At 47.5% G+C, this 57,671-nt stretch carries 47 protein-coding genes, 4 tRNA genes and 1 pseudogene (2 of these 52 cut by a window edge); 33 read left to right on the top strand and 19 right to left on the bottom strand.

Annotated elements, in window-relative coordinates:
* The 3 genes from ACWIP2_RS03300 to infB form a co-directional block, all read left to right on the top strand.
* Positions 1-330, top strand: the 3' portion of a protein-coding gene (locus ACWIP2_RS03300; protein WP_448518474.1) for a ribosome maturation factor RimP. The gene continues 153 nt to the left of window position 1, outside the view; the window shows 330 of its 483 coding nt (coding positions 154-483); its start codon lies off the left edge, out of view; its stop codon occupies positions 328-330.
* A 21-nt stretch (positions 331-351) separates the two neighbouring features.
* Complete coding sequence (gene nusA / locus ACWIP2_RS03295; RefSeq protein WP_448518473.1) at positions 352-1,599, top strand: transcription termination factor NusA; 1,248 nt, start codon at positions 352-354, stop codon at positions 1,597-1,599.
* A 224-nt stretch (positions 1,600-1,823) separates the two neighbouring features.
* On the top strand, positions 1,824-4,769 hold the full coding sequence (infB, locus tag ACWIP2_RS03290; RefSeq protein WP_448518472.1) for a translation initiation factor IF-2: 2,946 nt from the start codon (positions 1,824-1,826) through the stop codon (positions 4,767-4,769).
* A gap of 52 nt (positions 4,770-4,821) precedes the next feature.
* Here infB and ACWIP2_RS03285 read toward each other — a convergent pair whose 3' ends face one another.
* Positions 4,822-5,556 (bottom strand): SAM-dependent methyltransferase, encoded by a 735-nt coding sequence (locus ACWIP2_RS03285; protein ID WP_448518471.1) that lies wholly within the window; start codon positions 5,554-5,556, stop codon positions 4,822-4,824.
* Between the two features lie 118 nt (positions 5,557-5,674).
* Here ACWIP2_RS03285 and ACWIP2_RS03280 point away from each other — a divergent pair, with 118 nt between their 5' ends.
* Together ACWIP2_RS03280 and ACWIP2_RS03275 are read left to right on the top strand one after the other, a co-directional pair.
* Positions 5,675-6,169 (top strand): dihydrofolate reductase, encoded by a 495-nt coding sequence (locus ACWIP2_RS03280; RefSeq protein WP_448518470.1) that lies wholly within the window; start codon positions 5,675-5,677, stop codon positions 6,167-6,169.
* A gap of 1 nt (position 6,170) precedes the next feature.
* Positions 6,171-6,962, top strand: a complete 792-nt coding sequence (locus tag ACWIP2_RS03275) for a (Fe-S)-binding protein (protein ID WP_448518469.1) — start codon at positions 6,171-6,173, stop codon at positions 6,960-6,962.
* A gap of 6 nt (positions 6,963-6,968) precedes the next feature.
* Here ACWIP2_RS03275 and ACWIP2_RS03270 read toward each other — a convergent pair whose 3' ends face one another.
* Complete coding sequence (locus tag ACWIP2_RS03270) at positions 6,969-7,313, bottom strand: heavy-metal-associated domain-containing protein (protein ID WP_448518468.1); 345 nt, start codon at positions 7,311-7,313, stop codon at positions 6,969-6,971.
* 97 nt (positions 7,314-7,410) lie between these two features.
* Here ACWIP2_RS03270 and purQ point away from each other — a divergent pair, with 97 nt between their 5' ends.
* The 11 genes from purQ (at position 7,411) to serA (ending at position 17,129) form a co-directional block, all read left to right on the top strand.
* A complete protein-coding gene (gene purQ / locus ACWIP2_RS03265) occupies positions 7,411-8,103 on the top strand; it encodes a phosphoribosylformylglycinamidine synthase I (protein WP_448518467.1) in 693 nt (230 codons plus the stop codon).
* Entirely contained in the window at positions 8,100-8,507 is a 408-nt protein-coding gene (locus tag ACWIP2_RS03260; RefSeq protein ID WP_448518466.1) for an AlbA family DNA-binding domain-containing protein, read from the top strand. Before purQ ends, ACWIP2_RS03260 begins: the two co-directional genes overlap by 4 nt.
* A gap of 128 nt (positions 8,508-8,635) precedes the next feature.
* Positions 8,636-8,723, top strand: a tRNA-Ser gene (locus ACWIP2_RS03255).
* Between the two features lie 89 nt (positions 8,724-8,812).
* Positions 8,813-9,634, top strand: coding sequence for a MotA/TolQ/ExbB proton channel family protein (locus tag ACWIP2_RS03250; RefSeq protein WP_448518465.1), 822 nt, complete (start codon positions 8,813-8,815; stop codon positions 9,632-9,634).
* A gap of 50 nt (positions 9,635-9,684) precedes the next feature.
* Entirely contained in the window at positions 9,685-10,017 is a 333-nt protein-coding gene (locus tag ACWIP2_RS03245; protein ID WP_448518464.1) for a hypothetical protein, read from the top strand.
* Positions 10,018-10,026: 9 nt separating this feature from the next.
* Entirely contained in the window at positions 10,027-10,581 is a 555-nt protein-coding gene (locus tag ACWIP2_RS03240; RefSeq protein WP_448518463.1) for an ExbD/TolR family protein, read from the top strand.
* Positions 10,582-10,622: 41 nt separating this feature from the next.
* The gene (locus tag ACWIP2_RS03235; RefSeq protein WP_448518462.1) at positions 10,623-11,087 is read left to right on the top strand and encodes an ExbD/TolR family protein; all 465 of its coding nucleotides are present in this window, start codon (positions 10,623-10,625) and stop codon (positions 11,085-11,087) included.
* A gap of 104 nt (positions 11,088-11,191) precedes the next feature.
* Positions 11,192-12,292: a glycosyltransferase gene (locus tag ACWIP2_RS03230; protein ID WP_448518461.1), complete on the top strand. Its 1,101-nt coding sequence runs from the start codon at positions 11,192-11,194 to the stop codon at positions 12,290-12,292.
* A 13-nt stretch (positions 12,293-12,305) separates the two neighbouring features.
* Entirely contained in the window at positions 12,306-13,628 is a 1,323-nt protein-coding gene (locus ACWIP2_RS03225) for an ABC transporter permease (protein WP_448518460.1), read from the top strand.
* A 5-nt stretch (positions 13,629-13,633) separates the two neighbouring features.
* On the top strand, positions 13,634-14,842 hold the full coding sequence (locus ACWIP2_RS03220) for a PP2C family protein-serine/threonine phosphatase (protein WP_448518459.1): 1,209 nt from the start codon (positions 13,634-13,636) through the stop codon (positions 14,840-14,842).
* A gap of 388 nt (positions 14,843-15,230) precedes the next feature.
* Complete coding sequence (gene serA, locus ACWIP2_RS03215; protein ID WP_448518458.1) at positions 15,231-17,129, top strand: phosphoglycerate dehydrogenase; 1,899 nt, start codon at positions 15,231-15,233, stop codon at positions 17,127-17,129.
* Between the two features lie 30 nt (positions 17,130-17,159).
* On the opposite strand, the gene ACWIP2_RS03210 is transcribed toward serA, so the two are convergent.
* The 8 genes from ACWIP2_RS03210 to ACWIP2_RS03175 form a co-directional block, all read right to left on the bottom strand.
* Positions 17,160-18,455, bottom strand: a complete 1,296-nt coding sequence (locus ACWIP2_RS03210; protein ID WP_448518457.1) for a UDP-N-acetylmuramoyl-tripeptide--D-alanyl-D-alanine ligase — start codon at positions 18,453-18,455, stop codon at positions 17,160-17,162.
* Positions 18,456-18,464: 9 nt separating this feature from the next.
* The gene (locus ACWIP2_RS03205; protein WP_448518456.1) at positions 18,465-20,882 is read right to left on the bottom strand and encodes an alpha-ketoacid dehydrogenase subunit alpha/beta; all 2,418 of its coding nucleotides are present in this window, start codon (positions 20,880-20,882) and stop codon (positions 18,465-18,467) included.
* Between the two features lie 44 nt (positions 20,883-20,926).
* Entirely contained in the window at positions 20,927-21,862 is a 936-nt protein-coding gene (locus ACWIP2_RS03200) for an NAD(P)-dependent oxidoreductase (RefSeq protein ID WP_448518455.1), read from the bottom strand.
* A 130-nt stretch (positions 21,863-21,992) separates the two neighbouring features.
* Positions 21,993-23,258: a gliding motility lipoprotein GldJ gene (gene gldJ / locus ACWIP2_RS03195; protein ID WP_448518454.1), complete on the bottom strand. Its 1,266-nt coding sequence runs from the start codon at positions 23,256-23,258 to the stop codon at positions 21,993-21,995.
* 125 nt (positions 23,259-23,383) lie between these two features.
* On the bottom strand, positions 23,384-24,325 hold the full coding sequence (locus ACWIP2_RS03190) for a glycosyltransferase family 2 protein (RefSeq protein ID WP_448518453.1): 942 nt from the start codon (positions 24,323-24,325) through the stop codon (positions 23,384-23,386).
* A 2-nt stretch (positions 24,326-24,327) separates the two neighbouring features.
* Positions 24,328-25,383 (bottom strand): agmatine deiminase family protein, encoded by a 1,056-nt coding sequence (locus ACWIP2_RS03185; RefSeq protein ID WP_448518452.1) that lies wholly within the window; start codon positions 25,381-25,383, stop codon positions 24,328-24,330.
* 30 nt (positions 25,384-25,413) lie between these two features.
* Positions 25,414-26,091, bottom strand: coding sequence for an FKBP-type peptidyl-prolyl cis-trans isomerase (locus tag ACWIP2_RS03180; RefSeq protein ID WP_448518451.1), 678 nt, complete (start codon positions 26,089-26,091; stop codon positions 25,414-25,416).
* Between the two features lie 78 nt (positions 26,092-26,169).
* Entirely contained in the window at positions 26,170-26,559 is a 390-nt protein-coding gene (locus tag ACWIP2_RS03175) for a hypothetical protein (RefSeq protein ID WP_448518450.1), read from the bottom strand.
* 101 nt (positions 26,560-26,660) lie between these two features.
* Here ACWIP2_RS03175 and ACWIP2_RS03170 point away from each other — a divergent pair, with 101 nt between their 5' ends.
* Both ACWIP2_RS03170 and ACWIP2_RS03165 read left to right on the top strand, forming a co-directional pair.
* Positions 26,661-29,354, top strand: coding sequence for a cation-translocating P-type ATPase (locus ACWIP2_RS03170; protein WP_448518449.1), 2,694 nt, complete (start codon positions 26,661-26,663; stop codon positions 29,352-29,354).
* An 82-nt stretch (positions 29,355-29,436) separates the two neighbouring features.
* Positions 29,437-29,802 (top strand): lipocalin family protein, encoded by a 366-nt coding sequence (locus tag ACWIP2_RS03165; protein ID WP_448518448.1) that lies wholly within the window; start codon positions 29,437-29,439, stop codon positions 29,800-29,802.
* A gap of 119 nt (positions 29,803-29,921) precedes the next feature.
* On the opposite strand, the gene ACWIP2_RS03160 is transcribed toward ACWIP2_RS03165, so the two are convergent.
* From ACWIP2_RS03160 to ACWIP2_RS03145, 4 genes are read right to left on the bottom strand one after another with little or no spacing between them, the layout of a single operon-like run.
* On the bottom strand, positions 29,922-30,494 hold the full coding sequence (locus tag ACWIP2_RS03160) for a chemotaxis protein CheB (protein ID WP_448518447.1): 573 nt from the start codon (positions 30,492-30,494) through the stop codon (positions 29,922-29,924).
* A gap of 1 nt (position 30,495) precedes the next feature.
* On the bottom strand, positions 30,496-30,939 hold the full coding sequence (locus ACWIP2_RS03155) for a response regulator (protein WP_448518446.1): 444 nt from the start codon (positions 30,937-30,939) through the stop codon (positions 30,496-30,498).
* 16 nt (positions 30,940-30,955) lie between these two features.
* The gene (locus ACWIP2_RS03150; RefSeq protein WP_448518445.1) at positions 30,956-35,092 is read right to left on the bottom strand and encodes a PAS domain S-box protein; all 4,137 of its coding nucleotides are present in this window, start codon (positions 35,090-35,092) and stop codon (positions 30,956-30,958) included.
* Positions 35,077-35,814 (bottom strand): SH3 domain-containing protein, encoded by a 738-nt coding sequence (locus tag ACWIP2_RS03145; protein ID WP_448518444.1) that lies wholly within the window; start codon positions 35,812-35,814, stop codon positions 35,077-35,079. Before ACWIP2_RS03145 ends, ACWIP2_RS03150 begins: the two co-directional genes overlap by 16 nt.
* Before the next feature lie 98 nt (positions 35,815-35,912).
* Here ACWIP2_RS03145 and ACWIP2_RS03140 point away from each other — a divergent pair.
* The 3 genes from ACWIP2_RS03140 to ACWIP2_RS03130 all read left to right on the top strand — a co-directional run bounded on the left by ACWIP2_RS03140 (position 35,913) and on the right by ACWIP2_RS03130 (position 36,170).
* Positions 35,913-35,985, top strand: a tRNA-Lys gene (locus ACWIP2_RS03140).
* Between the two features lie 20 nt (positions 35,986-36,005).
* Positions 36,006-36,089: transfer RNA gene (locus ACWIP2_RS03135), tRNA-Leu, on the top strand.
* A gap of 5 nt (positions 36,090-36,094) precedes the next feature.
* A tRNA-Lys gene (locus ACWIP2_RS03130) sits at positions 36,095-36,170 on the top strand.
* 735 nt (positions 36,171-36,905) lie between these two features.
* Here the strand turns inward: ACWIP2_RS03130 and ACWIP2_RS03125 are convergent.
* Positions 36,906-37,451 (bottom strand): annotated as a pseudogene (locus tag ACWIP2_RS03125) (polyphosphate kinase).
* 83 nt (positions 37,452-37,534) lie between these two features.
* Between ACWIP2_RS03125 and ACWIP2_RS03120 the strand changes: the two are divergent.
* From ACWIP2_RS03120 to hflX, 7 genes are all read left to right on the top strand, one after another.
* The gene (locus tag ACWIP2_RS03120) at positions 37,535-40,657 is read left to right on the top strand and encodes a M1 family metallopeptidase (RefSeq protein ID WP_448518443.1); all 3,123 of its coding nucleotides are present in this window, start codon (positions 37,535-37,537) and stop codon (positions 40,655-40,657) included.
* 275 nt (positions 40,658-40,932) lie between these two features.
* Positions 40,933-41,511 carry an RNA polymerase sigma factor gene (locus ACWIP2_RS03115; RefSeq protein ID WP_448518442.1) on the top strand — a complete coding sequence of 193 codons (579 nt, stop codon included), beginning with the start codon at positions 40,933-40,935 and terminating at the stop codon, positions 41,509-41,511.
* Positions 41,486-42,784 (top strand): outer membrane beta-barrel protein, encoded by a 1,299-nt coding sequence (locus ACWIP2_RS03110; RefSeq protein ID WP_448518441.1) that lies wholly within the window; start codon positions 41,486-41,488, stop codon positions 42,782-42,784. Before ACWIP2_RS03115 ends, ACWIP2_RS03110 begins: the two co-directional genes overlap by 26 nt.
* Positions 42,785-42,806: 22 nt before the next feature.
* Positions 42,807-43,520: an RluA family pseudouridine synthase gene (locus ACWIP2_RS03105; RefSeq protein ID WP_448518440.1), complete on the top strand. Its 714-nt coding sequence runs from the start codon at positions 42,807-42,809 to the stop codon at positions 43,518-43,520.
* A gap of 37 nt (positions 43,521-43,557) precedes the next feature.
* Positions 43,558-45,519: an ATP-dependent nuclease gene (locus tag ACWIP2_RS03100; RefSeq protein WP_448518439.1), complete on the top strand. Its 1,962-nt coding sequence runs from the start codon at positions 43,558-43,560 to the stop codon at positions 45,517-45,519.
* Positions 45,516-48,149, top strand: coding sequence for a DNA mismatch repair protein MutS (gene mutS / locus ACWIP2_RS03095; protein ID WP_448518438.1), 2,634 nt, complete (start codon positions 45,516-45,518; stop codon positions 48,147-48,149). Before ACWIP2_RS03100 ends, mutS begins: the two co-directional genes overlap by 4 nt.
* A gap of 20 nt (positions 48,150-48,169) precedes the next feature.
* Positions 48,170-49,393 carry a GTPase HflX gene (hflX, locus tag ACWIP2_RS03090; RefSeq protein WP_448518437.1) on the top strand — a complete coding sequence of 408 codons (1,224 nt, stop codon included), beginning with the start codon at positions 48,170-48,172 and terminating at the stop codon, positions 49,391-49,393.
* A 381-nt stretch (positions 49,394-49,774) separates the two neighbouring features.
* Here hflX and ACWIP2_RS03085 read toward each other — a convergent pair whose 3' ends face one another.
* The 3 genes from ACWIP2_RS03085 to ACWIP2_RS03075 all read right to left on the bottom strand — a co-directional run bounded on the left by ACWIP2_RS03085 (position 49,775) and on the right by ACWIP2_RS03075 (position 52,899).
* Positions 49,775-51,190, bottom strand: a complete 1,416-nt coding sequence (locus tag ACWIP2_RS03085; protein WP_448518436.1) for a M14 family metallopeptidase — start codon at positions 51,188-51,190, stop codon at positions 49,775-49,777.
* 91 nt (positions 51,191-51,281) lie between these two features.
* On the bottom strand, positions 51,282-51,911 hold the full coding sequence (locus ACWIP2_RS03080; RefSeq protein ID WP_448518435.1) for a rhomboid family intramembrane serine protease: 630 nt from the start codon (positions 51,909-51,911) through the stop codon (positions 51,282-51,284).
* Positions 51,912-51,918: 7 nt separating this feature from the next.
* Positions 51,919-52,899, bottom strand: a complete 981-nt coding sequence (locus ACWIP2_RS03075; RefSeq protein ID WP_448518434.1) for a polyprenyl synthetase family protein — start codon at positions 52,897-52,899, stop codon at positions 51,919-51,921.
* Positions 52,900-53,083: 184 nt separating this feature from the next.
* Between ACWIP2_RS03075 and ACWIP2_RS03070 the strand changes: the two genes are divergently transcribed.
* The 5 genes from ACWIP2_RS03070 (at position 53,084) to cdaA (ending at position 57,240) form a co-directional block, all read left to right on the top strand.
* Positions 53,084-53,263, top strand: a complete 180-nt coding sequence (locus tag ACWIP2_RS03070) for a hypothetical protein (protein ID WP_448518433.1) — start codon at positions 53,084-53,086, stop codon at positions 53,261-53,263.
* Entirely contained in the window at positions 53,260-53,637 is a 378-nt protein-coding gene (locus ACWIP2_RS03065) for a type II toxin-antitoxin system death-on-curing family toxin (RefSeq protein ID WP_448518432.1), read from the top strand. The genes ACWIP2_RS03070 and ACWIP2_RS03065 overlap by 4 nt, the downstream gene beginning before the upstream one ends.
* An 8-nt stretch (positions 53,638-53,645) precedes the next feature.
* On the top strand, positions 53,646-55,604 hold the full coding sequence (locus tag ACWIP2_RS03060) for a peptidylprolyl isomerase (protein ID WP_448518431.1): 1,959 nt from the start codon (positions 53,646-53,648) through the stop codon (positions 55,602-55,604).
* 44 nt (positions 55,605-55,648) lie between these two features.
* Positions 55,649-56,311 carry a hypothetical protein gene (locus tag ACWIP2_RS03055; protein WP_448518430.1) on the top strand — a complete coding sequence of 221 codons (663 nt, stop codon included), beginning with the start codon at positions 55,649-55,651 and terminating at the stop codon, positions 56,309-56,311.
* A 113-nt stretch (positions 56,312-56,424) separates the two neighbouring features.
* A complete protein-coding gene (cdaA, locus tag ACWIP2_RS03050) occupies positions 56,425-57,240 on the top strand; it encodes a diadenylate cyclase CdaA (protein ID WP_448518429.1) in 816 nt (271 codons plus the stop codon).
* Positions 57,241-57,253: 13 nt separating this feature from the next.
* On the opposite strand, the gene ACWIP2_RS03045 is transcribed toward cdaA, so the two are convergent.
* Positions 57,254-57,671: the 3' portion of a glycosyl hydrolase family 95 catalytic domain-containing protein gene (locus ACWIP2_RS03045; protein WP_448518428.1), read on the bottom strand. 1,640 nt of this gene lie beyond the right edge of the window; the window shows 418 of its 2,058 coding nt (coding positions 1,641-2,058); the start codon falls outside the window, past its right edge; the stop codon is at positions 57,254-57,256.

The raw sequence follows: 57,671 nt of genomic DNA, 5'->3' as shown, positions 1-57,671 counted from the left end.
GCAAGTGTCAGCCGCCGTTTGGCTGCATGGTTAGAAGAGCAGGACTTGATTAAGACAGCCTATTTGTTAGAGGTGTCTTCTCCCGGCATAGGGCAGCCTCTGAAGCTGCTTAGACAATACTATGCCAACATTGGGCGCACCCTGAAAGTAGAGACAGTTGCAGGGATTACGCACAAAGGCAGATTAGAACAAGTAGCTGAAGACGCGCTCGTGTTAGCTCCTTTACCTGTCAAAAAGCCCAAAAAGGCTAAGGCTGCCGAACCGGAACAACCCGTTCAGATTCCCTTCGCTCATATCAGCAAGGCAGTAGTAGAAATTTCTTTTGATTAAATAAAAATTAGCGATACAAAAATGGAGACCGGATTATTGATAGAGTCATTCAAGGAGTTTGCTAGTCAAAAATCCATTGATCGGCCTACGATGGTGCGCATTCTGGAAGATGTTTTTCGTACCATGATTCGGAAAAAATATCTTTCCGATGAGAACTTTGATGTGATTGTCAATATTGATAAGGGCGATTTAGAAATCCTGCACTACCGCGAGGTAGTAGCTGACGATGCACCTGAATACGATGAAAACAGGCAGATCAGACTTAGCGATGCGCGCAAAATAGACGAAGATTTTTCTGTAGGCGAAGAGGTTGCAGAAAATATTAAGATAGAAGATTTCGGCAGACGTATTGTGCAGACCGCCCGCCAGACGCTCATCCAAAAGATTAAAGACCTTGAAAAAGACAACCTGTTCAATAAGTACAAGGTACTTGTAGGTCAGATTGTTACTTGCGAGGTTTATCAGGTGCTGGGTCGTGAGGTTATCCTACGCGATGCACAGGGCAACGAACTTGTACTGCCCCGTGCCGAGCAGATCCAGAAAGATCGTTTCCGCAAAGGCGAACCTGTTCGCGCCATCGTACACCGCGTAGAGATGGTCAACGGCAACCCGCGCATCATCCTGTCGCGCACATCGCCAATCTTTCTGGAGCGCCTGTTCGAGCAGGAAGTTCCCGAGGTTTACGACGGCATCATTACCATTCGCAAAACTGTTCGCGAACCGGGCGAGCGCGCCAAAGTAGCCGTAGAATCCTACGACGATCGCATAGATCCGGTAGGTGCCTGCGTTGGTATGAAAGGTTCGCGTATCCACAGCATTGTCCGCGAACTTTGCAATGAAAATATTGACGTAATCAATTACACCGATAATATCGAACTCTTTATTCAGCGTGCCCTCAGTCCTGCGAAAATATCCAGTATTAAAATTGATGAGGAAAACTCCCGTGCGGCAGTGTTCCTCAAACGCGATCAGGTATCCCTTGCTATCGGTAAAGGCGGTCAGAATATCAAGCTCGCAAGTAAATTAGTGGGCTTGGAAATAGACGTATTCCGCGAACTGACCGACGCAGACGAGGAGGAAGAAGATGTAGAATTGACAGAATTCGCCGACGTACTGGACGAGTGGGTAATCGAAGAATTCACCAAGATAGGTTTGGATACAGCCCGCAGTGTATTAAGTATGAGCCGCGACTACCTCGTGAAGAAAACCGAACTGGAAGAAGAAACAGTGGATTTTGTGTTGGAAGTACTCAGAAAGGAGTTTGAATAGCACTTAACCAGTTTTTATATGTCTCTTTCCTGATTTTTGAATTTTTTACCAGCTAAATCTGTTACTCTTACAACCGCTTTTTTGAAGGGGTGTTAAAAAAAGCTAATTTTGTAGCACTTTGATAACTACAGACCACGACAGAGGTTACTCACGAATTATTTATGACAGAAAGTAAAACATATAGGCTTGGGCAAGTAGCCCGTAATTTTGGTGTAACTACCACTATGCTTGTTGATTTTTTGGCAGGCAAAGGGGTAAAAGTGGATAACAATCCAAATACTAAGATTACGGCAGAACAATATGCAATGGCCGAAAAAGAATTTGCTGCATCGGCAGCAGTGAAGAAAGAAGCCTCCAATTTGCATATTGGCAAGTCGTATAGTGAAAATATTGTCATTAGTTCTGAGCATCAAACCGACCACCGTAAAGATGATGAAGAATACGAGGAAAATGTAATTAGTATCAAGACTTCGTCTTATGTACCACATGCTAAACCTAAGAAGGAAACAGCAACAGAAAAACAGCCCGAAAAGACAACACCCGAAAAAATTTCCTCTAAGCCAAGCGGTTTGAAGATCTTGGGTAAAATAGACTTGGCTACTAAAAAAACAGTACCTGTTGCCGAAGAAAAGCAGGTAGTTACTGAGTCGCAGCCGCTTGTTGAAAAGTCTGCTACCTCAAAGCCCAAACCCGAACAGCCTGTAGCAGAAGTAGTCAAGCCACAGATAGAGCCTGCCGTTAAACAAGAATCTGCCGTTGCCAAAGTACAACAGGAAACTAAACCGGATCTTAAAAAAGAGCCTATTGTAAGCAATCCTACTCCAATCGTTGAGCAACCCAAAGTGGAAGTTATTGAAGAGAAGCCTAAGCTACAGTCAGAGCAGCCTGTAGTAGCTACTGACGTGCCGGTAGCTGACGGTTTGGCAGGCAAAAGCGTGATCCGTGCAGAAGCAGAGAAACTACAAGGACTAAAGGTACTCGGTAAAATAGAACTGCCGCTCGACAAGGACAAGAAAAAGCCCAAGCCGATCGCTTCTTCCGACGAGAAAGACAAAAACAAGCGCAAACGCAAGCGTATCAAAAACAACACCGGCAATCCTGTGAAGCCTGATGCACCTGCGGCAGGTTCGCAGCAAAAAACGGGAGGACGGCAGCAGCAAAGCGGCAATCGTTCCAATACCAATCAGCGTCCTTTGCATGGCAAAAAGGGCAGCATTGAAAAAGCTGCACCAATGAAGGAAGAGATTTCTGAGAAGGAGGTGCAGGAAAATATCAAAAATACGCTGGCAAGACTCACAGGCACCAACACACGTCAGCAGATTATCAAAAAGCAGATTAAGCGCGACAAGCGCCAAGCCAGCGCTCGTAGGCACGAAGAGCAAATAGGACAAGAGAAGAGCAACGTATTGCAGGTAACAGAGTTTATTTCTGCCAACGACCTTGCCAATTTGATGGGCGTTTCAGTCAATCAGATTATTGCCAAATGTCTCTCCTTTGGTATGTTCGTAGCAATTAACCAGCGTCTGGATGCTGAGGCAATTACAATTATTGCCGATGAGTTTGGCTTTGATGTGGAGTTTATTTCTGCCGAACAGGAAATTGCTGCCGAGCAGGAGCAAGAAGAAGATGAGAGTGCTTTGCTACCACGTGCGCCTATCGTTACCATCATGGGGCATGTTGACCACGGTAAAACCTCATTACTGGACTACATTCGCAAGTCTAAAGTTGTCGAGGGCGAGGCAGGTGGTATTACGCAGCATATTGGTGCATACGACGTAATAACCAAGAGCGGCAAACGCATTGCTTTCCTTGATACTCCCGGCCATGAAGCCTTTACTGCCATGCGTGCAAGGGGAGCAAAACTTACCGACGTGGCTATTATTGTAATAGCTGCCGACGACGACGTAATGCCACAAACCAAAGAAGCGATCAACCACGCACAGGCAGCAGGTGTACCGATTGTTTTTGCGATCAATAAGATAGACAAGCCCGAAGCCAGACCTGAAAAAATCAAGGAATCGCTAGCCAAGCTCAACTTCTTGGTAGAAGACTGGGGCGGAAAGTACCAAAGTCAAGAAATATCTGCCAAAAAAGGCATTGGTGTAGATGAACTATTAGAGCGCGTACTGCTCGAAGCCGAAATGCTCGATTTGAAGGCCAATCCTAATAAACTTGCCGTAGGTACAGTAATCGAAGCCTCCCTTGACAAGGGTAAAGGCTATGTGGCAACCGTCATGATCCAGTCCGGTACACTGCGCAAAGGCGATGTAATCTTAGCCGGCGCTCACTACGGACGCGTGAAAGCACTAATGGATCATCGCGGTAAAATCCTCAAAGAGGCAGGGCCTTCTACTCCTGTACAAGTCTTGGGTTTGAACGGTGCACCACAGGCAGGTGATAAGTTCAATGCAATGGAGTCGGAGCGAGAGGCAAAAGAAATTGCTACCAAACGCGAGCAGATCCTGCGCGAACAAAGCATCCGAGCTACTAAGCGTACAACGCTGAGCGACTTGGGTCGTCGTATTGCATTAGGCAACTTCAAACAGCTCAATATTATTGTAAAAGGCGATGTGGACGGCTCAGTAGAGGCGCTTGCAGATTCATTGTTGAAACTATCTAACGAGGAAATCGAAGTTAATATCATTAGCAAAGGCGTAGGTCAGATTTCCGAGTCCGATGTGTTACTCGCTGCTGCTTCCGATGCGATTATCATCGGCTTTCAGGTACGCCCTTCGGTAAATGCTCGCAAGATGGCGGAAAAAGAGCAGGTAGAAATACGCCTGTACTCTATCATCTATACAGCCATTAACGAAGTGAAAGATGCGATGGAGGGGCTGTTGGCACCAACCATCGAGGAGGTTATCTTGGGTAATGCAGAAGTGCTACAGGTGTTCAAAATACCTAAAGTTGGCAATATTGCAGGTTGCCGTGTAACAGAGGGACAGATCAAACGGAATTCGCGCGTGCGCGTTATCCGCGATGGTATTGTTGTGTATGGAGGCGAGAAAGGTATCGGCGAACTTGCCTCGCTGCGCCGCGAGAAAGAGGATGTGAGTGAAGTGAAATCCGGCTACGAGTGCGGTATCGGCATCAAAAACTTCAACGATATTAGGCCAGGCGACATCATAGAAGCCTACGAAGAACGCGAAATCAAACGCAAGTTGGTTTAGCAACGAACGGTTTTGTACAAATAGACGATCTTGCTTGCAGTAAGAAGCAGAATTACTTTTTGAGCAGGAAAATCATTCGGTCGCTTTCCTGCGTATAATGATTGAGATTATAGTCGCCCCACAGTTGGATCAATTCCAGCCCGGCAGCCTTGAAATAGCGCATAAAATCAGCATACCCAATTGCCATGAGTCGTTCCTGAAAGTGAAATGCGCGGTTTTGATCAGTGAAGCGAATATCTTTGATGATAAATCGGTTTTCAAGACGCTTGCTGATTTCAAATCGAATATTGTCTATTTCCTTGTACTCTATTGGCTTGAGTTGAGCAATAACTTTTGCTGTATTCATGAAGTCAATCACCATGCGCCCGCCTTTTTGCAGATTATCAGCTGCTGCTTTCAGTGTTTGCAAGTTTTCTGCATCCGTTTCAAAATAGCCAAAACTGGTAAATAAATTTACCAGCAATGTAAAATACTCTTTGCGGAATACATGCCGCTTATCGTGCCTGAAAAATTGCAGCCGCTCGTTGGCAAACTGTTGCGCGTAGCGAATATTCTTCTCGGCGAGATCTACTCCTATAACATCAAAGCCTTTCTGGTTGAAATAAATCGAATGCCTGCCTTTTCCGCAGGCGAGGTCTAAAATTTTATCTGTCGTATTAATTTGCAGCTTATGGCAAAGATTGTCAATCAATAGTCGAGCTTCGCTGTCGTCGCGGTGTTTGTACAGGATATGATAATAGGGCGAATTAAACCACTCGTCAAACCATTCGCTATCCGATAGATCCATTATGTGTGTGGTTGAATGTGAAAATCTTCCTGCAAAGATATTACAGTCTAATGCTATCTTAGTTGCCGATTGTCTGCTAAATTTGCCTGTAGTGATGCACACATCACAGCAAAAATGTATGCGAATTTCTGCAATAGTGGCAGTTGCCGATAACGGCGTGATCGGTTATAAGGGGGAATTGCCATGGCATCTGCCTGCTGACCTGCAATATTTCAAGCGTTTGACTACAGGACACCATATCCTGATGGGGCGTAAAACTTTCCAGTCTATCGGCAGGCCGCTTCCCGGGCGCACCTCACTGGTAGTTTCGCGGACTCCCGGTTTAGTACTTGCCGGTGCGCAAACCTTTACGCATATACAAGATGCTATTTGGGAGGCGCAGCGCCGCGGCGAGGAAGAGCTTTTTATTATTGGTGGGGCAGAGATATTTGCCGCTGCCATGCCTTTCCTACATCGTCTCTACCTGACAGAGGTGCATGCCACTGTGCAAGGCGATGTGTACATGCCGCCAATAGGAGAAGATTGGGTAGAAATGCAGAGAGAATCGCGTCCGGCAGACGCAAAAAACACTTATCCTTATACCTTTGTTACATTAGTACGCAATTTCAGCTGATATGGAAAATCGGACGTTACAAATACCCTTAATGGCAGATCTGGCTGCGCGAGGCAAAACCCCCGAAGTATTATTTTGGGTAGGCTGTGCAGGCTCTTTTGATGATCGTTACAAGCGCGTTACACGGGCAATGGTGAAAATTCTTAACAAGGTAAACATCAGTTTTGCCGTTTTAGGAACAGAAGAGTCTTGTACGGGCGACCCTGCCAAACGTGCAGGCAACGAGTTCCTTTTTCAAATGCAGGCACTGAGCAACATTCAGGTAATGAATGGCTACGGCATTAAAAAAGTAGTAACTGCCTGTCCGCATTGTTTCAATACGATCAAGAACGAGTATCCTTCGCTGGGTGGTAATTACGAAGTTATCCACCACTCGGAGTTTTTGCAGCAGCTGATCAATCAGGGCAAAATCCGCATGAAAGAAGGTGGCGATTTCAAAGGTAAAAAAATCACTTACCACGATTCCTGCTACCTAGGACGTGCCAACGACATTTACGAAGCGCCTCGGCAGGTGTTGGAGGCTTTAGACGCCGAACTGGTAGAGATGAAACGCAGCCGCAGCAAAGGTCTGTGCTGCGGTGCCGGCGGTGCGCAGATGTTCAAGGAAGCAGAAAAAGGCAAAAAAGAAGTCAATATCGAACGGATAGAAGAAGCGCTCAATACAGGCGCAGAGGTAATTGCAGCGGCTTGTCCTTTCTGCATCACGATGATGAGCGACGGGGTAAAAAATAAGAATCGCGAAGCAGATGTTCGCGTACTCGACCTCGCCGAGTTGATAGAAGCAGGCCTATGAGTAACTTCAGCGACAGCAATCCGGTTGTTTGGGTACATCTTTGGTTGTGCGTACAAGCCCCTGTTTTACCAAAAAAAGATAAACTTCTTGTCCGTTAACCATAGATGTGTCGTATTTGACGGTCAGTTGTCGGGTTTGCGGCTGAAAATCTATCCAATAAACTCCTTTCTCTTTAGTGAGGCTGTCCCGAATCATCTGAATGCAGGGTGCGCAGTCAGTAACAAGTTTAATATTGCGCTCTTCCAACTTAATGCAGGCGCCCAGCAAGAGTACACTAGCCAATGCGAGCCAGTGAAATCGGGAAAAAAATTGAAACAAACCCTCGTTGCTTGTCGGTAAAAACTTGGTCATAGAGCATTGATCCTTTACAAGACAAATATTGTCTTTTTTGGCGGGAAGTTGCTGTTAAAGCTATAAATTTGCTTATTACACAAGCATTTTTTAACTCATGAAATTTGGCGTAGTAGTATTTCCCGGTTCGAATTGCGACGATGACATGGTTTTTGCGCTCGGTCAGGTGCTGGGGCAGCCCACAGTAAAATTATGGCACAAATCGCACGATCTTGAGGACTGTGATTGTATTGTTTTGCCCGGTGGTTTTTCCTATGGCGACTATCTGCGTTCAGGCGCTATTGCAAGGTTTTCGCCAATTATGAGCGAGGTAATTGCACATGCCAACAGAGGTGGTTATGTGATAGGTATTTGCAACGGCTTCCAAATCCTGACCGAGTCGGGCTTGCTTCCGGGCGCTTTATTGCGCAACACCAACCGCCAATACATTTGCAAAAATGTTTATCTCAGACCAATGACGGGTAATTCCCTGCTCACACAAGGGCTAGACCTGAACAGAGTCTACCAAATTCCTATTGCACACGGCGAGGGGCGCTATTACGCTCCTGCCGAGTTGCTCGAACAGCTCCAAGCCAACGAGCAGATATTATTTAAATACTGCGACCACACAGGTGCCGTTACCGAAGCAGCCAATCCGAACGGTTCACTTGAGAACATTGCAGGCATTTGCAACGCAACACGTAACATATTTGGCATGATGCCACATCCCGAGCGCGCCTGTCACCCCATGTTGGGCAATACAGATGGCTATGCGCTGCTCCAGTCCATGATTGAAAAGATATTGATATGAAGTTAAATCAGCCCGATGAGTTCCAGCAGCTCATTCGTAGTGGCGAATCGCTTACACTGGAATTTAAACAAACCGCCTCAAATCCTGAGAAAATAGCCAAAACTTTGGTAGCTTTCGCCAATACATTGGGCGGAGTGTTGGTGATTGGCATAAGCGATCAGAAAGAGGTAATTGGGATAGACCCCGAAGAGGAGAAATTTTCCTTGCAGCAGGCAGCCCTTAGCCACTGTCTGCCACCTATACATATTACCTATACAGAGGTAGAACTCGAGGAGAAAACGGTGCTTTTAGCAGAAGTAGCAGCAGACTCAACACCTCATTACTACACTAAAGGGGGAACAACAGGGCAGCAATTTTACATGCGTAGCGGTAGTAGAAATCAACTGATTATGAAGGACAGATAGGTCATATACGTATTTTTCGATGGGGAGTTGCGCAAAAATTGTAAGATAAAATTTGGACAAAGGTTTTTTTCTTGATTTATTTGCCTCCAAGTGATAGAGGCCGCGTGTCCTTTAAGATAAAAATCAGAGGAGAGATGGCCGAGTGGTTTAAGGCGCTCGCCTGGAAAGCGGGTATACCCCAAAAGGGTATCGGGGGTTCGAATCCCCCTCTCTCCACAATCCATGCCGAAAGCTGGCAAGGATTAGGCAACATCAATTCAATTTGTTAATATTCAAAATTAAAGACCGAAAAATTGTTTGCTTTTATGAAAAACCTGTTCAAACACTTGTTTATCACGCTTGCCGTGGTGTTTTCATGTACATTTGTCGCGGTGGCGCAGAATGAGGAAGAGCCCGTAACAACAGGATCAGATTCGTCGGTTACGGCCCCCGCGGTTGAAGAAGCCCCAGCTGCAATCGAAGAAATAGCGCCTCCCGCAGAAGAGCAGTCTTTTCACCAAGTACTGAAACAAAAATTCATTGAAGGTGATCCTTCTTGGATGACTCCGGTATTACTCTGCCTGATCATTGGTCTGGCAATCAGTTTGGAGCGCGTGATTACATTGAATCTTGCCACTACTAATACAGAAAAGCTGCTGAGCGATGTTGAAAAAGCATTGAGTAGCGGCGGTATTGAAGCTGCACGTAAAGTTACAGCAGCTACCAAAGGCCCTGTAGCTTCTATTTTCACGCAAGGACTGCTGCGTGCCGGCGAAGGTGTGGAAATGGTAGAAAAATCAGTAGTAGCTTATGGTTCTGTAGAAATGAGCCGTTTGGAAAGAGGTCTGGTTTGGATTTCGCTTTTCATCGCACTTGCACCTATGTTGGGTTTCTTGGGTACGGTAGTTGGTATGATCGGTGCCTTCGATGCGATCGAAGCAGCCGGTGATATTTCCCCTTCACTCGTGGCAGGTGGTATCAAGGTGGCTCTTTTGACTACGGTAGCAGGTCTGATTGTAGCTATTATCCTCCAAATTTTGTATAATTACTGTGTATCTAAAATTGATGCTATCGTGGGTCAAATGGAAGATGCTTCAATCGCCCTTGTTGATACCATTGTGAAATATCAGCAAGGCAAATTAGCATAGTCCGCTTGAAAAATTATTGTTGTTGTAACTTAAACCACAGATAGATTGTTATGGAAGATTATGGATGGGTGGGCGGAGCGCTCTACGTTATGTACATTTTGCTCTTCATTGCTGTAGCAGCGGCTGTTATACTGCCTATTATCAAGTCATTAAGTCAGCCTAAAACGCTGATTCGTTCAGGTATTGGCATTGGGATTCTTTTATTGCTGTTTTTTGTTTGCTATGTAGTAGCTGATGATACAGTACTTAAAAATAAAGCATACGAAGGCATAAGTGAAAATACATCTAAGATGATCGGTGCCAGTTTGTTGATGTTGTACACAATGTTCATCGCTGCCATAGTTGCCGTAGTTTATTCGGAAGTGAGTAAGTTTTTTAAATAATCTGTTGCTATGAAGAAAAAATCAAGGTCAGCACCCGAGATCAATGCAAGTTCGATGGCAGATATCGCCTTTTTGCTGCTGATCTTCTTCCTTGTAACTACTACCATCGCATCTGATAAAGGCTTGTCTATCTTGTTGCCGCCTAAAAACGACCAACAGTTAGACATCAAGATGAAAGAAAGAAACATCTTCAAAGTCTTTATCAACTCTAACAACCAGTTGCTGGTAGAAGAGCAGTTGATGTCAGTAAATCAGGTAAAAGAAGCAGCTAAGAAGTTCATCAGCAATAACGGTCGCGATCCGAAGTCTTCTGAAAGCCCACAGGCAGCTGTTGTTTCGCTGAAAACTGACCGCGGTACAAAGTACGAAGTCTATATTGCAGTGATGGATGAGTTGAAGAAAGCTTACAACGAATTGCGTGCAGCTTATATGGGAATTACTATTAACGAGTATCTGGAAATAGAGAATGACCCTAAGAAGCAAAATGCTAAGTTTGAAGAAGCTAAAAAGGCAATTCCTTACCAGCTTTCTGAGGCAGAACCTACTAATGCAGGTGGTAATTGATAGATCAGTCGTAATTATCTCACTATTAAAAGACGTTTGCCATGTCAAAATTTAGCAAGAAAGGAAAAGATACGCCGAAGATATCAACCTCTTCTCTGCCTGACATTATCTTCATGCTACTGTTTTTCTTCATGGTAACAACCGTGTTGAGGGAAACAGAGTTGAAAGTGCAGAATAGGCTGCCCAAAGCTACCCAGCTACAAAAGTTAGAAAAGAAGTCGCTGGTAAGTTACATCTATATCGGGAAACCGAAAGATACGGAAAAGTATGGTGTTGAGCCACGTATTCAGGTAAACGATGTACTGATTACTCCGAAGGAGATACCAAATTTTGTTTATGCTGAGAAAGACAAGCTAGATGAAGTTGAACGCGATAAGATTACGATGTCTCTCAAAGTTGATATTGATGCAAAAATGGGCATCATTTCCGACGTAAAACAACAACTTCGCGAGGCAGAAGCTCGCAAAATTAACTACTCAAGCGTACAGGCAGTAGATAAGGAATAGTACCTGCTACACAGCCTTAGTTGTTGATGTGAGAATCAAGTTAGTAAACAATTAATCCTGACAGGTTAGCCAAGCCTGTCGGGATTTTTTTTAATCCTTTTGCAATGTTAATTGGTATTGCCATTGTTTATGCGTTGCTGGTAGCAGCGTTGTGCTATGGCTGGCATCGCACAGAGTTTCCTGCACACAAGGCTGCAAGTGATGAAGGTTTGAGTATCATAGTAGCGATGCGCAACGAGGCGCTGAATATTCCACAACTGTTGGCTTGTCTGCGTATGCAAGTGTTTGATGGGCAATTAGAAATCATATTGGTAGACGATCACTCTACGGATGCGTCGGTAGCTATTGCTCGGGCCTGCGCAGTTGAATTCCCTTATCCGCTTCGCATCATTACCAGTTTGGGGCAGGGTAAAAAAGCTGCTATCAGTACAGGACTTGCCTGTGCGCAGTTCTCGCTCATCCTTACAACGGATGCAGACTGCCAAATGGGCAGGCTGTGGGCACAGACGATGTATGCTGCCCTCCAAACACCTGGCACTAATCTGGTTACAGGGATTGTGAAAATAGCCCCGACAGGTACATGGGCCGCTCGCTTTCAGGCAATTGAACTGGCGGCGCTAATGGGCAGTACAGCGGCATTTGCTACATGGAAAATGCCTAACATGGGCAATGGAGCTAACTTAGGCTATCGAAAGGCGGTTTTTGATAAAATTGGCGGGTATGCAACTTCTGCCCACATTGCTTCGGGCGATGATGAGTTCCTAATTCAACAGGTACATCAGGCAGCACCCGGCTCGGTTCGGTTTGTCAAAGATGAAAAGGCAATAGTTTGCACTGCGCCTCAGGCAGACTACAGATCCTTGCTGATGCAGCGCAGGCGCTGGGCTGCCAAATGGAATCAGGGGCGGCCTTTGCGCGTGTGGGGAGTAGCCCTTATGGTAGGACTTTTTCACCTTTACTGGGCGCTGTTGCCTATTGGAATACTGTTCCTGCCTGAACAGCATTTGGAGATAATCGCTGCGTTTAGCTTAAAATTAATAGCCGAATATGTATTTTTGAAATGCGTATTGAGCTTTATTCGACAGGAGATGCTTGTGCCTTACATTTTTCCCTTGCAAACTTGCTATAGCTTTTATGTAGTTTGGGTTGGATTGCAGGCAACTCGTGGCGGATATGTTTGGAAGGAAAGAGTTTTTACCCGTTAATCAATTCAAATAATTGAAAGAGGATCTGCAAAATACGCCATCTTATTATATCCGGCAGAAATTGCAAAGTAATAAACTGGCAATGGCAAGCCTTTTTCTGATCGTGTTTGCTATGCTGTCGAGCATATTTGCCTACTTTATCATGCCCGACCATTCGCCTGATGCGAACGAAAGCATGTCCGAAATACGGAAACAATATCCTCTGTTTCGGGCAAAAGTGGTTAGCATTGCGATGAACAACGAGCGCAAGACCCCCTCTTTTTGGGAGCGTATGATGAGCGGCGCTGAGCCTAAGTACAAAAAATATGCAGTCAGCGACGTAAGACTGAACAACGATTCGGTTTATATTCGGCTGTACGTAGCAAGCATAGAAAGTATCAGGGGGCGCTCTTTTGGCAGAACTGCCGATACGCTTAACAACGAACCGTCTTTATACAAACAGGTTTACGATCATGTCTATTCGCTGGTAGATGCTACCCGTGCGGTTTATCCAATGGCCTCAAATAAGTTAGGGGCAAGCTATCCGGGTAATTTTTATGTTCGGGGCGATACAGTAGTATATCTGGACATCAACGAGCAGATACGGACGGAAAGCATGAGCCGCTTGCGCAACGAGTTCCTCCAAAAACAGATCGAAGATCGCATCTTTTATCTGGGAACAGACAGGCAGGGACGCGACATGCTGAGCAAGGTGATTCTTGGAACGCGGATCTCGCTGCTCATTGGCATAGCATCGGTAGTTATTTCGCTGCTTCTCGGAGTAGTGCTAGGTGCGCTTGCAGGGTATTTTGGCGGCGCTACCGACCACATCATCATGTGGCTAATGACGGTCGTTTGGTCAATTCCGAGCATCATGCTGGTTATTGCTATCAGGATTGCGCTGGGCAGCAAAGGGCTGTGGGTCGTGTTCGTAGCTGTTGGGCTGACAACATGGGTAGAGATTGCGCGAATTGTTCGCGGGGAGATCCTTGCCATCAAGGAGAAACTCTACATAGAGGCTGCACGCGCCTTTGGATACTCACACTGGCGGATTATTTATTATCATATTCTCCCCAATATCTTTGGTTCTATCATTGTGCTTGCATCTTCCAACTTTGCTACTGCCATCATCTTAGAGGCCGGCATGAGTTTTCTGGGTATCGGCGTACAGATCCCGACCCCATCGTGGGGCAACATGATCTACGAGGCATATGCAACCATCAATTCGCTGCACTGTGAACACCTAATCGTCATTCCATGTGTAGGCATGGGCATTCTGGTACTTGCCTTTAACTTTCTTGGCAATGGATTGCGCGATGCCTACGATCCAAAAATTCTGGTTTCAAAAAACAAGTAACGCCAATGGAGAACGCCTCTGCTGAATTAGAACTGCAAATGAAAGAGATGCAACTCAATGCATTATTTGAAACCATTCAGGCAATCAATGAAAACGCATCGGAAGAGCAGTTGTTCCGTATCTACAAACTTACCTTGCAGGCAAGCCCCTACATCAAGAAATTGGCTTTATATGTCTGCGAAGATGGGCGATGGGATTGCAAAACATGGTACGGTTTGCCGACTGACAGCGTCTTGCAACTGCCGCAATGCGTTACTACTATTCGCGAAGTTAGCGCGTTACAGACTGACGATCCGCATTTCTCAATCTTTAACTACGTACTGCCCGTTCGGCACAAAGATGTTGTGCTGGCTTATGTACTGATTGATTCTACACAAGACATACGGGATCTGAACTTTCTGGCAACGCTAAGCAACATTATTATCGTTGCTATTGAGAATAAGAAACTGGCGCGCAAGCAAGCACAACAGGAAGCCTTCCAGCGGCAGCTTAATATTGCCAAAGACGTACAGTCGCTGTTGTTCCCAAAAACGCTGCCCTACAACGAACGGCTACAGATTGTTGCCAGCTACCAACCTCACCACAGCGTAGGAGGCGACTACTACGATTATATTGATACAGGCAACGACAAGTTTTTAGTTTGCATTGCCGATGTATCGGGCAAGGGCGTACCCGCAGCCATACTCATGTCTAACTTTCAGGCAGCGCTACGCATTCTTGTGCGTGAGGGTAAAGAGCTGACCTATATCATAGAAACACTCAATCAACTTATCCTTGAAAACTCGCGCGGAGAAAACTATATCACCGCGTTCTTTATGGAGTATGATTTCAAGGTGCGGACACTGACCTATGTGAATGCCGGGCATAATCCGCCTTTCCTTTTTCTGCCCGACGGGCAGATGGAGCATTTAGAAGAGGGGACAACTATTCTGGGCGGATTTAAGAAACTGCCTTTTCTGCATGTTACTGTCCGGAAAGAGATGACAGACTTCCTACTTTTTTGCTTTACGGATGGCTTCATTGAGACTTACAATGACAAGGGCGAGGCGTTTGGAGTAGAGCAGTTAGGCGCTTTTGTTCTTGCTAACCTAGATATGGATAGGCAGAAGTTGCACTACGAGTTGTTGAAACACTTAAATCAGTTTCGCGGCGAGCAGGCTTACGTGGACGATATTACGTTGCTTTCCTGCGCTGTTTCGTCAGCCAAGAAGTAGTTTATATTATACCATCATGAATTGCACGATGGAGCGATTGTGGCTGTTCAAAAAGAATGAATGTAGCACAGACTTTAGCCTGCATCTATTTGATTATCAAGCGATTAACAAAATGCAGGCGAAAGTCTATGTTACTTTTTAGACGGTCTCACAGAGCAGAAAAAAGGGGCAGGGATGATCTCAATGCTACCAACATGCAATCCCTCGGGGTAAAATCTACGTGGTACATGATTCATTTTAGTATTAAACGAATTAAGCGACAAAAATTGCGCTGGAGAATTTTAAGGAACTGCTCTTTTACATTGGAGTACTTGCTTCCGATTTGCAAAAAATCCGCTGAATCCTGATTGATTTACTAAATTTGCGCTTCAAATTTTTTAAAGCGCAAATGGCAGCCGCAGAGACAAAGTATTTTATCCTCGATTTTGACAGTACATTTACCAAAGTAGAAGCCTTAGACGAGTTAGCAGCAATAGCCCTTGATGGCTCCCCGCTGCGCGAACAGGTTGTCGGGCAAATTGCAGAACTTACCAACCGGGGTATGGATGGCAGCCTTTCCTTTCGCGAATCTTTGGAGAAGCGCGTAGCCCTGCTCAGTGCCAACCGCTCGCATTTGGAGCGCCTAGTTGCCGTGCTCAAATCCAAAGTTTCCGATTCGGTAAAGCGCAACCGTGTATTCTTTGAAACCTACGCCGATACTATTCTCATTATTTCCAGCGGGTTTAAAGAGTTTATTGTGCCTGTTGTGTCAGAGTATGGCATCAAACCCGAAAATGTATATGCTAACGAGTTTTTATTTGATGAAAAAGGCAACATCATCGGATTCCGCGATGATATTCCGCTGGCGCATGACAACGGCAAAGTAACCCAACTGGCAGCACTAAACCTGCAAGGCGAAGTTTATGTCATCGGCGATGGCTACACGGACTACGAAATGCGCAAAGCAGGGCTTGCCAACAGTTTTTATGCCTTTACTGAAAACGTGGCACGCGAAAGTGTAACCGGCATTGCCGATCACGTTACGCCCAGCTTAGACGAGTTTCTATATGTGAACAAACTGCCAATGGCGATTTCATATCCTAAAAACCGCATTAGCGTATTGATTTTAGAAAATATCCACACCGAAGCAGTACATATTTTCAGAGAAGAAGGCTATAGTGTCGAAATTATCAATTCTGCGCTGGACGAGGCCGAACTCTGCGAGAAAGTTAAAAATGTTTCTATCCTCTGCATCCGTTCCAAGACCAATGTAACCCGCAAAGTAATCGAAAATGCCCATAAGCTCATGGCTATCGGTGCGTTTTGCATCGGCACTAACCAGATAGATTTGGAAGCATGTCTGGAAAAAGGCATTGCTGTATTCAATGCGCCCTATAGCAATACGCGTAGCGTAGTAGAGCTTGCCATTGGCGAAATCATCATGCTCATGCGCAACATACCCGACAAGGTAACGGGTATGCACGCCGGCAAATGGGACAAGTCGGCAACGGGAAGCTATGAAGTGCGCGGCAAAAAGCTGGGCATTGTTGGTTATGGCAATATCGGCTCGCAACTTTCTGTAGTAGCCGAAGCGCTTGGCATGGATGTTTACTTCTATGATATTGTGGACAGACTTGCGATTGGCAAGGCGCAAAAGTGCCGCTCGCTCCGCGAACTGCTCAACCTCTCCGACATTGTGTCGCTGCACGTAGATGGTCGCAAGCAAAATCGCAACCTGATTGGCGCTGCTGAATTTGCTGAAATGAAAGACGGCGTAATATTTCTTAATCTGGCACGCGGCGAGGTAGTAGATATAGATGCTTTGGTGAATGCCCTCCATTCGGGAAAAGTGCGCGGCGCAGCAGTAGATGTATTCCCCTATGAACCCAAAAATAACAAAGAGGAGTTTATCTCGCCACTGCGGGGCATCAAAAATGTACTGCTGACCCCGCATATCGGTGGCAGTACGATGGAGGCACAACTCAACATCGCGCAGTTTGTTCCCGGTAAGCTCATTGAATACATCAACACGGGAAACTCGTTTATGAGCGTAAATTTTCCCAATATCCAGCTGCCGGTGCTAGAGAATGCGCATCGCCTGATCCACATTCACAAAAATGTGTCGGGTATTTTGGCACAGATTAACAATGTACTTGCCAAACATGAGATTAATATTGTCGGGCAATACCTGAAAACCAGCGAAAAGGTCGGCTACGTAATCACCGATATTGACAAGGCCTACAACAAAGAAGTTATCAAAGACCTCAAAGCGATAGATAACACCATCAAATTCAGGGTTCTGTATTAAAAATGTAACATACCCTCTGAATGTGGTCTTTTACAACAAATCCGCAACTGTTTCCAGTTCCATACCTCGCGAGCCTTTGAGCAGGATGTAGCTGTTGCGAACAGGGTTGGCTTGCAGCCATTCGGCAAGTGCAGTCTTATTTTCAAAAAATAAGGCTGAATCGCTTGCTTGCCGAGTGTCATAGAATGCCTTGCCGCAGAGCAGTACGCTTGCAAATCCGCCTTGCATGGCTTTTTCGGCAATTTCGCGGTGCTTGGCTGCGCTGTACTCTCCCAGTTCAAGCATATCGCCGAGAATGACTACTTTTTTTGCAGCGGGCATCTGTGCAAAACTTTCCAATGCCGCCTGCATACTGGATGGATTGGCATTGTACGCATCCATAATCAGCGTATTACTTGCTGTGCGGCGCACCTGCGAGCGATTGTTGGTAGGTGCATAGCTTGCAATTGCCTGATGAATCTGCACGGCAGGCACATGGAAATAACTGCCAACAGCAATGGCAGTGAGGATGTTATCAAAGTTATACGCGCCGATGAGTTGCGTATCGTGTGTGTGCCCTTCGGAATCTCTGTAGCGAATGAAAGGTGTGGTTTCCAGCAACTGGGCAAAGGCGATGGTATCGCGCAGCCCGTAGAAAATCGGTTGCGGGAACTGCTTACCCAATTCAGCCAGCAGTGGATTACGCGCATTGATAAATGCCTTTCCACCTGTTTGCAAATGGTCAAAAAGCTCGCTTTTGGCGCGAATGATCCCCTCAAAGCTGCCAAAACCTTCCAGATGCGCCTGCCCGATGTTGGTAATCAGCCCAAAATCGGGCGCGGCGATGCGGCAGAGTTCGGCAATATCGCCGATGCGATTTGCGCCCATTTCAATTACGGCAATTTCTGTGTCGGGGCGAATTTGCAGCAGCGTGAGCGGCACGCCAATGTGATTGTTCAGATTGCCCTGTGTGGCATGGGTGCGATACTTTTGGCGCAATACAGCCGCTACTAATTCTTTGGTAGTCGTTTTTCCGTTTGTGCCTGTAATGGCAAGAAAAGGAATTGGCAACTGCTTGCGGTGGTGCAGCGCCAATTGTTGCAGGCTTTGCAAAACATCGGCAACCAATAAAAAGCGTTCAGAAACAGCAACGGCAGGGTCGTCCACAACGGCATAGGCTGCGCCCTGTTCCAGCGCGTGGGCTGCAAATTGGTTGCCATCAAAATTAGCGCCTTTCAAAGCGAAAAACAGACAGCCGTCGGGCAATTGACGGCTGTCTGTACTAACTACCGAATGGGAGCAATAATGCGCGTAGAGTTGTTCGGTAGTGATTGTCATTTGAGACATGGAAACAGGTTAGTAAATCTCTGGATATTGCGTCGGGCTTACTTCGTGCATCATGGCATACACCGCGTCAAAAATATCTTCGGGATTTGGCTTGGTGAAATAGTCGCCGTCGGAGCCATAGGGCGGACGATGTGCCTTGGCAGCAATGCAAACAGGCTGCGCGTCAAGATGCTGGAAAATATCCTGATTGTCCATTACTTGTTGCAGCATATAAGCCGTTGCGCCGCCCGGTACGTCTTCGTCGGCAAAAATGACGCGGTTGGTTTTGCGCACCGACTGCCCGATGATGCCGTAGCGGTCAAAAGGCAGCAGCGTTTGCACATCCACGATTTCTACATCTATGCCAAATTTGGCAAGATCTTCGGCAGCTTCCATCACAATGCGGCACATAGAACCGTAGGTTACAATAGTTACGTCCGTTCCCTGACGAATCACTTCAGGAACGCCCAGCGGCACAGTAAACTCAGCCACATTATCAGGCAGACGCTCTTTGAGGCGGTAGCCGTTGAGGCATTCAATCACCAACGCGGGTTCGTCGGAGAGCAGCAGCGTGTTGTACATACCTGCCGCCTGCGTCATGTTGCGCGGCACAAGCACGTGCATTCCGCGCAAGCTATTGATAATCATGCCGATAGGTGAACCTGAGTGCCAAATACCCTCTAAGCGATGTCCGCGTGTGCGCACAATCAGCGGGGCTTTTTGTCCGCCGGCAGTGCGATAATGCAAACATGCCAAGTCGTCAGACAGCGTCTGAATGGCGTAGAGCAGGTAATCTAGGTACTGAATTTCGGTGATAGGGCGCAGTCCGCGCATGGCAGCGCCGATGCCTTGCCCAATGATGGTGGCTTCGCGGATGCCGGTATCTCCTACGCGCAGTTCGCCATATTTGGCCTGTAAACCTGCAAACGCCTGATTCACGTCGCCGATTCTGCCCACGTCTTCACCGATGGCAAATACGCGCGGGTCGCGGGCAAGGATGGCATCAAAACAAGCCTGCAACACCTCGCGTCCGTCCACAACAGGCGAATTTTCAGAATAAACGGGCTTAACTTCCTGCACCAGCAGCGCAGACTCGTCCGATTCACTGAGTAGGTGGGAATTGAAGCGGCGTTCGTTGGCTTTTTCCGATTTTTTCACCCAGTTAATCAATGCCTGACGGGTAGCATTGTTCTGTCCACGCAGCAGGCGCAAGCCGTGGCGGGCAGCTTTCATGGCATCCATGTACTGTGGGTTGATGGTGCGTTGGTATTCGGAACGCACCATTTGTAATTGCTCTTTCAAAGCCGCGTCGGTGCAGCCTTCGGCGGCTTCTGCCAACAGGCGCAGCACTTCTTGCTGGTCGCCTTTCATGGATTCTACGAAGGCAGACCACGCATTATTTTTCGCCTCTAAAGCGCGTTGCTTAGCGTGGCGGTCTATTTCCTCCAACTCTTCGGCAGTAGCATAGCCGTTTGCCATGATCCATTTTGCCATTTGCTTGTTGCAGTCGTGCTCTGCTTCCCATGTAAGTCGCTCTTTAGACTTATAGCGCTCATGTGAACCTGAGGTAGAGTGTCCCTGCGGCTGCGTTAATTCCGTAACATGTATCAGACAGGGAACGTGCTCGCGGCGGGCAACTTGGGCAGCTGCAAGAAAGGTCTGGCACAACTCGTCGTACTGCCAGCCTTTGACCTGAAACATTTCAAAACCCGGCTCGCTTTCGGTGCGCTGCAAACCAATCAGGATTTTGTAGATATCGCCTTTGGTAGTGTGGTATTCCTGCGGAACGGAAATGCCGTAAGCATCGTCCCAAACTGCTATTACCATTGGTATCTGCAATACGCCTGCCGCATTGAGTGCTTCAAAAAACAAGCCCTCGGAAGTTGAGGCATTGCCAATCGTTCCGAAAGCAACTTCATTGCCTTGTACAGAAAAATTAGTCATCCCTGCCAGTTGCGGATTTTGGCGGTAGAGTTTAGAAGCATATGCCAAACCGACCAGACGCGGCATTTGTCCGGCAGTACAAGAAATATCGGCAGCAGAGTTGTATTGCTCCATCAGGTTTACCCATTTGCCGTTTTCGTCTAAGCTGCGGGTGGCAAAGTGTCCGTTCATGCAGCGCCCTCCGGTGGCGGGTTCTGCCGCTATGTCGGGGTGGGCATATAACTGTGCAAAATATTGCTCCAATGTCAGCGCCCCCAGTGCAAACATCAAGGTTTGGTCGCGGTAGTAGCCCGAACGGAAATCGCCTTTGCGGAAGGCTTTTGCCATCGCAATTTGTGCGACTTCTTTGCCATCGCCGAAAATGCCGAATTTGGCTTTTCCCATAAACACTTCTTTGCGCCCCATCAAACTGGCATGACGGCTCTCGCAGGCAATGCGATAGTCGTTCAGCACTTCCTCGCGTGTTAGGGAAAAGGTAGCGGTTGAAAATTCGGTTTGTGCCATTCTCTGTCTATTTTCGGTTTGATCTTCAGCACAAAAATAAGCATTTAAGCCGTAAGCTGTACGAGTTTGTCCACTAATATGCGGTTGATTCGCTCGTAGGACTCGTAAGTCCAGCCCGCTACGTGAGGCGAAAAAATTACGTTGGTTTGCTTTGCAAGCCATTCAAAGTCAGCAGCTTGTTCGGCTGTCAAGCGGTCTAACTTTTCCTGCTCCAGTACATCCAGACAAACGCCGCGCAGTTTGCCGCTTTGCAGCGCTTCGCGAAGGGCAGCCAGCGGGATGATTTCGCCGCGAGCGGTGTTAATTAGCCAAATCGGATGTGAGAAACGATTGAAAAATTCAGTACTCATCCAGCCTCTGGTTTCTGTCGTTAGCGGGATGTGCACGCTGATAATTTCTGCCTCCTGTTGCAGTTGCTCTAATGTGGCTTCCGTTGCGTAAGCATCGGAAAAGTTGGTTTTGTACTTGTCATAAGCCAGCACACAGCAGCTAAAACCGCTCAATCGGCGAGCAAAGGATTGCCCCATGTGCCCATAGCCGATGATACCGACGGTTTTGCCCATCAGTTCGTAGCCGCGATTGGCTTCGCGCTGCCAGATTTTTTGGCGCACCTGCGCGTCTGCCTGCACGAGTTTGTTTATCAGCGCGAGCAACATACCAACAGCGTGTTCACCGACAGCATCGCGGTTGCCCTCGGGCGCATTGATAAGCGAGATATTGCGGGCGTGCAGCGCAGCCATATCCACTTGGTCAGTACCCGCTCCGGCACGTGCCAGTATTTGCAAGTTGGTAGCCCTGCCCAACAGTTCAGCATCTATCACCGTTTTGGAGCGAACAATCATTACTTCATAGTTGGCTATGATATCCAGAAGCTGTGCGCGGGTAATAGCAGGCTGATAATCAGGCAAAAATCCCGCTGCGGCTAGCATATCGAGCAGCGAATTGTGCATTTCGTCTATGATTAATACGCGTTTTTTCATCATTTGATTAAGAATTAACAATTGGCACACCTGCTACATGTATATACCGTAAACGGTAGGCTACACAAACCAAAAGAGCTACTCCGACGAGAGCAGCTCTTTTGCAAGATTTTATTAACGAGCAGATTGTTTAGCGGCTACCACCTGCGCGAATCATCGCACAGCGGAAACCAATCGTTGCAGTAGCAGAATCTTCTGCAAGGAAGCGGCGTGTACCTACAGCTAGCCAGTAAGCTACATCTTTCCATGAACCACCTTTGTAAACGCGTTGCTGGTTATCTACGATACTCACGAAATCGCGTTTGTTATAGGCAGATGCAGGATCTAAGTAATCAGGATCTTTAGGGCGCGTAGCGCCGGCATTTCGCAGACCTTTGCCGTCTGTACGAACGGGGTTCATGTCGCTTACGTCTTCAAAAGAGAGTGGACGATAAATATCTTCTACCCACTCATTTACGTTGCCTGCCATATTGTACAAACCATAGTCGTTAGGAGGATAGGCATATACCCACTCGGTGATCATTGCACCGTCGTTGAGTTTGCCGGCAATACCTGCATAATCACCGCGTCCGCGTTTGAAGTTCGCAAGAAACTCACCCATCTGACGACCGTAAGGATTGCGCAGCGAGTGCCCATCCCATGGATAGATACGACCATAATCTTGCATTTCGTCCATGTATTGGGTTGCAATCAGGCCTTTGGCAGCATATTCCCACTCCGCTTCGGAAGGGAGGCGATAGCCTGGTAGTACTATACCACTCTCTAATGGAATTCTTTCGCCTGCTTTTGCCTTAGCTTTCTCGTCTTTATTACCGTTTTTAGCAGCTAAGCCGCGGTTAACGGCTTCTGTACGCCATACACAGTAGTTAACAGCTTGTCTCCAAGATACACCTACTACAGGGAAGTAACGGAAGCCCGGATAACGGAAATAGTAATCAATGTAAGGATCGTTAAAAGCTAACTCAGCAGCCCAAACCATTGTATCAGGTAAGGCTTCTTCATAGTACTGTTCGCCGGAGTCGCGTACATAGTGCAGATACTCTAACCAGTGTATGTTGGCTACTTCGGTTTCATCCATGTAAAAAGAAGCAATCGTAACTGTGCGCTCGATGTTGTCGCGTGCCAGCAGTACATCCTCTTCCTGAGATCCGAGTACGTGGCGGCCACCCTCTATGTACACAAGGTTAGGGCCATCGGGCTGGCCTTTGAATTTGCGCAGGGCAAACTCGTTGTTTTTATTTTTTCCACCCGCAGAACCATATTTTAATCCTGTAGCAGTAGATTCTTTACCTGGATCTATGCTAGTGGGTTTCTTGTTTTTGTTGCAAGCAGCGAAGGCAAGCACCATCAGGGCAGCCAGTCCAAAATTTGCTATTGTTCGAAAGCCGTTGTTCATAACAGTTTGCTTTATAAGATCAGCAGATGAGGTTATCACCTTCAAAGGTATTTCTTTAACAAGTTTTTTGCCATTCTTCTGTAAAGAACGAAAAAAAAGAACTGATCGTATGCTATGCGTGCGATTTACTTCTTGTCTAAGTTCGATTCTCTGATGAAATATAACGGTCTGCGTTTGGTATCGGTGTTAATGCGGCTGATATACTCGCCCAAAATGCCGATACTAATAAGTTGTACGCCGCCGAGAAAAAGAATGGCAACGATAATAGATGTCCAGCCTCTTTCTACGTGCAGATTGGTAAAGTATCGGATGTAGAACGAAATACAAACAAACAAGAAGGCTACTATTGAAACCGTGAAGCCCATAATGGTCACGGCTTTGATCGGGAAATTGGAGAAAGCAGTGATGCCGTCTAATGCGAAGCGCAACATTTTGCGGTAGGTATAACCTGTTTGTCCGGCGTGCCGCTCGGCGCGGTCGTATTCTACGTAGGTCTGTTTGTAACCAATCCACGAAATTTGCCCGCGCAGGAACTTGTTGGTTTCGGGCATCCGGCGGAGCGCTTCTACCACTTTTTTATCCATGATGCGAAAATCGCCCGTGTCTATCGGAATGTTGATAGTAGTGATAGCCGCTAAAATCCGATAAAATACCTTTGCGGTGAGCAATTTCATAAAACTTTCGCCTTTGCGTCGCCGCCTTTTGGCATAAACAACCTCGTAGCCTTCCTTCATTTTGGCGTACATTTCGCCGATGAGTTCGGGCGGGTCTTGCAGGTCGGCATCAATGATGACAACAGCCTCCCCGCGGGCGGCATCTATCCCCGCGCTCACGGCTATCTGATGCCCAAAATTGCGGCTCAGGTCAATGTATTTGACTTCGGGATGCTGCGCTGCCAACTGATGCACTAATTCCAGCGTGTTGTCGCGGCTGCCGTCGTTGACGAAAATAAACTCATGGGACAACTGCAACCCCCGCACAACAGCCGACAGGCGCTCGTAAAGCGGCTTTACGTTCAACGACTCGTTGTAAACGGGAATAATGACGGAAAGGGAAATGGGGTTCATAACTATTCAGGTTCTTGCTGACTTAGGCAATGAAAAGTTCCTAAGCCCCAGACAATGTCTGTGCAGTCCAGTCCGATTACTTTGCGGTCGGGGAAGCACTTTTGCAGGATTTCCAGCGCTTGCTCGTCTTTGTCACAGCGGAAAGTTGGCACGACTACCACCGCATTGGCAATGTAAAAATTCGCATAGGAAGCCGGCAGGCGCATGTCTTGGTAAATCACCGCGTCGGGCATGGGCAGTTCTACGATGTCTAATTGCTTGCCGTTCAGCAGGCGCATGGTTTGCAGCGCTTTGAGGTTTTCCTGCAAAGGCTCGTAGTTTTCGTCGGCTTTGTTGTGTTCCACTACCGTAACTACTGTGTGCGGATTGACAAAGCGCGTGATGTCGTCCACGTGTCCGTCGGTATCATCGCCTACGATGCCATCGCCCAGCCAGAGGATTTGTTCAACGCCGTAATAGTCGGCTAAATATTGCTCAATTTGCGCTTGGGAAAGATGCGGGTTGCGGTTCGGGTTGAGCAGGCAGGAAGTGGTTGTGAGTAGCGTTCCTTCGCCGTTGAAGTCCACCGCGCCGCCTTCCATCACAATGCCGGGGCGGAACATCGGCACTTGCAGGTAGCGGGCAATGTGTACGGGAATTTCGTTATCCAAATCATGCGGCGGGTATTTTTCGCCCCACGCGTTGTAGTTCCACTTAACGATTGCCTTGCGCTCGGCGGCGTTAGGGTTGATGACAAAAGCCGGCCCATGATCTCTGCACCAAGCGTCGTTGGTAGGAAACAGGTGGAAGTGGATAGCCGATAAGTCAGCGCCAACGGCTTGCAGGTGTTGTAGCGCAAATTGCTTCATCGCCTCATCGGCAACGTTAATATGCGCTTGTTCGCCAGTGGCTATCGCCTTGACAAATTGGGCATAAATAGGATAAATCTTATGAATTTTTCCAGGCCAGGAGGCTTCTTTGTGCGGCCAGCTTAACCAAGTGGCCCGATGCTTTGCCCACTCGGCGGGAAATTGATACCCCAAAGACTTGGGCGTAACGCCTGTTATTTCCTGAAACATGAGAAGATGGACGATTAAATTACTTTCTTCTTACTCTACACCCAGCAGTTCTACCTCGAAGAAAAGCGTAGCATTGGGCGGGATTACTCCGCCTGCGCCACGGCTGCCGTAGCCGAGGCTGGCAGGTATGAGCAGCACGGCTTTGGTGCCGACTTTGAGCTTGGCGATGCCTTCGTCCCAGCCTTTGATGACTTGTCCTTGTCCCAAACCGAAACTGAAAGGTTGTCCTCTGTCCACCGAACTATCAAACTTAGTTCCGTCTTCCAGATAGCCTGTGTAGTGTACGATTACATTTTTGCCGTTTGGAGGCAGTTCGCCATCACCTTCTTTAAGGATTTTGATGCCCAAGCCGCTAGGTTGCATGGCAAAACCGAGTCGGCGCTCTACTATAGACCAGTTTTGCAGGGCTTCTTGTATGAAGAGAATTTCTGCAGCACTGATCTTCAGGCTCTTATCATTAGCTATGCCCAGCATATAGGCAGTATCATCTGCTTTGCCAACATTGATTTTGCGGGCAGTTTTGCCGTTGAGCAGCAAGAAAAAGCCCTGACTTTCCTTGAACTGTGCGCAAAGTCCGCCAAAGTTGGTTGAGGTATGGCAATAGTCGGCAGGAGCTAGCTGTTTGGGAAGGCAGTTGTTGCAGTTATCCTGTGCCTGAACAGTACCCAATAGGGCATAGGCAACAAAAAGTAGTGCCAATTTTTTCATGTCTGTAGTTTTTTGCAGCAAAGTTATGCAATCTTTTGCCGCGCTAAGAACGCACTACAAAAACAAACCTTCATCTAATCACTTTGCTGTGGAGCATTTTTTGTAATACTGTTGCAGCAGCCATTTCAGACTTTCCTCCTTTGTGTCAAATAGTTTAACATCTTGCCTGTCTGCGAAAAAAAGGATAGAATTAATCATCAATTTGGTTAGGTCGTTAAAGCCGCAGACGGCTGCGGCCAGAATGTACGGTTTGTTATCGCGCGATATTTCTTTGGCATAGGTAATCAGTTCGCTGTTGTAGCGGGCATTGGTAACATCTATCAGGCTGAGCACAGAGTTTACGGGGCGGCTTTTACAGTTCTCGCGGCATTGGCGCAGCGCTTCGAGTCCCTCCTGCGGGTTTGTATTGCGAATATCTGTATAGAGAATTTCTATTCCCTGATGGATGATAAATTTACTGTAAGTCATGGCTGTAAGATTAGCGGTTGATTGGATTGAAAAGATAATGGTTCGATCGGACTTCGCAAAAAATTATTTATTTTGTTCGCACCAAACATTCAAACTTCACTATGCAGTATTACCAACTTTTGCCCGACGAGGTTTTACAGGAACTACGATCTAACCGCAGCGGGCTTTCAGATCAGGAAGTGGCTGAGCGGAGGAGAAAGTACGGCTACAACGAAATCCCCGAAGCAGGGCGGCAACACTGGTCGCTGATTTTTCTCAAACAGTTCAAAAGCCTGCTTGTATTTATTCTGCTCGGTGCGGCTGCCATATCGTGGGCAACCGGACATGCCGCCGATATGTACGTTATTCTGGCAGTAATCGTAATCAATGCAACGATTGGTTTTGCGCAGGAAATCCGTGCAGAAAATGCTGTAGCTTCACTGAAAAGTATGTTAATTCCGCAGGCAAAAGTATTGCGCAATGGTGCAAAACTTACATTGCCTGCCCGTGAACTTGTACCTGGTGATATTATCGTATTGGAAGAAGGCGATAGCATACCCGCCGATGCGCGAATCATTGAGGCCAAAAACCTGCGGGCAATAGAAGCCCCGTTGACGGGCGAGTCTGTTCCTGTACAGAAGACAACAGACATTGTGCCTGCTGAAACTGCGATGGCAGATCGCCGCAATATGTTATACAAGGGTACATTCATTGCCGGAGGCTATGCGCTGGCAGTTGTTACAGGGACAGGTCTTAACACTGCCATTGGTGAGATTGCTCTTTCGCTGAGTAAAATCAAGCCTACCAAAACCAATTTTCAGAAGAAGACCGACGCGCTGGCACAACAAATGGCGGTTATTGCTGTTTTCAGCGCGGTTTTGCTATTTGCCATTGCCTATTTCTATCAGGAAGGAACTTTAGAAGAGGTGCTCCTGGTAGCTATCGCCGCGTTAGTATCATCTATTCCCGCCGGGTTGCCCGCCGTGCTGGCTATTGTGCTGGCAATTGGCGCTAACCGAATGGCCAAGCGCAATGCTATCGTCCGCGAGTTTACAGCTACCGAAACGCTGGGCGCCGTTACAACCATCATTACCGACAAAACAGGTACACTGACCCAAAATACGCTGACGGTACGCAAAGTATTCATCCCAGACATGCCCGAATGGAATATCACAGGCGAGGGCTGGTCGCCTGTTGGTAATTTTATGCACGGCAAAACAGTTGTAGATCCTAAGGGGATTCCTGTGCTGAGTCAGCTGCTGACCATTTGCGGTTGGAGCAACAATTCGGACATCCAACACAACAAAGAAACGGATAGCTACCAACTCATCGGCGACCCTACTGAAGGTGCGCTGCTGGCATTGGCGCGCAAAGGAGGATTCTCTCCTAAAGAAGATACGAGCATCCGCAAAATTGACGACCTACCTTTTAATTCCAATTTGAAAATGCGGGCAACGCTCGCCGAAAGGGCGGGTAAAAGGCAGTTGCTCATTGTGGGTGCGCCGGAAAAGGTATTAGCCAAGTCCTCCTATATCTCAACGCCCGATGGCGTGTTTCCGATGACAGAGGAATGGTCGCATCGCCTAAAACACCAGATGGACGAGTGGTCGCTACAAGCCATGCGCGTGATTGCGCTTGCTTGGCGCGATGAACCTGCCGATGCGGTGCATGTGGTGGAGGATCATTTGGTAAACCTGATTTTTGCCGGTATGGTGGGCATGATAGACCCGCCGCGCCCCGATGTGCGCGACGCTGTAGCTGCCTGCAAGCGGGCAGGTATCCGCGTGATTATGGCAACAGGCGACCACGTCAATACTGCTATTGCTATTTCCCGCGCTACGGGAATTATAGACGGTCGGGAAAAACACTCAATCCTTGCGCTCACCGAGCAGCAGTTGTTGGGCTTAGACGAAAAAGAGTTTGAACAGGTCGTGCATACCACCAACGTATTTGCAAGACTTACGCCTCATATGAAACTGCGGATTGCCGAAACGCTACAAGCCGGCGGCGAACTGATTGCAATGACAGGAGACGGGGTAAACGACGCGCCTGCGCTCAAACGCGCCGACGTGGGCGTGGCGATGGGAGTAATGGGGACGGACGTAGCCCGCGATTCTGCCAAAGTAGTGCTGGCAGACGACAACTTCTCTACCATCGTCAGCGCCGTAGAGGAAGGGCGTATTGTATTCACCAATGCGCGCCAAACAAGTTTTTACCTACTCACTACCAATTTTGCCGAAATTATCACCCTGATCATATCTATTCTGGCAGGTCTGCCGATTCCGCTGACCGCTACGCAAATTTTATGGCTCAACTTAGTAACCGATGGCGTAGGGGATATTTCGCTGGCTACCGAAAGCGGGCACGGCGATGTACTCAAACAAAAGCCCGTTGATCCAAAGGAAAACATTCTGACCGGTGAAGTGCTTCCTTTTTTGCTTATCAATGCGAGTCTGATGACTATCCTGACGATGGCTGCTTTCAAATGGTTTTTGCCCGAAGGTATTGATAAAGCCCGTTCAGCAGCCTTCATTGTCATGGCGTTTTGTCAGTTGTATAATGTTTACAATATGCGCTCGCTGCAACTGTCTATTTTCCAAGTAGGCTTTTTTACCAACCGATACATCAATGTTGCGATGGTTGTTTCGGTAGTTATTCAGATAGCAATCATAGAAGTGCCTGCGTTGGCAGAAATGTTTCATTTTGAGCCTATTTCATTTGTAGAATTTGCTACACTTGCCTTGGCAGCCTCAGGCGTACTCTGGATGGGCGAGTTGTATAAATTGCTGCGCTACCGCCGTTCGGCAAATATTTGATCGAACTATGGCAGGATTATTGATTAAGTTGTCTAATCAATCAAACTTTTATATACTTATGACAAAAAATATGTCGAAAACGATGGCATTCTGCTTGTTGATTTTAGCGAGTGCTTGTTCACACCGCTTAGCCGGTACATGGAATATCCAAAAGTATGAGGTAAGTTCGGCAGGCCAGAGCAGTGTTACGCTCTCCAACATCGGCACAATGACTTTCAAAAATAATGGCAAAGGTTTTAAAAACTTGAGCTACAATATTTTAGGTACAGAAAAGACCGATAAAGGTTCTTTCCGCTGGACAGCTACCGATACCTACGTTACCATAGACAGCAAAGGCTCTGATCTGGGCAAAACTTGGCTTTTCATGGAAAACAAGAAAAACCTCCAAATCTGGAAAGCTACCGACGGGGCCAATCAGATACAGATTCTGGAACTGAAAAGGCAATAGACGCATTCTGCCCAAATACGAAACCGATTGGTTTTATACTTGTCGGGCTTTTTAGGATACTACCCTCCAAATAGCCGCAAGCGGCAAAGTCTGAACAAAAAAATCATAGTAAAATGGGATTACAGCGAAAAATAACGGTTGAGCCACTCGGCTATCTGCTTCGCATCTAATACATGGTCTATCTGCGTAATAGCCATGGCAGCACGTGGCATCGTGTCAATCATACAGTCGGCTGGGTCTTGCACAACGGTTATTCCTCCTGCCTCTTTAAGTAGTTTCATACCCATAGCGCCGTCCTGATTGGCTCCTGTCAGCAAGATGCCGATAGTATTTCTGTGGTATACATCGGCAGCAGAGAGGAACATCACGTCAATCGAAGGGCGTGAGTAATGCACCAGTGGGCTGCGGGATAGCTCAAATGTTCTGTTTTTTTCTACGACCAGATGCTGGTCGGCAGGAGCCAGATAGACCTGTCCAGGCATTGGCCGCATCCCTGCTTCTGGCTCAACAACAGGCATCTTGCAAACCGTATCTAATACGACTCGCAAATTGGAGGAGGGATCACTCGAGGGGCGGTGCAAGGCAATCAATACAGGCACAGGCAATACTTCCAAATACTGAAAGATCGTTCGCACAGCTCTAATGCTGCCGGCAGATCCACCAATGACAACTGCTTCTATGGGGTGTAGCATATCAGGAAGTTTGTGTACGATAGTGACGGATCAGTATGAGCAACTCGGAGATAACCCTATGCAAATACGTCAGACACATTTCACTTTTGACCAGATAATTAAATACGCCAAGTGCCTGCACTTCTGCAAGTACGTCCATATCGCGCTGCGCAGAAACAACTACAATACGGCTATCAGGACTGGCTGACTGAATCCGACGGATCAGTTCTATTCCATCCATATCGGGCAAAATGAGATCAACCAGCACAATATCAGGCTGCTCGGACAGATGCGCAAGCAGTTGTTCGGCCGTAGTAAATGTTTTAACGTCCAGATTCTTAATCTCAGAAAGTGCCAGTTGGAGCAGCATACTTTCCGTGCGGTTGTCTTCTATGACAAATAATTTGAACGAAGGTTGTGTAGCGCTTTGCATCATTTGTATTTGTTTGAGGTTGTAATCGTCCATACTCGGCTTTGCTTCGTTATGGCATCCGCATATTAACAAAATAATCCTGATGAACCGCCTCTGTGGTAGCATCTATCAGTTGAAAAAGTCGGTTCAGTTGATCCTGAGTAATCGAACGGGGATCGCTGGATGCCTGTGCATAGGTCGCGCTTGCACATTCGAACAGACGCGAGGCCCCAATAGTTCCACAAAGCCCCTTGAGCGTATGCAGCGCACTTACCATCTCGGCAGCTTTAGCCTGTGCGTGTGCTGCACCGATCTTTTCCCGCAGTTGTCCGATGTCAGTAATAAAACTCTCGAGCAAACCTTGCAACATACCCGTCTGGCTGCCTGCCAGTTTTTTAATATGTGCAACAACGGCAGGGTTCATCAGTGGTAATTCGGCGCTTGTCTGACCTGCCTCTGCTTGGGCAACAAGCATAGGAATACGCTCTATCCGTTCGGGAAGAAAGCGGTAAATCATCTCGTAGAGCGCATCCGGGTCAATCGGTTTTGTCAGGTATGCGTCCATCCCCTGCTCTATAAAAGTATCCGCATCTCCTGCCATAGCATGTGCACTCACCCCAATCACAGGCACACTGGAACTTGCTACTGCCTTGATATGTCGGGTGGCTGTAATGCCGTCCATCACAGGCATATTAATATCCATGATAATCAGATCGTAAGTAGTCTGCCGCGCATATTCATAGGCAATTAGCCCATTTTCGGCAACTGTTACCTGAGCGCCTATTTCCTCCAGCATCCACTTTACTATCTCTTGGTTGACAGCCACATCTTCTGCCAGCAGGATCTGTACGGGCTGCCGCGCTCTATATACATAACGCACCACTTCGGCAGGCGGCAACTGCACTTCTGATGTGCGCCATGCTTTGAAAGTAAACCAAAACAAACTTCCCTGCCCTGGTGTGCTTTGCAAATCAATCTTTCCGCCCAACAGTTCGACCAACTCTTTGCAAATAGCTAAACCTAAGCCTGTACCTAAACCTTTGCTGGTATCGCCCTGATAAAACGTTTCAAATAAATATTTAAATGATTTTGCATCAATACCTATCCCTGTATCGCGAATGCTGATCCGTAGTAGGTCGTAGTCGTCAAAAGACTCGGCTATCTCAGCAGTAATCGTAACTGAACCCTGATCGGTAAACTTAATTGCATTGCTGACTAAGTTATTGATTACCTGTCGCAGTCGGTTATAATCCGAAACAATGGTTGCGGGCAGATTGGTAGCTATCACATCTTCCAATACCAGATTCTTTTCGAGCGCTACCGCACTGAACAATTCTTTGACCTCCGCAATGCAACGACGCACATCCATCGGGGCAAGATTCAAGGCCAGTTTTCCGGCTTCCAGTTTCGACAGATCCAGAATATCATTGAGGATTGTAAGTAGCCCTTTGGTGCTATTCTGGATGCTTTCAACAATATGTTTCTGGCGCTCATTGAGTTCTGTACGCAGCAACATATGGGTTAGCCCTTGCAGCCCGTTCATAGGGGTGCGGATCTCGTGGCTCATTTTGGCAAGGAAGCTACTCTTGAACTCGAGCGATTTCTCGGCAACAGCCTTGGCCTGTACAACTTCTTCGACCTGCCTACGCAGCGAAATATCGCGGAGCGTAAACTGTAAATAATCTTCCTGATTGATTCGGAACGGCACAATTACAATTTCGACCCATACCCACTCACCGCTTCTTTTGCGCACCCGGGTTTCTAATAGCAACCTGCGTTGGCTGATAAATGTATGGATGCGTTTACGCATTTCGTGCCAGGAAATCTTTTCTTCAATGGTAAGAATATTGATCTCTTTGAGTTCATCGAGGCTGTAGCCCAAAAGCTCCTGTGCAGCAGCATTAGCCTCTTCTACCTGCAAATCTACAGGATCGAGCGGATTGGTTTTCAGAATCAGGATCGCATCGTAGCTGGCATCAAACAAGGTCTGGTAGCGCGTTACCAGTGCCTGTATTGCCTGCTCGGCAGCCATCCGATCGGTAATATTGCGCGAGGAAGTCTGAATACCGATAATATTTTGCTGCTCGTCAAAGATGTATTTCCAGATCGTTTCTAACCAAAGATAACGCCCCTCACTGGTGCGAATCCTGTGCGTGAGCGTATGCTCGGCATTGGTTGCCTGCATTCTCTCGGCCATCTCCTGCATTTGCAACAGGTCGTCGAGATGAAAGAAATCCCCCCACGAACGCCCAATCATCTCTTCAGGCTTAAAACCAATCAGTTTTTCAGCAGAAGGACTAACGTATTTAAAAGTGCCATTGGCATGTGTGAGAGCGATCAGTTCGCTGGTGTTTTCTGCCAACAACTGTATGGTTGCCTGACTTTCAGAAAGCGCACGCTCTTTGGCACGTTCCTGTTCGCTAAGTTCCTGATAGGCTTTGACCAGCCCTTCTAAAGTACGGATACGCTCATTTTGCTCTGTAATATCGGTAGAAAAAACAGCGATTTTGTCAATATTACCATTCTTATCTCGGATAGGGGCTTTGATCGTTCGCAGCAAATGATTCTCCCCCTGTAAATTGCAGGCCCAGTATTCGTAAACACCGGATAGCTGTGTAGTGAGTACCTCGTTATCTTCGGCTTGCTCTTTTCCCTGAAACTCGGTATCAGACATCGGTGTATCGCCATAGAACTCTTTGAACCGGCGGTTCATCCACAGATAGTTGGAGCTGACATCTTTGAGTGCAATCTGATCTGCACTCGCGTCGAGCAACTGCCTGTACATAATTTCCCGCTCTTTCAGCTTTGCCCGCACTGCCTTGTTTCGTTTCAAGGCATAGAGCAGGGTTTCTTCGGACTGTTTTTGCAGAGAAATATCTGTTACAGTTATAATCACCCCAAAAATTGCCCCTTCTTGGTCGTAGGCAGGCATGTACTGTACCTGCATCCACACTTTTAAGTGCTCTATGTAATAGTCTACTGTTGATGATTTGCCCTTTGCTGCCTTTGCATGGTTGCGCAAATAGTTTTTTCGATTTTCAGGTTCTTCTATGTTATCAGAGAGCAGTTCGCCTATCGGCGGAGCAGGTTTCAAACCAAAACGCCCTTCATAGGCACACTTATTCGCATTGATCATCCTGCCCTGCCGATCGGTTAGGTACACATTCCGATCCATTGAATCCAGAATGGCTCTCAATTGCTTATTTGAGTATCTGAGTTGCTGCTGGGCTTCGTAGGATTCGGTAACATCGCGATAATAAATCCCCACTCCGTATGTTTCACCCGTTGCGTGATCCTTAATCGGGCAATAGCGCAAGGTAAGATACTTACTCAGATAATCGTTATACAATTCCCCGGTTATCGTCTGTCCTTGTAAGGCTGCTGCGATATACTCTTCTACCTGTCGTTTTCTTTCCTCGTTGATTGCAATAGAGCTAATTGATTTGCCAAGTAGATCTGCGCTTACACCATGCGAACCGATGTAGTCTATGAATGGCTGGTTGATATGCATAACGATGCCATTTTTATCAACTAAGGCAACAAATAAGTCAATGTTATCTATGATATTCCGCAGGTGCAGCCGCTCGATGTGTAGCTGCTCGGCATAAACTCTCTGTCTTTCAGCAGCCTCATCAATGGTTTGTAAATAGCGACGCGTTTGGCTTATCTGCCGATCACGAACTTTGCTGCTGATAACAAATAATGCAGCATTCCATATACAGATGATCATGGAAGCGACCTGCCATGTCTGTATCTGCTCTATCTGTAGATTTGCAAATAGTGGATGACAAAAAATAAGTAAGGTTGCAGCTACTAAGAATATGAGTAGCCTAATGCGGCTATGGCGCGTAACGAAAGCGATCATTGCCACTGTACATAAATAAATCAGTAAAAATAGCGGATGATAACTATGACTAAACAACTCGCTAACGATACCCGGCAGCAACAGTGCCTGATAAACCATGAGCAGATTCCTGCGCGTGTGTTCATGCCTGAAAAATCTGAAAAAGGTAGATGCAGACAGTGCTAACGTTATTGCAGGCATCCAGACAAGCAGCGCTAAACCAAAACGCACTTCTGCCTGCTGGTGCGGCAGCAAATTAATTCCCCAGATGATGACAACAAGTACTAAAGGCAGCAGACGTATCTCTGCCACTTCTTTGTCCACTGCTATCTCATCCAGATCGGTCATTACTCTATCATCCATAAATTACTGCGTCTTATATAGCCGGCTTTGCCATCTTCCCATGCGATACGACACCAAATATCCTTAACTTCTGTAACGCGGAAACAATAACCTCTCTTTGCCGTCAGTATAAGTTCAGATCCTGCGGCAGGGGCGCTCATAATAAACGCCTTTTCGCTGCGAATAATTGCCTTGGGATACGATAAAAAGGTTTGTATTAGGTAAATAAAAATTACGAGCAACAGGATACCCAAACCTGCAACAACAGAAGACACCTGCTTGCGCTGCCTTTTTCGGCTTAGATAGATTACCCACAGTAAGGCCAGCCCCACCAGTAAGCTGCCCCAATAGGGCAGGTAGCGTTGTAAGGTATAGGTCATGTATTGGACATCACTGACGGTATAGTCTGAAAGTTCATAACGCGCCGCCAGATCGGTAATTTTGTTGTACAGCGCTTCGCTTTGCTGCTTTGAGTAAAGCAGCATCAGGTAGTACAGTGCCTCGTCGTAGTTCTCAGAGCCTTCGGCAATAAAGGCAGATTTGGCAAGCATCTGCGGGGAATAACTCTGGTGCACATCGAGTACCTGCCTGTAAATCAGGCCGGCTTCTGTATATCTGCCTTTTCCGTATAGCGAATCGGCTTTTTGCAACAGATTAGCAGGCGACTGCTGCGCCCATGCAAGGGTAGCACCAAGCAATGTAATAAAAAAAACCAGAAATATATTGTAGTTGATCTTTCGCATTTGATTTTCGTATCATACTTTTGTGGGCGCAAAAAAAGCAAAGACGTTGCTTTGAAAAACAATTGCCGTAAATGCTTTGTTTAGAAGGCAAAAGTAAAGATTCCGTAGCTCAGTTGGTAGAGCAATACACTTTTAATGTATGGGTCCTGGGTTCGAGTCCCAGCGGGATCACCGATAAACGACCCCAAATTGCGCAAGTGGTGAAACTGGTAGACACGCCATCTTGAGGGGGTGGTGGGCGTTAGCCCGTGGAAGTTCGAGTCTTCTCTTGCGCACAGATGATTCCGTAGCTCAGTTGGTAGAGCAATACACTTTTAATGTATGGGTCCTGGGTTCGAGTCCCAGCGGGATCACCAAAAAGCCTGACCATCTTTCGATTGTCAGGCCATTATTTTATGATGCCCCCAACAGAGTAACTGCTCAAATCAGACCAATCTCGGTAGAACCCGACGTGCTTTGCAGTAAATAATACTGAAATGAATCATCTACTGTGCTGTTTTTATCCCGTAGGAGCTGTGTTCAAATGCAAGCCAGAGAGATTGCATATTGGTAGCATTGAGAGCATCCCTGCCCCTTTTTTCTGCCTGTGAGACTGTCTAAAAAGTAACATAGACTTTAGTCTGTGATCATTTAAATGCTTGATAATCAGACAACTACAGACTGAAGTCTGTGCTATATTCAGCCTTTTTGGACAGCCTCGATTGACCCATCATGCCATTTCATAATGGTATAAAATGAATTTAACCTCGGTGTTTTCCGCGTAAAACTCGGCGATCTTTGCAATAAAAAAGCTCTACCGCAAAGGCACAGAAAGCAATTCCCTTTCGTAAGAGATGCAGCGTAAATCCGCGCAATCTGCAAAAATCTGTGTTTCAAAAAGCAGCCAAACCTCAATACTCATGCGGGTAGCGGATGTCGTAGCGGCTAAGGGTTTCTATGATGGTCTGTAACATACAATAGTTTTTGTACCAGTTTCTATCGCTGGGGACAATTTTCTAGGGTATTTCACTGCATCGTTCAAATATTTTTTCATAAACCCTCATGTAAGATCTGCGATGGCGTGTTTCTATAATATCTGCTTCCTGATATTTTCATCGCTTCATCGGAGCAGTTTGCCGCTCGTTGATGCGCTCCAACTGTTCCTTTTCAGAGATATGTAGGTAAAATTTTAGAATAATGGTATGATGATCTGTCAGCAGTCGCTCAAAAGCATTGATGTCGTGGAAGCGTCTGCTGATGCTTTTTTATCCAACTAGTTTATGAACAGCAGGCACGAGAACGTCCTCGTAGTGTGAGCGATTGAAAATCTGAATCACGCCTTTTTCGGGGCATTCGCGGTGAATGCGCCACAGAAAGTCGTGCTTGCGCTCCTCTTCGGTAGGCACTTTGAACGATTTCACGCGGCAGCCCGCCGGATTGACTCCCGAAAAAACATTTTTGACAGCCCCGTCTTTACCCGACGCATCCATCCCCTGAATGATGACTAAGACTGCATATTTTGCCTGCGCGTAAAGTTTTACCTGAAAATCTTTGAGTTGCTCCAAAAGCTGTACAGTTTGCTCGCGAACCGCTTTTTCTTGTACATCGGCAGACAGCAGCGTAGAAAATTGACTGAGTTTGATTGGTTCTGTTATCATATGCAGTAAGATTTGTTTGCATCTGTTTTTGTGAAGATACAAACAAGCACGCAAAGCCGCCGCTATCTTGTAACTTTGCGGCAATGCCATTCATCATTCGTTCAACGGGCGCGTTGCTGGCGCTCTTTTACTGTATCCATTTATCCTTTGCCCAAACTGACTACTGGCAACAGCGGGCTGATTATCAAATAGTTGCCACATTAGATGACAGGGCTGATGTCATCGCGGCGGAGGCGCTGCTTACCTACTACAACCATTCCCCGCAAACGCTGGACAGGTTGTATTTTCACCTCTATGCTAACGCCTTTCAGCCTGAATCGTACTACCACCACCTCTACCGCGCCAATGGTTCGCCTGTTCGTTTTGGCAGCAACGAAGCGGCAGGGCTGGGCACACGCATTGACGGCTTGCGCATTAACGGCGATTCGGCGCAATACCTGATTGACAATACCATCATGGAAGTGCGGCTAAATAAGCCTCTGCAATCGGGCGATTCGGTACAGGTCAAAATCCGCTTTCGCACTTGGTTTGACGACGGGGGAACAATGCGCCGCCGCCAAAAAATGTTTCGCCAATACGGGGTCAAGCATTACAACGCCGTGCACTGGTATCCCGTTGTGTGCGTGTACGACCGCTACGGCTGGCATACGCCCCAACATTTGGACAAGGAATACTACGCCGAATTCGGCAACTTTGACGTGCGACTGACCCTGCCGCAGCAGTACATCGTCGGCGCAACGGGATTATTGCTTAACGAAGATGAAGTACTGCCTGCCGCCCTGAAAAAGCGTTTACAATTGAGCAATTTCAAGAGTAAGCCGCTCTACGAAAAACCTTCTGTCATTGTTCCCGAAGAACAGGGAAAGACCAAAACATGGCATTTCACAGCGGAAAACGTGCATAATTTTGCTTTTACTGTCGACCCTACTTACCGCATAGGCGAGGTCGTACTGCGCGGCACAAAGATTCAGGTGCTGGCGCGCGAACCGCACGCCGCACGCTGGCAGGAAATCCCCGGACTTGTAGCGCTGATGATGCGGCTCTACAGCGAACAGTTTGGCGCGTATGAATACCCTTCCTTAGTCGTTGCCGATGCGCAGGACGGCACCGAATACGGCATGATGGCGATTGTCAACGGCTTCTATCCGGGCAATATCGGGCTGATTGCCCATGAACTGGCGCATCAGTGGTTTTATGGTATGCTCGCCAATAACGAAACTTATCGCGCCTACTTAGACGAAGGTTTTGCCGAATTTCTGACCGTTTGGATGCTAGAAAAACTCTACGGCGGCAAAGAAGTGCCGCAAGGCGTTAAAAGCAAAGCCGTTACGCGCCGTTTGCAGCCTTATAACTTTGGCTACGCGCGGCTGATTTACCCTTATTTAGATGCTGTTCATCAGGGTTTTGACAAGCCGCTGAATACCCATTCCAACGATTTCAACGGCGGCATCGGGCAAACAGGCGGCTATGGGCTGACCTATTCCAAAGGCGGCACGATGCTCATGCAGTTGCGTTACGTGCTAGGCGATGAACTTTTTTACAAGGCTATCGCCGATTATGTGCGGCGGTGGAAGTTTAAACACCCCTACCCCGAAGATTTCCGACAAAGCGTCGTCGCTACCACCGGACAAAACCTGAACTGGTTTTTTGACCAATGGACGGAAACGACTAAAACGACCGATTACGCCATTACAGGACTTCGCAAAGGCAAAAAACAGGGTGAATACCAACTGGAACTGACCCGCAAAGGCGAGATGCAAATGCCCTTAGACATCAGCATTACCACTCGCAGCGGCGAAGTAAAAAATTTTCACATCCCTAATGACTGGTTTCAAAAGCCGACAGCGGCAAGCATTTTACCCAAATGGACAGGCTGGGGCAGCGTACTCAACCGCCGCTATGCGGCTACCGTTCAATTAGATGCGCCGCCTGTGCGCGTAGAAATAGATACCTCGCAAACCCTTGCCGATATAGACCGCAGCAATAATATATGGCAACGACAACTCCCGCATATTCAGTGGGAACACAAAGTAAAAAATCTGCCCCGCTGGCGCGATTGGCAGTACTTTTGGCGACCTGACATTTGGTACAACAATTACGACGGCTTTCAGATAGGCGCACGGCTTTCAGGCGACTACTTTCAAAATAGAAAAAACTGGCTCATAGCCGCATGGTGGAACAGCGGCATCCTGCCTAACAACATTCCCGAAGCGGACAAGTCATTTCACCGCAAATGGTCGGCGCAGGTCAATATCAATGGCTATTATCTTTCCATGATGCCGCGCTGGCAGCAACATATTAACGCTAAATGGAATGCGGGCGTTTACAGGCATCAGGTAGGACTCTCGCGCATCATCCGCCGCCGCGACCAATACAATCCCAATTATCACCTGCTGGAGGTCAATCAGTTGACGCTCTACAGACCCGCCGAAACCGACCGCAACTACTTGCATTTTCCTGCTTTCTGGCGCACGGGGGTTGTCAATAGTACGCTAAACACATCACTAACGCGCTATTATCAAAAAAGCAAAAGCAACGGACAGGCAAAACTACTCTTGCGCAGTCCGTTTTGGATAACACCCGATAACTACGGCTATCTGGAAGGCGAATGGAAACACACTATCACAGGCAAAAAATCAGACCTGCGGATGCGCTACTACGCCCGCTTTTCACAAGGCTCTTTGCTGCATTTGGAGTCTAACTTGTATGTTGCAGGAGCGAATCCCGAACAGTTGCTAAGCAACCGATTTACGGAAGCTGTCCTTGTTTCACCTTTGTTTTTTATTACAGAAGATAGCAAGTGGAACAGGCTGCATATGGCCGGCGGTATGAACCTTAGGGGTTTTGCCTCGCAGTCCTTCGGTTCTTCCCAACGTTTTTTTATTGGCAGGCATGGCATCAGCACCAATTTAGAGTGGGATTTCAGCAAACTATTGACCGTTCGCCCCAAGTTATTGAAGCAATATGTGAAAGTAAATAGCTATTTGTTTACAGACGCCGGCATTTTGTACAACCGTTTCGACAAGATTGAATGCTTGGCAAATGCAGGTATTGGCACCTATGCGACTATTCAGACCGGAGGCGAACACCGCAATAAAAAGCCTGTGATCGTACGTATTGATCTGCCTTTTGTAGCAAGCCGCCCAATAGAGGATCGCTATTTTAGTTTGAACCGATTTATTTTCGGAATTGGTAGGTCTTTGTAGCTTTTTTCTTATCTTTGAAGTATAAAATTACATTCAAGTCCAACTAAACTTTCAAACGTTTTCAATTGTTCTTCTGATCTTGTTGTTGCACAATTGGTATTCTTGTTGGCCGTCTTAAAGCGAAAAACATCATTTTTAATTTTAAGTACGAATGCTAACTCAATTGCTACGCTTACTCGAAAAATTCTTTGCTGTGCCATGCAACGAAATTCTGTCTTGTGGGGTCTTTTTTACGAGCAGCGATTCTTCTTAACCCTTAATTTAAGGACTAGCCTATGATGCAGCCGAAAGAATGGACAGAAGAAAAGCTGATCGAGATGTGCGCCAAAGGCAACGGCACGGCACAGCGGCTTATGTACGAACGTTTTTACAAAAAAATGTACGTTGTAGCGCTGCGCTATTCTAAGACCACCTTTGAAGCCGAAGACATTTTGCAAGAGTCTTTTGTTAAGATTTTTGCGGCAATTGCGAACTTCAAAAAAGATTCTACTCTTGATTATTGGATCAAGCGCATTGTTATCAACACCGCGCTGAAACACAATCGCCGCATGCTTGACAAAATGCACATGGACGATGTGGACGACATGGTAGAAGAACCTGCATCCGAAGTCTTTGCAGACCAGTCCTACGACTTTAAGGAGCTGTTGGCCATCATCCAGCAATTATCGCCCGGTTATCAGGCTGTTTTCAACCTGTATGCCATTGAGGGGTATAAGCACAACGAAATTGCAGAAATGTTAGGCATTTCTGAAGGAACGTCAAAGTCACAGTATGCAAGGGCTAAGGCATTGATACAAAAAATGCTGGCAAAAGACGAGGAAAAGGTCTATGAAAAGCAACGAGAGAAAATTTGAGGACATATTCAGAGATGCGTTTGAAAACGCCGAATTAGCGCCCTCAGCCGAGGTATGGAAACGCATCGAACGGGAGGTGGCTAAAAAACCGCGTCTGATGACCATGCCGCGCCTGAAGCAAATCGGCATTGCTGCCGCTATTGCCCTGTTTGCCCTTTCCACTTCTTATTTTGGTTATCGCTATTTCAACGCTGCTAAACCCGTTGCTATTGAAAATACGACTACTCAACCTGCTGTAATTACCACTCCCAATACAGCTACTATACAGTCGCAAGATAATGCCGCATCCAACAATGCGCCGCAAACTGCACTTACGAACCCTACCGATGTCGGCGGACAACTGCCTGCTGTTACACAAGGCAGCGGAACTACCGGCGGCACAAACAAGCGTGTGGAAATTATTTCAGGTGCTGCGCGAAGAAATATCGCTGCGCTGCCACCGGCTGATATGCAAAACGGCAAAACTGATGCAAATAGCATCGCTTTCTTGCCTTCATCAGCTTTACAAATGTTGCCTGTGGAAGAATATTCCCTGAGCGGAAAAGCGCCTGAAAAAGTGGCTTTTGTTCCTCTTTTGTCCACCGAAGATTTGCCGATAGCAAAATCTGAGGAATCCCGTCGCGGATGGATTGGGCTGATGGTAGCACGCAACGAATTTAACCCGGGCTTCTCGCGGGTGAGTAATGTACAACCTACGCCTTTCATTACAGGGCAGTATGCAGAGGCTTCCATCATCCACAACGACCTGACAGACAGTCTGTTCAATAAAAATTCAGTGAGTTTGCAGATAGACGGCGGATACTTTATCGGTCGGAAGTTGGCGATTCGTTCCGGGCTGGCTTTTATGCGTAACTCGTACAGTGTAAATACTTCTGCTGAACTGATTTTGCCGCCCTTCCTGCAAGGCAGCGCCGCCAAAGCCAATAGCATTGAGGTACATACGCAAATGTTGAGCGTGCCGCTGCAATTAGCCTACGTTTCACAAGGTAAATTCGGCTATCAGTTCTCAGCCGGCATCGCAGGCGATATTACCTTGGGTCATACCATCCATAGCCGCCGCGTAGAAGGCGTAGAATATACCTTCGGCAACTACAAAGCATTCAATATCAGCGGATTGGCAGGAGTGGGGCTGTTTTACAACTTTACCCCCCATCTGGGCATTCAGCTAGATGCCAACTATCGCCGTAGCCTAAATTCCGTCTATCAAACCCCTCATTTACAGGCAAATCCGCAATGGATTTCGTTCGGTGGCGGGCTTTTGTACAAGTTTTAGGCAAGTGGCGTAATTTTGCCACATGAAAATACGCTTCCAAGATTTAATTCTACACGAAGACCAGGACTATATCCTGATTAATAAGCCTGCTTACATCTCAACCTTAGACGAGCGAACGATTGACAGCGCCAGCATTATCCGTTTGGCAAAAGCCTACTGGGAGGATGCGCAGGTCTGCCACCGCTTAGACAAGGAAACAAGCGGCATTCTAGCAATTGCCAAAAACCCCGAAGCCTACCGCCACTTAGCGATTCAATTTGAAGACCGTTCGGTGAAAAAGGTTTATCACGCTGTTGTGGAAGGCATCCATCAGTTTGATGGCGTAGATGTGTATTTGCCAATTGCTCGGACTTCGAGCGGTGGCGTGCGCATTGACAAGCAGGAAGGCAAGGAAGCCGAAACGATTTTCTACACCAAAGAAGTTTTCAAAAAACATACGCTGGTAGAATGTTTCCCCCTGACGGGTCGGATGCACCAAATCCGCATCCACTTAGCCTGCCTCAAAGCCCCGATTGTTGCCGATGAGTTCTACGGCGGGCATAAATTGTACCTTTCCGAGTTGAAGCGCAATTTCAACCTGAAAAAATTCACCGAAGAGCAGCCGCTGATTAGTCGCGTAGCGCTTCATGCTTTCGGGCTGGAATTTATGGCGCTCAACGGCGAACCGCTGCGTGTAGAAGCGCCCTATCCGAAAGATATTGCCGCCCTGCTGCGCCAGTTGCGGGCGAATGTGTAAATTGAAATGCTCATTCCATTAGCTTTAGCTACATATCATGCGGTTACAGTCCTTGTATTTGCAAAACTTTCGCAAAATCAGTAGTCAGCAACTGCCTGAACCTGCTATTGTTTTGCATGAGGATATCAATGTGCTGGTAGGAGCAAACAACACAGGTAAAACAAGTATTCTGCGAGCAATTCAAAAGGTACTCAATACAGCGACGTTGGAACCCAATGATTTCAATTTTTTACTGGAAGACGGCAACTTAGACATCAAGGGCGATATGCGTTTTTCTGCCAACGAATGGCAGACCTTTCTCAAAATTGCAGGCGACAGGCAGATAGCAAACGGTAACGCGGCGCTATTGGATGAGCAGATGCTTGTACGGTTGTCTAAAAAACTCAGCAAACAAACTGTTTCATTTTATAGGAATGCTGTTTTTGCCAACAGGCGTATCCTCAATCACGTAGTACGTGCTGAAATAGATTTTGTGCCTGCCAATACAATAGAACGAAGTTTAGTAGCTGATATTCAGGCATTTTTAACCAATGCAAATTTCTACGACAGCTATAAAACACCGCTGTATTTAGATTCCAAAGGCGATATAGCCGAAAAAGAGCGTTTTATGCCGCTGGCAGAGTTGGAAAAACCTTCTGCTATCGGTCAAAACAGGATTCGCGGCTTGCTCTATGCGCTCAAAAAGAAAAGCGCTGCTGATTTTGAGGACTTTAAAAGCCGTCTGCTGACCGTTTTTACCGAAATTGAAGATATAGACGTTGTTCACAATGAAGAGATTGGAGAATTTGAGTTGCGCATCATAGAAAAAATGCGCGACAACGGAACTTCAAAATCAGTCGCTTACGACATCAAACATACCGGGCAGGGCATGCAATCGCTGGCGCTGATGTTATCCGCGATTCTATTGCTCAAACCGCGCATTGTGCTGATGGATGAGCCGGAAGTACACATGCACCCAACCCTTATCCGCGATTTTACACGTTACATTAAACAATTATCTGCCAATACGCAATTTATCATGACAACCCATAGCCTTGTTTTGATGCAGGAAATGGGGCTTGATAAAGTTTTTCTATTGACGAATGAAGCCAAAGGCGTTCGTATTCATCAGGCAGTAGAAGCCAATGGCTGGCAGGAAGTGATTCAAAATCTGGGCTACACGGTAGATATCCTCAACTACACCCTGCAACCCAAAGTATTGGTGTTTGTAGAAGGCGATAGCGACAAAAAATATTTGCTTGCCTTTGCCGTCAAAGCCGGACTTTCACATGCAATCAATGAAAAAAATACAGCCTTTGTAAACATGCAAGGCAAAGGCGACCGATACAAGTTAGCCAATCTGATTCAGAAGTTGCAGGAAGGTGTGCTGACATCGCCCTGGCTGATGGTACTTGACCGCGATGAGATGAAACCCAAGGAAATAGCGGCGTTCAGAGAGAAGTATTTCAGCAGCTATCCTAACCGCCTGCATTACTTTGGCAAAAGGCAAATTGAAAACTATCTGACAGATGCCACAGCTATCAAAAAGTTAGTAGCAGGCAAGATAAAAGACGATTCTTTGCGCCAATACTGGGAACAGACAGACTTACAGACACAACTGCTGCAACTTTGCGAAACGCAAAAAGAGGACGTTTACGAAAACTTTGCAGCCGACGCTGTTATCAATGGTACAATTATTCAGATAAAAGAGATTCGTGAACTGATTAAGCAATCCGGCAGTCAAAACATCACCGATTTTGCCGCAGCGCTGAATAGTATTATTTTCAGAAAAGCGCTGGAAATTGGGAAGAATGCTGATTCTATGCGAAACTTTTTTGAACAGGAATGGGCAGCAGGCAAGTTAGATATGTGCGATGGACGCAAACTGCTCAAAAACCTGCGGCAGTGGGTAGAGAAGAACTTCCGCGTATCATTTACCGATGATGAAATAATTGACAAGATGGAAGTTTTGCCCAAAGAAATTGCTGAATTGCTCAACAAAATAATAAACACCCTATGAGCGAAAAGGAAACCCCCCTCATGCGGCAGTACAACGCTTTCAAAGCCAAGTATCCGGGCGCCTTGCTGCTGTTTCGCGTGGGTGATTTTTATGAAACCTTTGGCGCAGATGCCGTGCGGGCAAGCCGCATTCTGGATATTGTGCTGACAAAGCGTTCCAATGGCGCGGCTTCGGATGTTGCGCTGGCAGGCTTTCCGCATCATGCCTTAGATAACTACTTGCCCAAATTGGTGCGGGCAGGCGAGCGCGTCGCCATTTGCGACCAATTAGAAGATCCGCGTTTTGCTAAGGGTTTGGTCAAGCGCGGCGTTACCGAACTGATTACGCCCGGCGTCGCCTACCACGACCAAGTATTGGACACGCGCCGCAACAACTACCTCTGCGCCCTGCACTTTGCCAATGGAAAAGATACCATCGGCATTGCGCTGTTAGACATCAGCACGGGGGAGTTTTTGACTACACAAGGCAACCTTGCGCATGTGCAAAGACTGCTGCAAAATTTCGCCCCTGCCGAAATCATTTTTAGCAAATCCTGCAAAAAATTTTGGGAAGAGCATTTTATTGCAACAGGCGTTGCCGATAAAATCAGTCATTATCCGATAGATGACTGGGTTTTTCAATACGATTACGCTTATGAAAAGCTGACGCGGCATTTTGAAACCGCATCGCTCAAAGGCTTTGGCATAGAAAATTTGCCAGAGGGTATCGTAGCGGCAGGCGCGGCGCTGTACTATCTGGAAGCCACCGAGCACAAAGAAATTCGACACATTTCCGCTATTAGTCGCATTGAGGAAGAAGGTTATGTGTGGTTAGACCGCTTTACGATACGCAATCTGGAACTGATTTATCCGCAGCACGAGGGCGGCGTACCGCTGATTCAAATACTTGACCACACCCGCACGCCGATGGGCGCGCGGCTGCTAAAAAAATGGGTAACGCTGCCGCTCAAAGATAAAATCAAGATAGAGGAAAGATTGGCCGCCGTTGCCTACTTAGTTGAAAACGAGGAATTTCGGGAACAGTTGAGTCACTTTTTTGCACCTGTTGGCGATTTAGAACGAATGGTTTCCAAAGTGGCTGCGGGGCGTATCAATCCGAGGGAGTTGCAGCAACTGCGCCGTTCGCTCTTGCAGGTGCAGCCCGTCAAACTCTTGCTGACGCATGCCAACCTACCCGTTTGGAAACAACTGGCAGACCAACTCAATCCCTGTCAGTTTTTATTGGATAAAATCGGGGCGGAACTCAGCGAAGATGCGCCCGCGCTGATTAATCAGGGCAACCTCATCCGTGCAGGAGTACATCCCGAACTGGACGAACTGCGAGCGATTGCTTTTTCGGGCAAAGATTTCCTGAAACAAATTTTAGACCGCGAAGTACAGCGAACAGGCATTAACTCACTGAAAATCAATTACAACAAGGTTTTTGGTTACTATATTGAAGTCAATAATTCGCAGAAAGACAAAGTCCCTGCCGGCTGGATTCGGAAGCAGACGCTTGCCAATGCCGAGCGCTACATTACCGAAGAACTGAAAGTTTACGAAGAAAAAATCCTAACGGCAGAGGAAAAAATCGCCGCCTTGGAAGGGCAAATTTTCCGGCAGTTGGTAAACGTAGCGGCCGAATATGTGCTGCCTATTCAGCAAAATGCCAAAATACTGGCGATGCTGGACTGCCTGCTGTCCTTTGCCGATACGGCGGTTGCAAATGGTTATGTTCGCCCCATCATCGGTGAGCATCCAATCATTGACATTCGCGCCGGCAGACATCCCGTCATTGAGCGGCAACTGCCCCCAGGTGAGCAATACGTACCCAACGATGTTTTTTTAGACCCTGACAATCAGCAAATTATCATTATCACAGGGCCAAACATGTCGGGTAAGTCTGCCCTGTTGCGACAAACCGCGCTGATTGTGCTGATGGCGCAAATGGGTTGTTTTGTGCCTGCCGCCGAAGCCAAAATCGGCTTGGTGGACAAAGTTTTTACCCGCGTGGGCGCAAGCGACAACCTTTCCAGAGGCGAAAGTACGTTCATGGTGGAAATGACCGAAACGGCAAGCATTTTGAACAACCTCAGCGAGCGCAGCCTGCTCATCATGGACGAAATCGGGCGGGGAACGAGTACCTACGACGGCATTTCCATCGCTTGGGCAATCGTAGAATATCTGCACAATCATCCGAAATTTCGCCCCAAAACGCTCTTTGCCACGCACTACCACGAACTCAACGCGCTGGCAGAGGAACACGAGCGCATCCGCAATTTCAACGTTGCCGTAAAGGAAACCGGCGGCAAAGTGGTGTTCCTGCGCAAGCTGATGCCGGGCGGCAGTGAGCATAGTTTTGGCATTCACGTGGCGCAACTGGCAGGTATGCCCAATCCCGTTGTCATTCGCGCGCATGAAATCATGCGGCATCTGGAAAAGGACACCTCTCGCGAGCATCACCGCAAACAGATACAAGCCAAAATGAGCCGTATGCCCCAAACGCAAGCGTATCAAATCAGCATGTTTGAGGCATCAGACCCCAATTATGCAACTGTAAAAGAAATGGTCAAACAGTTAGACATCAACACTATTTCGCCCGTTGAGGCGCTGCTGAAACTAAATGAAATCAAGAATTTGTTAAGCAAGTGATGCAGAAAAACAGTCCAAAAATGATAGAGACCGCCAAAGCGCAGCTTACCGCCGCGCTGGTGGCAGTTATTACCCAAAAACAGACCGAAGAACAGGCGACAGAGTATATCAACGAACTGGAATTTCTGGCTGAAACGGCAGGCATCCGCACGCTGAAAAAATTCCGCCAGAAGTTGGAGCGTCCACATCCCCGCACTTTCGTCGGCAAGGGCAAGTTGCAGGAAATTCAGGCGTTTGTGCAGGCAGAAAAGCCCTCAATGGTCATTTTTGACGATGAGTTGAGCAGTTCGCAAATGCGCAACTTGGAAAAAGAGTTGAAATGCAAGATTTTAGACCGCACGATGCTCATTATTGAAATATTCCTGTTGCGGGCAAAAACCGTACAGGCGCGTACGCAGGTAGAACTTGCGCAAATGCAGTACATGCTGCCCCGCCTGACACGCATGTGGACGCACCTTTCGCGCCAGCAAGGTGGCGTGGGCGTGCGCGGTGGCCCGGGCGAGAGCGAACTGGAAACCGACCGTCGGATTATCCGCGATAAAATTGCCCTCTTGCGCGATAAGCTCAACCGCATTGAAAAGCAAGGCGAAACCCAGCGCAAATCGCGGGAGGCAATGGTGCGCGTAGCCCTTGTAGGCTATACCAACGTGGGCAAATCCACCCTGATGAACCTGCTCGCCAAAGCCGATGTTTTTGCGGAAAATAAACTCTTTGCAACCGTAGATGCGACCGTGCGCAAAGTAGTGATAGACCAAATTCCGTTTTTATTGACCGATACAGTCGGTTTTATCCGCAAGTTGCCAACTCACTTAGTAGAAAGTTTTAAATCCACGCTTTCCGAAATTGTGGAGGCGGATATATTGCTACACGTAGCGGATATTTCGCACCCTTCGTTTGAGGAGCATATCGAGGTGGTGAACAAAACCCTTGCCGACATTGGCGCAGGCGAAAAAACGACCATTCTGGTTTTCAACAAAATAGACGCTTATCAGAATCCTGAACTGGAGAACGGCTCGCCTTTTGAAGAGCATCAGGGCAAACCGATGCTGGAACAGCTCAAAAATATGTACTTGAGCAAAATGCCCCGTGCGATTTTCATTTCAGCGCAGCAGAGAATCAATATCAACGAATTGCGACAACTGATGATGCAGGAAATTGCCAAAAAGTATTTCAGCATCTACCCGAACTTCCTCAACCGCGACCAAATGCCCGCATACGTAATGTCTTACGCGCTGCCGGAGTAGTTGGAAACGCGGGTTTCTGGAACACGGATTATGCCGGTTTTCACAGATTTTTATTTTGCCGTTATTCGTGAGGACACGAACAACGGCTGGAGAATTATTGGAACACGGATCATGCTGTTTTTCACAGATTTTTATGTTGCCTATTGCAGTAGCTCGTGTCCTCACGAGCCACGGTCGTTATTGCGTGTGTCTCCACATGCGAAAAACTGTTATCGCCGTTGCGTGTGTCCCCACACGCGACAAGTGTAATCCTCTGCGTTCTTCGCGAAAAATCATAGCGCGCTTTGCGGTTGAAATTTCATCGCAAAGCGCGCCATGTGTAAAAATGCTAAGTCCGCAGACTGCCTTTGTGAGCGTTCTCCCAATTTTAAATTTTACAGGCTAATAAACCAAGGCATTGCCACGATTGGGCTTTGCCGTCGGTTCGTGTACGAAGCCATTGATAATCAGGTAGCGCACTTTTCCATTTTCTGAAAGCACAAGGTCGGGATTTTGTTCCATGCTAACCGTATCACCGGGGCGGGTGTGGTTGCCGCGCAGCAGGTTTAGCGGAATAGCTGCCGGAACGTCTTTTTCCTGCCAGTCCTGCCCTTTGTAGCGCAAGGCGGTGTATCCCTCGCTCATTAATCGGCTGAAATCGAGCTTTCTGATTTGGTCAAGGCTATACATTTCTTCGGGGTAAACCTTGCCAAAGTTCACTTGCAAATTCGTGCAGTCTATTTCGCGGTAGCCGTATAGCGTGCTCAAATCGCCGATATCATCTATAAAACACTGATAGTAGAAGCTCCGCCCGTCGGATTTTGTTTGCTCGCGGATGTCAAAAGACACATCGGCGCGATAGGCAGTGCCGTTAAAATCCAGATTGGCATTGCGCAGTATCAAGTGGCGCAGCTGTGTGCGGTTTTCGGGAATTGCCCAATACTGTTCGGTGGTGTATTGCTCGTATTCCTTTTGCGCGATGGCATACAGCGCCGAAAGGATAGAAATAAAATTCAGTTGGCGAATGTAGAACTTTTCGGGGTCGTTGGGGTAGCCGCCCGATTCTATCAGCACGGTGCTTGTACCCCATTGCTGGATGTTGTCGCCAAAGGCACGGGGTTCAAACTCATCGTTGTATTTGGCTACCTGTCCGGGAATAATGCCTTGCAAGTCTTCGTTCATCGCAGCAATCAAGCGCATGGCGCGTTCCCGCACGGGATTAATTTCTTTAGCAACGTTATAAGCGGGTGCCAGAAACGAAATCGTAGCAGGTTTAGGGGTGTAATAAGCGGTATAGCGCGTATGCTGGTCGTGCAGGTTGAAACCAAAATCGGCGTTTAGCTCGTCGCGCAGATTTTTGAGCAGTCGCGATTCGGGATTGACCAAACGCAGCGCGTCGCGGTTCATGTCTATGTCCAATGCTGTGCGTCGCTTGAAAACCTCCGACCCGTCGGGGTTCAACATCGGTACAAAATGCAGGCTCAAATTGTCCAGAATAACCTTGCGGTAGCTGTCTAACTCATCCGAAGCGCTGAAGAATCGGAAAATATCGAACAGCGCCATGGTTGCTGTCGGCTCGTCGCCGTGCATTTGCGACCAGAGCAAGACTTTCGTTGTACCTTTACCCAATTGGATGTGGTGAATCACGCGCTTTTCGGTAGAAAGTCCCAGTTCTTTTACTTGAAAGCCTTTGTCGGGCGAAAGTGCGGCGATCAATGGCTGAATATCGGTATGCTTGAAGCGGCGATAGGTAAAATAAGGCTCGCGGTAGGTCTCGTATTGTTGTTGCAGGGCAGCAACGAACGCTTTTCTGTTCATAGTTATTTTTTGGGCAAAAATGGATGCGCTCATGCAAAAGCACAAGCACAGCAAGAGTGTAAACCGATGAGTTTGCATCTTTGACGATAGTTTAAAACATGCTCCAGTGTATAATGGCATCAAAAAAATGCACGATAGCAGAAGGGCGAATCAGGAAGGCAAGCAGGAAGCCAAACAGTGCGCCGTAGAGGTGCGCCGAGTGGTTGATGCTGTCCGAGCCGCGCTTGTCGTAGAAGTAAGAATAACCCAGATAGATGCCGCCCCAGATGAAGCCCGGCAGGCAAAAGAATGCGTAGAGGCAAACAACCTCAGTTGGGTTGTAAAAAATAGTAGCAAAAATAATAGCAGAAACTCCACCCGAAGCGCCCAGTGAATTGTAATACGAATGATCCTTGTAGCGCAGATAGGTTGGAATATCCGCAGCGACGATGCCGCCGATGTAAAGTAGCAAAAAGTACAAATAGCCCAGTTTCTGCCCGTGAACTATGACAAAGTAGCGCTCGATCCAACTGCCGAAGAAATAAAACGTAAACAGGTTGAAAATCAGATGCACCCAACCGATGTGAATCAGTCCGGAGGTGATGAAACGATACCATTCTCCCCTGCGACTAATTCGGTAAGGATTTAGCATCCACTTTTCCTGTAAATCAGGGCGTGTGAATACGTATATGCTTATGCCGCCTGTAATAAGCATGATAATGACGGTCAGAGAGAGTTGCATAGATGCTTTATTTTTCGCGTTCGATAACTGATTGGGCAAAGGCGCGGATTGTTTCATGGCGGTCAGGTGCAAGCCCTGCGGCAGCCAGCGCGGCAAAACCTCTGTCAAAGTAAGCGTTCATGGCTTGCTCTGCCTGCTCGCGTACTTTGAGTTGTTCGTAAATTTCCTTGACTGAATCTATTTTTACCTGTGGATCAAAATCTTCTACAGACAGCCAGTAATCTAGCTCGCGGGTTTGCATCGGATTGGCAAGTTCCAGCGCACGAATCAGCAGGAAGGTTTTTTTATTGGCAATAATGTCGCCGCCGACCTGCTTGCCGAACTTGTCCGGTTCGCTGTACACATCTAATATGTCGTCTTTCAACTGGAAACCGATACCTAACTGAATGCCGAATTCGTACAAATTGCGGATAGTTTCGGGGGCTGCACCGCCGAGTATTGCACCCATTTCAAGGCTGAATCCGAGCAGCACAGCCGTTTTTAGGCGAATCATATCAATGTATTCTTCCATCGGTACGCGCTTGCGCTGTTCAAAGTTCATGTCCATCTGCTGTCCTTCGCAAACTTCTACCGAAGTTTTGTTGAAACGGCGCAGCAGGAGCGGCAATAGCGCAGGCGGTACACTTTCCAGCAACTGGTCGTAGGTTTTTACCAACATCACATCGCCTGAGAGCAGGGCAGTGTTGTCATTCCATTTTTCGTGTACCGTTGGCTGACCGCGACGCAGCGGGGCTTTGTCCATGATATCGTCGTGTATCAGGGTGAAATTGTGAAACATTTCAACAGTAATCGCCGCCTGAACATCGTTTTGCCAGTCGTCAGCTACGGCATATTTGCCCAACAGCACCAACATCGGGCGCATCCGCTTGCCGCCGAGCGACATAATGTAGCGGATTGGCTCGTAAAGTTCGATTGGTTTTTCGCCGAGATTCAGTTGTTGTATTGCTTTTTCAAGGGCAGCCTGTGCGTTTAGAAAATCAAATTCCATACAGTCGTTTGTTGGGGACAAAAGCAAATATAAGTGTCAAACGGCTAAGTTGGCAGTTTTTTGATAACTTAGTGTGCTTATCCGCTTCGCTATTGCAATGCCGGACAATCACAATATACAAAGCATTGAAGCAAACTAATAGCCGTCGGACAACGTTTGAAAAATTAAATAATCAGGCAAAAAAATGGAAATCAAGCAGGAAATAGTGGAAATCGTAAACAAGCTACCCGATGAAGTATTGGGTGAGATTTTACAGTACCTTCGTCAGGTAGAAAAAACCACCACAGAGAAAATACAGCTTTCGCTGAACCTTCGCACAATTCTGACCGAAGACCGGGAACTGCTGAAAAAATTGGCGAAATGATAGATTATCAGGAGCTAATTGAAATTCATCAACTACTCATACGCGAGTTTGGAGGTTTACAAGGCGTAAGAGATGAAAACGGACTAAAATCGGCTATTGAAAGACCATTTAGCGGATTTGGGAACACAGAGTTTTACCCAAGTCCAGAAGAAAAAGCAGGAGCAATCCTGGAAAGTATCGTTAAAAACCACCCGTTCATAGATGGCAACAAAAGAACAGGCTATGTTTTAATGCGCTTGCTATTGATGAATGCCGGCAAAGATATAGCAGCTACGCAGGACGAAAAGTACGAATTTGTAATTGCTGTGGCAGCAGGAAAACTTGATTTTCAACAAATTGTAACTTGGATCAAGCAACGAGTTACAAGCCGATAATACAACTTATGCGCACCACTCTATTTGTTATTTTTTCCCTGTTGGCGGTGGTTGCAGGCTGCCGTTCGGAAACCGCAGAGCGGCAGCAGGCTGCTAATCGTCTGGCTGCTGACGACACCCTGCGGCTGATTACCACGCTGCAAGACCGCCGCGCTACCGATTCGCTCATTGAGCTGCAGCAAAGCAATGCGCCGCAGCATCGGGAGGCGGTTGCGCTGGCGCTGGCTTCGGTACAGGACACAGCGGCGCTCACTGCGCTGTACTATTTGCTGAACGACAAGGAGCCGGGTGTCCGCAAAATGGCAGCGTATGCCATCGGGCAAACGGGCAGCGCTGCATCGGCTTCTCAACTGATTTATGCGATTAATAAGGACAAAGCGGCGGAAGTTACGGCGGCAGCGCTGGAAGCCTTGGGCAAATGCGCCGACTCTACCGCCTTGCAGGCACTGGCAGCCTTTCGCTACGAAGCTCCCGAACAGGCGGCGCAGCGCTACGGGCAAATGCTGGGGCTGTATCGCGCCCTTTCATGGAAGCGTTTGCGGCTGCCCGCAGGCGACAGCAAGGCTGTAGGCTATTTAGAAGCAACTTTCCCCGATTCGCTGCGCATCATGGCGGCCAATTATTTTGCCCGCAATCCCGACAAGGATTACGAAGCTATTACGCGCCCGCTGCTGGCAGCGCTCAACGACGCGCATCCGCATGTGCGGTTGAACATCGCACTGGCATTGAGTAACTCATCGGCGGCGGAGGTACAGCAAAAACTGCTGCAACTGATTCAAAACGATGCGTCCTACGAAGTGCGCGTAGCGGCTTTGCGTGCGCTTGGAGCAGCCAAAAGCCCAATGCAGTTAGAGCCTGTCAAAGAAATTATCGGGCGGGCGCTTTGCGATGCACAGCCCAATGTTGCCGTTACGGCCGCCGAAGTGGTGCGCAGTAAAGCCGACCAAGTGAATATCAAATACTTCTACAGCATCATAGACAGCGTTCGCGACAGCCGTGCGCGGGCATTAGTAATGGGTACGGTGATGAAATTCCACCCCAGCGGAGGGCAGTCGTTCATCGTGGATTTAATCAAAAAAAGCAGCGACCCTTACGAACAGGGATTTTTGCTCAAAGCGCTGGCAGAGCATCCTAAAAATGCAGATTTGCTGACAGGCTACCTCGCGAACAATAACCATGCTTTTGTGCGCACCTCAGCGCTGGAAGGCTTGCTGCAAATCCAGAGTCGTCCCGACTTTGCCACGCTGCCCGAAAAGGATTTTGTGCGGCAGCAAATCACCGAAACGCTGCAAAGTAAAGACGCGGCGCTGATTGCATTGGCAGCAGGTGCGATTGCAGAACCTGCCAACGGCTATGCGCAATACCTCAAAGGAGATACCACGCGCTTGCATCAGGCAAAACAGGGCTTGCCGCTGCCCCGCGACATAGAAACGCTCATTGAAATAGAAAAAGCGATTGCCCACTTAGCAGGCAGACCTGCGCCTGCGCCGCCTCAAATCAAACACCAGCGCCCGATTGACTGGCAAACGCTGGCAACCATTCCACAGGGGCAGGAGGTACTCATCCGAACCACAAAGGGCGACATCGTGTTCCGGCTGTTTCCTGAACACGCTCCCAGCTCGGTGGTGAGCTTTGTCAAATTGGTGAAACAGGGCTATTACAACGGCAAAACCTTCCACCGCGTAGTGCCTGATTTTGTGGTGCAGGGTGGCTGTCCGCGTGGCGATGGCTACGGCGGTATGGACTACACGCTCCGCTCGGAATTTGCGCCGCTCAGCTACAAGGCGGGGATGGTCGGGCTGGCTTCTGCAGGCAAAGACACCGAAAGTTGCCAATGGTTTATTTCGCACATTCCTACGCCGCACTTAGACGGGCGCTACACCATCTTTGCCGAAGTCAAATCGGGAATGGAAGTAGTGCACAAACTGGCAGTCGGAGACAAGATTACAGAGGCGGTATTGAGGTAGAATAGCAATTTTAGCACTTGTTCTGTTATATCAATAAACAAACCATGAAAATCCCTTCCTTTACCAGTCGCCTAAGAAACAATATAGTAGTTGTGCCCGAGGCGATAGCTGCCTGTTCCGGCATCAAAGTTTTCGGGCAGGTGCTCAAATCATTTCTTTTTTGTACAGACGTTGCCATTATCAGAAACACAAACGCTAACGCCATAATTGCGGTGTATCCTTTTACACCCCAGCCGATTATTTCACATGCGCTCATACTGGCAGCGGATAAGCCGATTTTCTGCGGTGTTGGCGGGGGCATTACAAGCGGCGATCGGGCGATTGATCTTGCCATAGATGCTGAGTTTCAGGGTGCGCTGGGTGTTATACTTAATAAACCTACCCCCAACGACCTGATTAAGCGATTAAAGGATAAAATTGATATACCCGTTGTCGTTACGATAGTATCGGAAAAAGAGGACATTGAGGGGCGCATTGCTGCCGGCGTTGATATTCTGAATGTATCGGGTGCAGAGAAAACGCCCCAAATAGTCAAACGCATCCGCGACATCAGCAGCGATGTGGCTATTATTGCTACAGGGGGTAAAACCGATGAGGCGATCCACTTAGCTATTGAAAGCGGAGCTAATGCGATTTCATACACTCCCCCTACAACGGGCGAGCTATTCCGGAACATTATGCTTAAGTATCGCAATGAGTATAGTTAAAATCTTACAGTGCTCGACAGAACCCCGTTCCTGCTTTAAATATCCGCACTGTGCCACAAAAAGCCCCCTGACTTGTGTAACTTTGACGCAAATTACGGCGTAAGAACAACTGCTTGATACCTTTACCTGCTTTTCACATCGGCTTCTTAGAAATCAAATGGGCAGACATTTTTGATATTGCACTGGTCAGCGTATTGCTGTTCAGTGTCTATAAGCTCGTGAAAGGAACTGTTGCCCTGCGCGTTCTGCTCGGTTTGCTGATTTTGTACCTCCTGTTTCTGGTGGTGCAGGCTACGCAAATGGAAATCCTGACGCTAATTCTGGACAAGTTCATGAGCGTAGGGATTATCGCCGCGCTGATTATCTTCCAACAGGAAATCCGCAAGTTTTTGCTTATTTTGGGTAAATCCGCCGATATTCAGGGCTTGCAACTGCTTGCTATTTTCAGGCGGCGCGGACGCAACGACTACGACTTTGATATTCACGACCTGCTGGAAGCGATGAAAGTCATGGGCAGCACGCACACAGGCGCACTGATTGTACTTTCCCGCGACGATGAACTGGATACCTACTGCGAAACGGGGGATGTGATTGATGCCGCCATTTCCAAGCGGCTCATTCTTTCTATTTTCTTCAAAAACAGTCCCCTGCACGACGGCGCGATGATTATCGTCGGTGGGCGCATCAAGGCGGCGCGGTGCATCCTGCCTGTAACGGACAACCGCAATGTACCGCCGAACATGGGGCTGCGCCATCGCGCTGCTATCGGTATGAGCGAAGCGACTGATACGCTCGTATTGGTTGTTTCAGAGGAAACAGGACACGCTTCGGCGATTCGCAGCGGGAAAATATATGCAGCGCTCAATCTGGTAGAACTGCGGCAGCAAATCCAACGCTACCTCTTCCCCAACGAAGGGGAAGAGGAGTAGCGCCTTTGCCTACTTATTTGACCAAAAAGGTCTTGCGATCTCTGCCCACACCTTTGATTATCAGTGATTTGATTTGCGTCGGCAGCTTGGTTTTTAGTTGAATGATACCCTGATCTGTAATATCTAAGCCTCCAAATCCGTTGATGACAGCCTGCAACATGCCGCCCGCACCTGTGGCAAAATAAGGGTTACTTCCGCCGGCAGTTTCTGCTAATACGCCAAAGGGAGGAGCTTCGTTAGGGCGGAAACTTTCTATGAATTGCTCATAACCTTTTTGCGGGTCGCCCATGCGCGTGTTTAAAATGCTGAAAATAGCCTGTGCCATGGCAGGGCTGTCGCCTTTGCGACCCGGGATGTTATCGCCGAGTACTTTCCAGTAGTAGTCCAAGTCTTTGCGTATCGTTGCAGGGTCGGTGATTTGTTTGAGCGGA

Source organism: Rhodoflexus sp. (assembly GCF_053489755.1).
The sequence above is the reverse complement of the archived record's forward strand: the minus strand, read 5'-3'. Positions and strand labels throughout refer to the sequence as shown.

What these genes read in the sequence shown, in the direction of transcription:
- nusA (WP_448518473.1), top strand. Translation starts at nt 352, where the DNA reads ATGGAGACCGGATTATTGATAGAGTCATTCAAGGAGTTTGCTAGTCAA.
- infB (WP_448518472.1), top strand. Translation starts at nt 1,824, where the DNA reads ATGCTTGTTGATTTTTTGGCAGGCAAAGGGGTAAAAGTGGATAACAAT.
- ACWIP2_RS03285 (WP_448518471.1), bottom strand. Translation starts at nt 5,556, where the DNA reads ATGGATCTATCGGATAGCGAATGGTTTGACGAGTGGTTTAATTCGCCC.
- ACWIP2_RS03280 (WP_448518470.1), top strand. Translation starts at nt 5,675, where the DNA reads ATGCGAATTTCTGCAATAGTGGCAGTTGCCGATAACGGCGTGATCGGT.
- ACWIP2_RS03275 (WP_448518469.1), top strand. Translation starts at nt 6,171, where the DNA reads ATGGAAAATCGGACGTTACAAATACCCTTAATGGCAGATCTGGCTGCG.
- ACWIP2_RS03270 (WP_448518468.1), bottom strand. Translation starts at nt 7,313, where the DNA reads ATGACCAAGTTTTTACCGACAAGCAACGAGGGTTTGTTTCAATTTTTT.
- purQ (WP_448518467.1), top strand. Translation starts at nt 7,411, where the DNA reads ATGAAATTTGGCGTAGTAGTATTTCCCGGTTCGAATTGCGACGATGAC.
- ACWIP2_RS03260 (WP_448518466.1), top strand. Translation starts at nt 8,100, where the DNA reads ATGAAGTTAAATCAGCCCGATGAGTTCCAGCAGCTCATTCGTAGTGGC.
- ACWIP2_RS03250 (WP_448518465.1), top strand. Translation starts at nt 8,813, where the DNA reads ATGAAAAACCTGTTCAAACACTTGTTTATCACGCTTGCCGTGGTGTTT.
- ACWIP2_RS03245 (WP_448518464.1), top strand. Translation starts at nt 9,685, where the DNA reads ATGGAAGATTATGGATGGGTGGGCGGAGCGCTCTACGTTATGTACATT.
- ACWIP2_RS03240 (WP_448518463.1), top strand. Translation starts at nt 10,027, where the DNA reads ATGAAGAAAAAATCAAGGTCAGCACCCGAGATCAATGCAAGTTCGATG.
- ACWIP2_RS03235 (WP_448518462.1), top strand. Translation starts at nt 10,623, where the DNA reads ATGTCAAAATTTAGCAAGAAAGGAAAAGATACGCCGAAGATATCAACC.
- ACWIP2_RS03230 (WP_448518461.1), top strand. Translation starts at nt 11,192, where the DNA reads ATGTTAATTGGTATTGCCATTGTTTATGCGTTGCTGGTAGCAGCGTTG.
- ACWIP2_RS03220 (WP_448518459.1), top strand. Translation starts at nt 13,634, where the DNA reads ATGGAGAACGCCTCTGCTGAATTAGAACTGCAAATGAAAGAGATGCAA.
- serA (WP_448518458.1), top strand. Translation starts at nt 15,231, where the DNA reads ATGGCAGCCGCAGAGACAAAGTATTTTATCCTCGATTTTGACAGTACA.
- ACWIP2_RS03210 (WP_448518457.1), bottom strand. Translation starts at nt 18,455, where the DNA reads ATGTCTCAAATGACAATCACTACCGAACAACTCTACGCGCATTATTGC.
- ACWIP2_RS03205 (WP_448518456.1), bottom strand. Translation starts at nt 20,882, where the DNA reads ATGGCACAAACCGAATTTTCAACCGCTACCTTTTCCCTAACACGCGAG.
- ACWIP2_RS03200 (WP_448518455.1), bottom strand. Translation starts at nt 21,862, where the DNA reads ATGAAAAAACGCGTATTAATCATAGACGAAATGCACAATTCGCTGCTC.
- gldJ (WP_448518454.1), bottom strand. Translation starts at nt 23,258, where the DNA reads ATGAACAACGGCTTTCGAACAATAGCAAATTTTGGACTGGCTGCCCTG.
- ACWIP2_RS03190 (WP_448518453.1), bottom strand. Translation starts at nt 24,325, where the DNA reads ATGAACCCCATTTCCCTTTCCGTCATTATTCCCGTTTACAACGAGTCG.
- ACWIP2_RS03185 (WP_448518452.1), bottom strand. Translation starts at nt 25,383, where the DNA reads ATGTTTCAGGAAATAACAGGCGTTACGCCCAAGTCTTTGGGGTATCAA.
- ACWIP2_RS03180 (WP_448518451.1), bottom strand. Translation starts at nt 26,091, where the DNA reads ATGAAAAAATTGGCACTACTTTTTGTTGCCTATGCCCTATTGGGTACT.
- ACWIP2_RS03175 (WP_448518450.1), bottom strand. Translation starts at nt 26,559, where the DNA reads ATGACTTACAGTAAATTTATCATCCATCAGGGAATAGAAATTCTCTAT.
- ACWIP2_RS03170 (WP_448518449.1), top strand. Translation starts at nt 26,661, where the DNA reads ATGCAGTATTACCAACTTTTGCCCGACGAGGTTTTACAGGAACTACGA.
- ACWIP2_RS03165 (WP_448518448.1), top strand. Translation starts at nt 29,437, where the DNA reads ATGGCATTCTGCTTGTTGATTTTAGCGAGTGCTTGTTCACACCGCTTA.
- ACWIP2_RS03160 (WP_448518447.1), bottom strand. Translation starts at nt 30,494, where the DNA reads ATGCTACACCCCATAGAAGCAGTTGTCATTGGTGGATCTGCCGGCAGC.
- ACWIP2_RS03155 (WP_448518446.1), bottom strand. Translation starts at nt 30,939, where the DNA reads ATGGACGATTACAACCTCAAACAAATACAAATGATGCAAAGCGCTACA.
- ACWIP2_RS03150 (WP_448518445.1), bottom strand. Translation starts at nt 35,092, where the DNA reads ATGGATGATAGAGTAATGACCGATCTGGATGAGATAGCAGTGGACAAA.
- ACWIP2_RS03145 (WP_448518444.1), bottom strand. Translation starts at nt 35,814, where the DNA reads ATGCGAAAGATCAACTACAATATATTTCTGGTTTTTTTTATTACATTG.
- ACWIP2_RS03120 (WP_448518443.1), top strand. Translation starts at nt 37,535, where the DNA reads ATGCCATTCATCATTCGTTCAACGGGCGCGTTGCTGGCGCTCTTTTAC.
- ACWIP2_RS03115 (WP_448518442.1), top strand. Translation starts at nt 40,933, where the DNA reads ATGATGCAGCCGAAAGAATGGACAGAAGAAAAGCTGATCGAGATGTGC.
- ACWIP2_RS03110 (WP_448518441.1), top strand. Translation starts at nt 41,486, where the DNA reads ATGAAAAGCAACGAGAGAAAATTTGAGGACATATTCAGAGATGCGTTT.
- ACWIP2_RS03105 (WP_448518440.1), top strand. Translation starts at nt 42,807, where the DNA reads ATGAAAATACGCTTCCAAGATTTAATTCTACACGAAGACCAGGACTAT.
- ACWIP2_RS03100 (WP_448518439.1), top strand. Translation starts at nt 43,558, where the DNA reads ATGCGGTTACAGTCCTTGTATTTGCAAAACTTTCGCAAAATCAGTAGT.
- mutS (WP_448518438.1), top strand. Translation starts at nt 45,516, where the DNA reads ATGAGCGAAAAGGAAACCCCCCTCATGCGGCAGTACAACGCTTTCAAA.
- hflX (WP_448518437.1), top strand. Translation starts at nt 48,170, where the DNA reads ATGATAGAGACCGCCAAAGCGCAGCTTACCGCCGCGCTGGTGGCAGTT.
- ACWIP2_RS03085 (WP_448518436.1), bottom strand. Translation starts at nt 51,190, where the DNA reads ATGAACAGAAAAGCGTTCGTTGCTGCCCTGCAACAACAATACGAGACC.
- ACWIP2_RS03080 (WP_448518435.1), bottom strand. Translation starts at nt 51,911, where the DNA reads ATGCAACTCTCTCTGACCGTCATTATCATGCTTATTACAGGCGGCATA.
- ACWIP2_RS03075 (WP_448518434.1), bottom strand. Translation starts at nt 52,899, where the DNA reads ATGGAATTTGATTTTCTAAACGCACAGGCTGCCCTTGAAAAAGCAATA.
- ACWIP2_RS03070 (WP_448518433.1), top strand. Translation starts at nt 53,084, where the DNA reads ATGGAAATCAAGCAGGAAATAGTGGAAATCGTAAACAAGCTACCCGAT.
- ACWIP2_RS03065 (WP_448518432.1), top strand. Translation starts at nt 53,260, where the DNA reads ATGATAGATTATCAGGAGCTAATTGAAATTCATCAACTACTCATACGC.
- ACWIP2_RS03060 (WP_448518431.1), top strand. Translation starts at nt 53,646, where the DNA reads ATGCGCACCACTCTATTTGTTATTTTTTCCCTGTTGGCGGTGGTTGCA.
- ACWIP2_RS03055 (WP_448518430.1), top strand. Translation starts at nt 55,649, where the DNA reads ATGAAAATCCCTTCCTTTACCAGTCGCCTAAGAAACAATATAGTAGTT.